Annotated in this window: 49 protein-coding genes and 1 riboswitch (2 of these 50 only partly in view); of the genes, 29 read left to right on the forward strand and 20 right to left on the reverse strand. The window is 49.7% G+C overall.

Features of this window, described 5'->3' with window-relative positions; translation table 11 throughout:
• The 5 genes from V7P87_RS03635 to ung form a co-directional block, all read left to right on the forward strand.
• Positions 1 to 126: the 3' end of a sensor domain-containing diguanylate cyclase gene (locus V7P87_RS03635; protein WP_333796207.1), read on the forward strand. The gene continues 846 nt to the left of window position 1, outside the view; 126 of the gene's 972 nt are visible here — the last part of the coding sequence; its start codon lies beyond the left edge, outside the window; the stop codon is at positions 124 to 126.
• 233 nt (positions 127 to 359) lie between these two features.
• Positions 360 to 2819 (forward strand): bifunctional aspartate kinase/homoserine dehydrogenase I, encoded by a 2460-nt coding sequence (thrA, locus tag V7P87_RS03640; protein ID WP_333796208.1) that lies wholly within the window; start codon positions 360 to 362, stop codon positions 2817 to 2819.
• 3 nt (positions 2820 to 2822) lie between these two features.
• Positions 2823 to 3776 (forward strand): homoserine kinase, encoded by a 954-nt coding sequence (thrB, locus tag V7P87_RS03645; RefSeq protein ID WP_333796209.1) that lies wholly within the window; start codon positions 2823 to 2825, stop codon positions 3774 to 3776.
• Positions 3777 to 3780: 4 nt separating this feature from the next.
• Entirely contained in the window at positions 3781 to 5070 is a 1290-nt protein-coding gene (thrC, locus tag V7P87_RS03650; RefSeq protein ID WP_333796210.1) for a threonine synthase, read from the forward strand.
• A gap of 24 nt (positions 5071 to 5094) precedes the next feature.
• Entirely contained in the window at positions 5095 to 5760 is a 666-nt protein-coding gene (ung, locus tag V7P87_RS03655) for a uracil-DNA glycosylase (protein WP_333796211.1), read from the forward strand.
• A gap of 159 nt (positions 5761 to 5919) precedes the next feature.
• Here the strand turns inward: ung and V7P87_RS03660 are convergent, their stop codons facing one another.
• The 4 genes from V7P87_RS03660 to V7P87_RS03675 form a co-directional block, all read right to left on the reverse strand.
• Positions 5920 to 6096, reverse strand: a complete 177-nt coding sequence (locus tag V7P87_RS03660) for a DUF3545 family protein (RefSeq protein ID WP_296295749.1) — start codon at positions 6094 to 6096, stop codon at positions 5920 to 5922.
• Between the two features lie 220 nt (positions 6097 to 6316).
• Positions 6317 to 7930, reverse strand: a complete 1614-nt coding sequence (gene pgi / locus V7P87_RS03665; protein WP_333796212.1) for a glucose-6-phosphate isomerase — start codon at positions 7928 to 7930, stop codon at positions 6317 to 6319.
• 42 nt (positions 7931 to 7972) lie between these two features.
• Complete coding sequence (tal, locus tag V7P87_RS03670; protein ID WP_333796213.1) at positions 7973 to 8926, reverse strand: transaldolase; 954 nt, start codon at positions 8924 to 8926, stop codon at positions 7973 to 7975.
• A gap of 378 nt (positions 8927 to 9304) precedes the next feature.
• Positions 9305 to 9547 carry a hypothetical protein gene (locus V7P87_RS03675; RefSeq protein ID WP_333796214.1) on the reverse strand — a complete coding sequence of 81 codons (243 nt, stop codon included), beginning with the start codon at positions 9545 to 9547 and terminating at the stop codon, positions 9305 to 9307.
• 24 nt (positions 9548 to 9571) lie between these two features.
• Here V7P87_RS03675 and yaaA point away from each other — a divergent pair, with 24 nt between their 5' ends.
• The 3 genes from yaaA (at position 9572) to V7P87_RS03690 (ending at position 14253) form a co-directional block, all read left to right on the forward strand.
• Positions 9572 to 10351 carry a peroxide stress protein YaaA gene (gene yaaA / locus V7P87_RS03680; RefSeq protein WP_333796215.1) on the forward strand — a complete coding sequence of 260 codons (780 nt, stop codon included), beginning with the start codon at positions 9572 to 9574 and terminating at the stop codon, positions 10349 to 10351.
• A gap of 177 nt (positions 10352 to 10528) precedes the next feature.
• Positions 10529 to 11827, forward strand: coding sequence for an inosine/guanosine kinase (locus V7P87_RS03685; RefSeq protein WP_333796216.1), 1299 nt, complete (start codon positions 10529 to 10531; stop codon positions 11825 to 11827).
• Positions 11828 to 12030: 203 nt separating this feature from the next.
• Positions 12031 to 14253: a carbohydrate binding family 9 domain-containing protein gene (locus tag V7P87_RS03690; RefSeq protein WP_333796217.1), complete on the forward strand. Its 2223-nt coding sequence runs from the start codon at positions 12031 to 12033 to the stop codon at positions 14251 to 14253.
• Between the two features lie 18 nt (positions 14254 to 14271).
• On the opposite strand, the gene V7P87_RS03695 is transcribed toward V7P87_RS03690, so the two are convergent.
• The 8 genes from V7P87_RS03695 to srmB form a co-directional block, all read right to left on the reverse strand.
• On the reverse strand, positions 14272 to 15510 hold the full coding sequence (locus tag V7P87_RS03695) for a sensor histidine kinase (RefSeq protein ID WP_333796218.1): 1239 nt from the start codon (positions 15508 to 15510) through the stop codon (positions 14272 to 14274).
• The gene (locus V7P87_RS03700) at positions 15488 to 16189 is read right to left on the reverse strand and encodes a response regulator transcription factor (RefSeq protein WP_333796219.1); all 702 of its coding nucleotides are present in this window, start codon (positions 16187 to 16189) and stop codon (positions 15488 to 15490) included. Before V7P87_RS03700 ends, V7P87_RS03695 begins: the two co-directional genes overlap by 23 nt.
• Positions 16189 to 16590: a DUF3019 domain-containing protein gene (locus tag V7P87_RS03705; RefSeq protein ID WP_333796220.1), complete on the reverse strand. Its 402-nt coding sequence runs from the start codon at positions 16588 to 16590 to the stop codon at positions 16189 to 16191. The genes V7P87_RS03700 and V7P87_RS03705 overlap by 1 nt, the downstream gene beginning before the upstream one ends.
• The gene (locus V7P87_RS03710; protein ID WP_333796221.1) at positions 16584 to 17453 is read right to left on the reverse strand and encodes a MipA/OmpV family protein; all 870 of its coding nucleotides are present in this window, start codon (positions 17451 to 17453) and stop codon (positions 16584 to 16586) included. Before V7P87_RS03710 ends, V7P87_RS03705 begins: the two co-directional genes overlap by 7 nt.
• Before the next feature lie 213 nt (positions 17454 to 17666).
• A complete protein-coding gene (locus V7P87_RS03715) occupies positions 17667 to 19328 on the reverse strand; it encodes a methyl-accepting chemotaxis protein (protein ID WP_333796222.1) in 1662 nt (553 codons plus the stop codon).
• Positions 19329 to 19406: 78 nt separating this feature from the next.
• Entirely contained in the window at positions 19407 to 20138 is a 732-nt protein-coding gene (locus V7P87_RS03720) for a transporter substrate-binding domain-containing protein (RefSeq protein ID WP_333796223.1), read from the reverse strand.
• 189 nt (positions 20139 to 20327) lie between these two features.
• Positions 20328 to 23261, reverse strand: coding sequence for a bifunctional diguanylate cyclase/phosphodiesterase (locus tag V7P87_RS03725; RefSeq protein WP_333796224.1), 2934 nt, complete (start codon positions 23259 to 23261; stop codon positions 20328 to 20330).
• A 519-nt stretch (positions 23262 to 23780) separates the two neighbouring features.
• On the reverse strand, positions 23781 to 25040 hold the full coding sequence (gene srmB / locus V7P87_RS03730; RefSeq protein WP_333796225.1) for an ATP-dependent RNA helicase SrmB: 1260 nt from the start codon (positions 25038 to 25040) through the stop codon (positions 23781 to 23783).
• A gap of 164 nt (positions 25041 to 25204) precedes the next feature.
• Between srmB and V7P87_RS03735 the strand changes: the two genes are divergently transcribed.
• Both V7P87_RS03735 and V7P87_RS03740 read left to right on the forward strand, forming a co-directional pair.
• Positions 25205 to 25948, forward strand: a complete 744-nt coding sequence (locus V7P87_RS03735; RefSeq protein ID WP_333796226.1) for a tRNA1(Val) (adenine(37)-N6)-methyltransferase — start codon at positions 25205 to 25207, stop codon at positions 25946 to 25948.
• Positions 25949 to 25983: 35 nt separating this feature from the next.
• Positions 25984 to 27186, forward strand: coding sequence for a winged helix-turn-helix domain-containing protein (locus tag V7P87_RS03740; RefSeq protein WP_333796227.1), 1203 nt, complete (start codon positions 25984 to 25986; stop codon positions 27184 to 27186).
• Positions 27187 to 27236: 50 nt separating this feature from the next.
• Here the strand turns inward: V7P87_RS03740 and V7P87_RS03745 are convergent, their stop codons facing one another.
• Both V7P87_RS03745 and fldB read right to left on the reverse strand, forming a co-directional pair.
• Positions 27237 to 27605: a DUF3718 domain-containing protein gene (locus V7P87_RS03745; RefSeq protein ID WP_333796228.1), complete on the reverse strand. Its 369-nt coding sequence runs from the start codon at positions 27603 to 27605 to the stop codon at positions 27237 to 27239.
• A 121-nt stretch (positions 27606 to 27726) separates the two neighbouring features.
• A riboswitch (cyclic di-GMP riboswitch) is annotated at positions 27727 to 27821 on the reverse strand.
• Positions 27822 to 27918: 97 nt separating this feature from the next.
• The gene (fldB, locus tag V7P87_RS03750; protein ID WP_333796229.1) at positions 27919 to 28473 is read right to left on the reverse strand and encodes a flavodoxin FldB; all 555 of its coding nucleotides are present in this window, start codon (positions 28471 to 28473) and stop codon (positions 27919 to 27921) included.
• A gap of 97 nt (positions 28474 to 28570) precedes the next feature.
• Between fldB and xerD the strand changes: the two genes are divergently transcribed.
• The 3 genes from xerD to recJ are packed head-to-tail and all read left to right on the forward strand — an operon-like array spanning position 28571 to position 31988.
• Positions 28571 to 29503: a site-specific tyrosine recombinase XerD gene (gene xerD, locus V7P87_RS03755; protein WP_333796230.1), complete on the forward strand. Its 933-nt coding sequence runs from the start codon at positions 28571 to 28573 to the stop codon at positions 29501 to 29503.
• Between the two features lie 31 nt (positions 29504 to 29534).
• Positions 29535 to 30251, forward strand: a complete 717-nt coding sequence (gene dsbC, locus V7P87_RS03760) for a bifunctional protein-disulfide isomerase/oxidoreductase DsbC (RefSeq protein ID WP_333796231.1) — start codon at positions 29535 to 29537, stop codon at positions 30249 to 30251.
• Between the two features lie 9 nt (positions 30252 to 30260).
• Positions 30261 to 31988 carry a single-stranded-DNA-specific exonuclease RecJ gene (gene recJ, locus V7P87_RS03765; RefSeq protein ID WP_442967924.1) on the forward strand — a complete coding sequence of 576 codons (1728 nt, stop codon included), beginning with the start codon at positions 30261 to 30263 and terminating at the stop codon, positions 31986 to 31988.
• 96 nt (positions 31989 to 32084) lie between these two features.
• On the opposite strand, the gene V7P87_RS03770 is transcribed toward recJ, so the two are convergent.
• A complete protein-coding gene (locus V7P87_RS03770; RefSeq protein WP_333796233.1) occupies positions 32085 to 33455 on the reverse strand; it encodes a S8 family peptidase in 1371 nt (456 codons plus the stop codon).
• Between the two features lie 394 nt (positions 33456 to 33849).
• On the opposite strand from V7P87_RS03770, the gene prfB reads away from it, so the two are divergent.
• The 10 genes from prfB to V7P87_RS03820 all read left to right on the forward strand — a co-directional run bounded on the left by prfB (position 33850) and on the right by V7P87_RS03820 (position 48662).
• Positions 33850 to 34948 (forward strand): peptide chain release factor 2 gene (prfB, locus tag V7P87_RS03775; protein ID WP_296295780.1). Its coding sequence is split into 2 segments (ribosomal slippage): positions 33850 to 33924 and positions 33926 to 34948, totalling 1098 coding nucleotides; the frame shifts between segments, so codons are not numbered across the junction.
• A 25-nt stretch (positions 34949 to 34973) separates the two neighbouring features.
• Positions 34974 to 36500 (forward strand): lysine--tRNA ligase, encoded by a 1527-nt coding sequence (gene lysS, locus V7P87_RS03780; RefSeq protein ID WP_296295782.1) that lies wholly within the window; start codon positions 34974 to 34976, stop codon positions 36498 to 36500.
• Positions 36501 to 36707: 207 nt separating this feature from the next.
• Positions 36708 to 36890 carry a DUF6435 family protein gene (locus V7P87_RS03785; RefSeq protein WP_333796234.1) on the forward strand — a complete coding sequence of 61 codons (183 nt, stop codon included), beginning with the start codon at positions 36708 to 36710 and terminating at the stop codon, positions 36888 to 36890.
• Positions 36891 to 37073: 183 nt separating this feature from the next.
• Positions 37074 to 37760 (forward strand): TorF family putative porin, encoded by a 687-nt coding sequence (locus V7P87_RS03790; protein WP_333796235.1) that lies wholly within the window; start codon positions 37074 to 37076, stop codon positions 37758 to 37760.
• 35 nt (positions 37761 to 37795) lie between these two features.
• Positions 37796 to 39910, forward strand: a complete 2115-nt coding sequence (locus V7P87_RS03795) for a methyl-accepting chemotaxis protein (protein WP_333796236.1) — start codon at positions 37796 to 37798, stop codon at positions 39908 to 39910.
• A 10-nt stretch (positions 39911 to 39920) separates the two neighbouring features.
• Positions 39921 to 40691 (forward strand): substrate-binding periplasmic protein, encoded by a 771-nt coding sequence (locus V7P87_RS03800; protein WP_333796237.1) that lies wholly within the window; start codon positions 39921 to 39923, stop codon positions 40689 to 40691.
• 169 nt (positions 40692 to 40860) lie between these two features.
• Positions 40861 to 43164, forward strand: a complete 2304-nt coding sequence (locus V7P87_RS03805; RefSeq protein WP_333796238.1) for a catecholate siderophore receptor Fiu — start codon at positions 40861 to 40863, stop codon at positions 43162 to 43164.
• A 157-nt stretch (positions 43165 to 43321) separates the two neighbouring features.
• Positions 43322 to 44002 carry a Fe2+-dependent dioxygenase gene (locus V7P87_RS03810; protein WP_333796239.1) on the forward strand — a complete coding sequence of 227 codons (681 nt, stop codon included), beginning with the start codon at positions 43322 to 43324 and terminating at the stop codon, positions 44000 to 44002.
• Positions 44003 to 44215: 213 nt separating this feature from the next.
• Positions 44216 to 45094, forward strand: coding sequence for an ABC transporter ATP-binding protein (locus tag V7P87_RS03815; protein WP_333796240.1), 879 nt, complete (start codon positions 44216 to 44218; stop codon positions 45092 to 45094).
• A gap of 10 nt (positions 45095 to 45104) precedes the next feature.
• Positions 45105 to 48662, forward strand: coding sequence for an ABC transporter permease/M1 family aminopeptidase (locus tag V7P87_RS03820; RefSeq protein WP_333796241.1), 3558 nt, complete (start codon positions 45105 to 45107; stop codon positions 48660 to 48662).
• A gap of 108 nt (positions 48663 to 48770) precedes the next feature.
• Here V7P87_RS03820 and V7P87_RS03825 read toward each other — a convergent pair whose 3' ends face one another.
• Both V7P87_RS03825 and V7P87_RS03830 read right to left on the reverse strand, forming a co-directional pair.
• Positions 48771 to 49262 carry a CreA family protein gene (locus V7P87_RS03825; protein ID WP_333796242.1) on the reverse strand — a complete coding sequence of 164 codons (492 nt, stop codon included), beginning with the start codon at positions 49260 to 49262 and terminating at the stop codon, positions 48771 to 48773.
• A 48-nt stretch (positions 49263 to 49310) separates the two neighbouring features.
• Positions 49311 to 50414, reverse strand: coding sequence for a DUF2804 domain-containing protein (locus tag V7P87_RS03830; RefSeq protein ID WP_333796243.1), 1104 nt, complete (start codon positions 50412 to 50414; stop codon positions 49311 to 49313).
• Positions 50415 to 50526: 112 nt separating this feature from the next.
• On the opposite strand from V7P87_RS03830, the gene V7P87_RS03835 reads away from it, so the two are divergent.
• Both V7P87_RS03835 and V7P87_RS03840 read left to right on the forward strand, forming a co-directional pair.
• The gene (locus V7P87_RS03835) at positions 50527 to 51603 is read left to right on the forward strand and encodes an AraC family transcriptional regulator (protein WP_333796244.1); all 1077 of its coding nucleotides are present in this window, start codon (positions 50527 to 50529) and stop codon (positions 51601 to 51603) included.
• A gap of 75 nt (positions 51604 to 51678) precedes the next feature.
• Positions 51679 to 52887: a nuclear transport factor 2 family protein gene (locus V7P87_RS03840; protein WP_333796245.1), complete on the forward strand. Its 1209-nt coding sequence runs from the start codon at positions 51679 to 51681 to the stop codon at positions 52885 to 52887.
• 91 nt (positions 52888 to 52978) lie between these two features.
• Here V7P87_RS03840 and V7P87_RS03845 read toward each other — a convergent pair whose 3' ends face one another.
• Positions 52979 to 53470, reverse strand: coding sequence for an FKBP-type peptidyl-prolyl cis-trans isomerase (locus V7P87_RS03845; protein ID WP_296295805.1), 492 nt, complete (start codon positions 53468 to 53470; stop codon positions 52979 to 52981).
• 11 nt (positions 53471 to 53481) lie between these two features.
• Positions 53482 to 54453 (reverse strand): tRNA-modifying protein YgfZ, encoded by a 972-nt coding sequence (gene ygfZ, locus V7P87_RS03850; RefSeq protein ID WP_333796246.1) that lies wholly within the window; start codon positions 54451 to 54453, stop codon positions 53482 to 53484.
• A gap of 123 nt (positions 54454 to 54576) precedes the next feature.
• Between ygfZ and V7P87_RS03855 the strand changes: the two genes are divergently transcribed.
• The 3 genes from V7P87_RS03855 (at position 54577) to V7P87_RS03865 (ending at position 55635) form a co-directional block, all read left to right on the forward strand.
• Positions 54577 to 54828, forward strand: a complete 252-nt coding sequence (locus V7P87_RS03855; RefSeq protein WP_333796247.1) for an FAD assembly factor SdhE — start codon at positions 54577 to 54579, stop codon at positions 54826 to 54828.
• Positions 54806 to 55234, forward strand: a complete 429-nt coding sequence (locus V7P87_RS03860) for a protein YgfX (RefSeq protein ID WP_333796248.1) — start codon at positions 54806 to 54808, stop codon at positions 55232 to 55234. Before V7P87_RS03855 ends, V7P87_RS03860 begins: the two co-directional genes overlap by 23 nt.
• 116 nt (positions 55235 to 55350) lie before the next feature.
• Positions 55351 to 55635 (forward strand): hypothetical protein, encoded by a 285-nt coding sequence (locus V7P87_RS03865; RefSeq protein WP_333796249.1) that lies wholly within the window; start codon positions 55351 to 55353, stop codon positions 55633 to 55635.
• Between the two features lie 87 nt (positions 55636 to 55722).
• Here the strand turns inward: V7P87_RS03865 and nadB are convergent, their stop codons facing one another.
• The gene (gene nadB, locus V7P87_RS03870) at positions 55723 to 57360 is read right to left on the reverse strand and encodes an L-aspartate oxidase (protein WP_333796250.1); all 1638 of its coding nucleotides are present in this window, start codon (positions 57358 to 57360) and stop codon (positions 55723 to 55725) included.
• Between the two features lie 248 nt (positions 57361 to 57608).
• On the opposite strand from nadB, the gene rpoE reads away from it, so the two are divergent.
• A protein-coding gene (gene rpoE / locus V7P87_RS03875; protein WP_075806986.1) for an RNA polymerase sigma factor RpoE crosses the window boundary here: on the forward strand, positions 57609 to 57671 show its 5' end (the start). It continues 513 nt past the right edge of the window; the window shows 63 of its 576 coding nt (coding positions 1-63); its start codon is at positions 57609 to 57611; its stop codon lies beyond the right edge, outside the window.

The following is a 57671-nucleotide window of genomic DNA, read 5'->3' on the forward strand; positions in this document are numbered from 1 at the left end:
CATGTGTTACACGACGATTTAATCCGCAGTGCCGACATTGCCCTTTATAACGCCAAAAGAGCAGGCCGGAACCGGGTTTGTATTTTCCAGCCTGGTGTCAGTGACTATCAGAAAAAAGCCAACTAACGGCTTTGCTGGCTTGCCAACACATCGCCTTTAAAAAATTCTAAACATTTAGATTGACAGACGTCTAAAACTTTGAGCATATAGACAGTATGAAATATACACATCTCAATACCACCACCATTATTACAACCACCACCCTTACCGGGTAGGAGGTCGGCGGCGTATTGTCTTAAAAAAGGCCCGTGACCTCACCAGTCACGGGCCTTTTGCGTTTCTTGCAAAGGAGAAATCTTATGAGGGTGCTGAAGTTTGGTGGTTCGTCATTAGCGTCGGTCGACCGTTTTTTAGAAGTGGCCGGCATTGTAAAACAACAACTGAGTGCTGAGCCTGTTGGCCTGGTGCTCTCCGCCCCCCAGGGTGTGACCAATTTATTGGTTGAGCTGACCGATTTAGCCTTTTTGGGCGCCGACTATTTGCCGCTCCTCAAACAATGGCAACAGCGGCTTGAGACTTTGCAGTCAGAGGCCCAAGCACAGCTGCTCGCAGCGGACAACGAAGCGCTGACGCTGGTTCGTGAGCAGCAGTTTGCACAGTTATCAGCACAGCTGCAGGGGGTGGCTTTATTACAATATTGCCCCGATCACGTTAAAGCCCGCATCCTGGGTTTGGGTGAACAATTTAGTGTTGCGTTGATGACAGGGCTATTAAAAAAGCTGCAAATTGACACTGTTGCACTCGACTCTGTGGCTTGTGTCAAAAGCCAGGGCGATTATTTAAATGCAGTGGCTGACATTCCTGCATCTGAAGCTGCATTAAGTGCCGCTATTGCTAAACAGCAGGCGCAGGTTTACGTGATGGCTGGTTTTGTCTCCAGCAACAGCAATGGCGAACTTTGCCTGTTAGGGCGCAATGGCTCTGATTATTCCGCCGCTATTGTTGCTGCCAGTATCCGCGCCAGCGTTTGTGAGATCTGGACAGATGTAGATGGTGTGTATAGTGCCGACCCGCGTCAGGTGAAACAAGCGCAGCTGATTGACCATTTGTCTTATGACGAAGCCATGGAGCTGTCATATTTTGGCGCCAAAGTACTGCATCCAAAAACCATAGGTCCGCTGGCCCGCTATCAAATCCCTTGTTATATCAAAAACACCTTAAACCCATCGGCGCCTGGCACTTGTATCGACGCCAATAATAACGGTGATTCGCTGGTCAAAGGCATTTCCAGCCTGGAGCATCTGGCGCTGATCACCGTCTCTGGCCCTGGCCTGAAAGGTGTGGTGGGCATGGCGTCGCGCGTTTTTGCCACTATGGCACGCGAGCAGGTGTCGGTCAGTTTAATTACCCAGTCGTCTAGTGAATTCAGCATCAGTTTTTGTGTGGCACAGCTTGATTTAAATGTCGCCAAAAAAGCGCTGGAAACAGAATTTGAACTGGAGCTGCAAGGCAAGTTATTAAGGCCGTTGGCCATTCAGTCGGATATGGCCATTGTCAGTTTAGTGGGTGATGGCATGCGCCAGCACCGCGGTGTTGCGGCCAAGTTTTTTGCGTCTTTATCCCAGGCCCGCGTCAATATTGTTGCCATAGCGCAAGACTCGTCAGAGCGCTCAATTTCAGCTGTGGTTGAGCAAAAGTCCTGCCGTAATGCGGTGAAAGTTTGCCATGAAAACTTCTTTAGCCATGTACCCAGCATTGATGTGTTCCTGGTCGGTTGTGGTGTGGTGGGTAGTGAATTGCTGGCGCAATTTGAGCGCCAACAACAGTTTTTACAACAACGTAATGTGCGCCTGAGTGTTTATGGTATTGCCAACTCTAAAGCGCTGTTGCTGGATGCGCAGGGCATTAACCTCGCCAACTGGCAACAACGGATGGAAGGGCAAAAACAGCAGTTTAGCCTGGAAGCCCTGAGTCAGTTTGTACAGGACAACCATTTAACCAACCCGGTGTTGATTGATTGCACCAGCGCTGAGGCTGTGGCTATGCAATATGCCGATTTCCTGGCCGCAGGTTTTCATGTGGTCACGCCAAACAAAAAAGCCAATACCGCAAGCCTGGATTATTACCGGCAGCTGCGTTTGGTGGCACAGCAGCATCGTCGTCGGTTTTTATATGAAACCACAGTAGGGGCTGGTTTGCCGGTCATCGACTTTTTACAGGGTTTATTAAACGCCGGTGATGAGTTAATGGCCTTTGAAGGCATTTTGTCCGGTTCTTTATCTTATATGTTTGGCGAGCTGGAGCAGGGCGTTGCACTGTCAGACGTCACCGCCAAAGCCAAAGCCATGGGTTTTACTGAACCTGATCCACGGGATGATTTATCGGGCATGGACGTTGCGCGTAAGCTGTTGATTCTGGCACGCGAGTCGGGTTTACAGCTGGATTTATCGGACGTGACTGTTGAATCTGTATTGCCTGCCGATTTTGCGCCGGGCGCTTCGGTTGCAGATTTTATGGCGCAACTGCCACAGCTGAATAGCTGGTTCGCCGACAAAGTGGCGGCTGCTAAAAGTGAAGGCAAGGTGCTGCGTTATATAGGTGAAATTGCCAACGGCCAGTGTAAGGTGTCGGTCAAAGCATTAGATACAAACCATCCGCTCGCCAAAGTGAAAGATGGTGAAAATGCCTTGGCTATTCACACCCGTTATTACCAGCCTATTCCTTTTGTTCTGCGGGGTTATGGCGCCGGTGCTGCGGTGACAGCGGCCGGTGTTTTTGGTGATGTGATGCGTACCCTTGGCTGGCAGCAGGAGATGTAAATCATGAAGTCGTATTTTGCACCAGCTTCAACCGGCAATTTTTCGGTTGGGTTTGACTTACTGGGCGCAGCTTTTGCGCCTGTGAACGGTGAGTTATTGGGGGATGAGCTGGTGATCGAGGGCGAGGCGGCAGAACTGACACTGCGCCAAAGCGGTCGTTATCTGCATCAGTTGCCAGCTGATGTCACGGATAATCTGGTGGTGCGCTGTTTTTACGCTTTTGAAAAAAAGCTGGGTAAAACTTTGCCACGCCTGAGTTTACACCTGAAAAAACACCTGCCGGTGGGCAGTGGTTTAGGTTCCAGCGCCTGTTCTATTGTGGTGGCCTGTTATGCCTTTAACGACTATTTTGGCAAACCACTTTCCGATTATGAACTGCTGCAACTAACCGCCGAATGTGAAGGGGGCGTCAGTGGTGCTGTGCATTATGACAATGTGGCGCCGTCATTGGTGGGCGGCTTGTTGCTGATGTTGCCACAAAGCCCACTGCTTTACCGGCCTTTGCCCTGGTTCCCGCACTGGAAAGTGGTGCTTTGTTATCCGGGCACTGTGCTTTCGACCAAAGCCGCCCGTGAAGTATTGCCCAAAGCATTGAGCCTGAAACACAGTATTGCTTTTGCCGGCAATCTGGCGCGTTTTGTGTCGGCGCTATACGCCAAAGATGAAAACGAAGCTTTTGCATCACTGCAGGATTTAGTGGCTGAACCTGCCCGTTTGCCTTTGATCCCGGAGCTTAGCGCCATTCGAACTGCACTTATGGCCAAGGGGATTGGTCATGTCGGCATTTCCGGCGCTGGCCCAACTTTGTTTGCGGTTTGCCAGAATGACGAACAGGCAGCCTTTGCTGCAGCTTATTTCAAACAACATTATGAAAAAAATCAGGATGCCATGACTCATATCTGCACTTTAGAGCAGCAGGGCGCGCGGGTGTTATTCAATCAGTCAGTACAGGATTAAGCAGATGATGTTACGTAATATCAAAGTTCCGGCACAACAAGTCAGTTTTTTAGACGCAGTACGCATTGGTTTAGGTGAGCAGCAGGGGCTGTTTTTTCCGGATAGCTGGCCAAAGCTGGATGTAGATGCTTTGTTGGCAATGCCATTTGCTGAGCGTAGTGCTGTTATTTTACAGGCGCTCATAGGTGATGAATTACCCGAAGCTGAGTTGTCAGCCCTGGTGGCCGAAGCTTTTGCTTTCCCTGCGCCGCTGGCGGCAGTGACCGACCAGGTTGCTTGTTTAGAATTGTTTCACGGGCCTACTTTGGCTTTTAAAGACTTTGGCGGTCGTTTTATGGCGCGGGCTTTAATGGCGTCACAGAAGCGTTCCGGCGTGAAAAAAACCACGATAGTCACCGCCACTTCAGGTGATACCGGTGCTGCCGTTGCCCATGCGTTTTATCAGCAAGCGGGTGTTGATGTGGTGATTTTGTTCCCCAAAGGCAAAATAAGTGTGCTGCAGGAAAAACTCTTTACCACTTTAGGTAAAAACATTCACACCCTGGCGGTAGAGGGGGATTTTGACCAGTGTCAGGCGCTCGTGAAAGAAGTGTTTAATGACCGTGCTTTGGTGGAAAAACTGAATATCAACTCGGCAAACTCTATTAATATCAGCCGCTTATTTGCGCAGATTTGTTATTATTTTGAAGCTGTCGCTCAGGTGCCTGCAGAAAAACGCCATGATATTGTGATTTCAGTGCCAAGCGGCAACTTTGGTAATTTAACCGCTGGTTTAATTGCCAAAGTATTGGGTTTACCCATTAAACGTATGATAGCTGCCACCAACAGCAATGACACTGTGCCAAGGTACTGGCAAAACGGGCTGTGGCAGGTCAAACCCACAGTGGCCACCTTATCTAACGCCATGGACGTCAGCGCGCCGAATAACTGGCCGCGGGTGGAAGATTTGCTGGCGCAAGGTGTGATTTCCCGAGACGATCTCAGCACAACCATGGTGGATGAAGAAGATACTCAGCTTGCGATGCGTCAGTTGTCGCAGTTGGGTTATTTGTCTGAACCGCATGCCGCTGTTGCTTATCGCGCGTTAAAACGCGAATTGCAGCCGGGCGAATTTGGTATTTTCCTGGGCACTGCCCATCCGGCTAAATTTAAAGAGCAGGTGGAAAATATCCTGGGTAGCCCAATCGCCTTACCGCCTGAATTAGCGGCCGTTGCCGGCGAACCAAGTTTAGCTGTCGACATGGCGGCAGATTTTGTAGAATTGCGCAAAAAGTTACTTGCTCTTGCTGAATAAGCCGGGCTTTTCAGGAAAATAACTGTGCATTTAAGCTGGCATGACGTGATAGGGGCTGAAAAAACTCAGCCCTATTTTCAACAAACCATCGAAACGGTAAAACAGGCCCGTTTGGCCGGTGAGGTGATTTACCCGCCGGAGGCTGATGTATTCACCGCTTTTAAGCTGACCGATTTTGCCAATTTAAAAGTGGTGATCATAGGGCAGGATCCCTACCATGGCCCGAATCAGGCGCATGGTTTGTCGTTTTCAGTGCGTCATGGCGTGGCTATTCCGCCTTCACTGCGCAATATGTACAAAGAGTTAGCGCTGGAATACGCCGATTTTCAGATGCCCAGGCATGGTTGTTTAGAAAGCTGGGCCACTCAGGGCGTGCTGTTGTTAAATACAGTGCTGACAGTGGTGGCCAATCAGCCTAATTCACATCGTGAGCTTGGCTGGGAGCAATTTACCGACAATGTGATCCGGGCTATCAGCGACAAAGCCGAGCCTGTAGTGTTTTTGCTATGGGGGTCACACGCCATTAAAAAACAGCGTTTGATCAACGCAACTAAACATCAGATTTTAACAGCACCCCATCCGTCGCCTTTATCGGCGCACCGGGGTTTTTTAGGTTGTGGTCACTTTGCTAAAGCCAATGCAATTTTAACGGCCTGGGGCAAACAGCCAATCGACTGGCAGATCCGTTAACAAGCCACTGAGAACAGGCCACAAAGAACAGGCCAGAAAAAATATTGACGAAATAACATCAAAACCAGCATCAGTGTGGCACTGATGCTGGTTTTGTTTTAGGAAATGCCGGAAGCTAAAAAGCAAAAAGCCCAACTGCGGAAGGTTGGGCTTTGGTTGCTAAATCAGCTGTTCCAGTAATTCGTCGTCGAGGTTTAAATCTATGTCTTCCAGTTCTTTGCGCAGTCGCTGCCGCTCTTTGACCGCTTCAATTTCGCGCCATTTGCGTTTCACCGCTCTGCCGCTTTTTGCCGCTGGCCGCTCCAACATGTTCAGTAAGTCCTCAAAGCTTTCCATACTGCACCTCGCTGAGTTGTTGTTATTTTCGCCAAAATTGATAACACACTTTAACGAAAAATAAAATAGCCAGATGACAGAAAAATGAAGCTCAGATGAACAATTGTGTTGAACTGGTGATCGTCAGGGATCCCCAGTGGCTCAGCACAGCGGCACCCAGATGAAAAAACATAAAAAAAGGCAGTGCATTCACTGCCTTTTTCAGTTTTTAATCAATAACTTATTTCTGAAATCGTTTGATAAGACTGCTGGTCGATGCATCAAACTGGTGCTGCTGCTGACCGGATAACACCTGATAAATAGGTGTAGATAATTGTTTACCCAGCTCCACACCCCATTGATCAAAAGAGTTAATGTCCCACAGCACACCCTGCACAAAAACTTTGTGCTCGTAGAGTGCAATTAATGCTCCCAGGTAATAAGGGGATAACTCAGGCAACAACAAAGTGTTGCTTGGTTTATTACCAGGTGAGGCTTTATGTGGAGCTAACAGTGCCGCTTCTTCGGCACTGCCACCTGCAGCCAAGACTTCAGCATGGGCTTCGCTGATGGTTTTACCTTGCATCAAGGCCTGAGTCTGGGCAAAACAGTGGGCAGCAAGACGCTGGTGATGATCGGTTAAATCATGGGCTGGCCGAACCGGCAGAATAAAATCAGCCGGCACTGCCAATGCACTTTGATGCAGCAGCTGATGATAAGCATGTTGACCATTGGTGCCGGCGTCCCCCCAAATCACAGGCGCTGTCGCTAGATCCAGCGCCTTGCCTGTTAGGTTCACAGCTTTGCCGTTACTTTCCATATCCAGCTGCTGCACATAAGAAGGCAACAGCCGTAAATAGTGGCTGTAAGGTAACAGTGCCTGGCTTTGACAGCCGTGAGCGTTAATATACCAAACGCCCAACAGTGCCAGAATCACCGGCATATTTTCGGCAAGGGGTGCCTGCATAAAATGCTGATCCATGGCATAAGCACCGGCCAGCAGCTGCTGGAATTGGGTGACACCCAGCATTAAACAAAGCGGAAAACCAATGGCCGACCACAATGAATACCTGCCGCCGACCCAATCCCACATCGGCAGAATATGTTCTGGGATGATGCCAAATTCAGCCGCCGCTTTAATATTGGAAGAGGTGGCCCAGAAGTGTTTGGCAATGGCGTTTTTATCGGCGCCGTTGTCGAGGAACCATTGACGGATAGCCAGCGCATTCTGTTTGGTTTCTTCAGTACCAAAAGACTTGGACGCCACAAATACCAAGGTGGTGGCCGGATCCAGACCTTTGACCACATCAGTGACCACAGCACCGTCAATATTGCCGGCAAAGTGAATTTGTACCGGGCTGATATTGTAAGGTGTTAAAGCTTCCACTGCCATTTGTGGCCCCAGCAAAGAACCACCAATGCCTATCCAAATCAGGTCAGTGATAGGCTCGCCGTTATAACCCAAATACTGTGCGTTATTTAGGCTACTGACCAGCTGATGCATTTTTGCATGACAATCGGCAATTTCGCTGCTGATATCAACCCCATCCAGGCTCAGATTGGCGGTGACAGGTGCACGTAGCGCTGTATGCCAGACACTGCGCTGTTCGGTATTGTTAATTTTGTCGCCGGCAAACATCTGCGCTTTTTTCTGCGCTAACGGGCTTTGTTCAGCCAGGGCTAACAGCCGTTGCCAAATTGCATCTGTGATCAGATTTTTCGAATAATCCAGATGAATGCCACAGGCATCTAAGGCAAAACGTTCAGCCCGGGCTGGATCTTTGGCAAATTCTGCACGCAAATCCAGCGGTTGCTTTGCAAGAGCGAGCAGGTCGCTCCAGACAGCAGACGACATAAAAACTCCTGTTAATGAAGATGGCCTATGGCAGCGCTGCTGTTATTGCAGCGCTATGCTTATCACTTGTTCCAGTTTGCGCTGGTCAATAGCAAATTTACGGATGCCTTCTGCCAGTTTTTCGGTGGCCATGGCATCTTCGTTCAGTGCCCAGCGAAATTCGCTTTCAGTTAAAGCCGCAGGCGCTTTGTGGGTGGCACCTGTGTCACGCAAGTGTACGGTCAACTCGCCTCTTTGTTTGCTCAGCTCGTCCAACAGGGCAGGGGCTATGGTTAAACGGTCACAACCGGCCAGCGCCAGCACTTCACCTGTATTACGGAAGCTGGCCCCCATCACAATAGTTTGATGGCCATGCTGTTTAAAATAACGGTAAATTTCCCGCACCGAAATCACGCCCGGGTCAGTTTCGGCATCGTAACTCTGGCCGGTATTGGCTTTGTACCAGTCCAGAATACGGCCAACAAAAGGAGAAATCAGAAATACACCGGCTTCAGCGCAGGCGCGGGCCTGGCACATATGGAATAACAGCGTCAGGTTACATTGGATCCCTTGTTGCTCCAGCACCTTGGCGGCCTGAATCCCTTCCCAGGTGGAAGCAATTTTGATCAGGATTTTGTCGGTAGCAACACCGTTTTCCTGATAAAGCGCAACCAATTGTTTAGCTTTGGCAATGGTCGCTTGGGTATTAAAACTTAACCGGGCGTCCACTTCAGTGGAAATGCGGCCCGGTACCAGTTTGCTGATGGCAGTGCCCACATCGACGGCAAATTTGTCAGAAGCCAGGCTTAACTGTGCTGCACCGTCGTCGGTTTTGCTTTTGGCATAAGCGGCAGCTGCGGCCAACAAAGGCTTGGCAAACTCCAGCTGGCTGGCGTTTAACAATAATGATGGGTTGGTGGTGGCATCCTCAGGGCGGAATTGTTCGATGGCTGTAATGTCACCGCTGTCGACTACGACTGTAGTCACAGCTTTTAATTGCTCTAATAAAGTGCTCATATTGTTTTATTACCGTTATTTGGTCAGCTTTTTGCTGAAATTAAAACTGATTCTAAATATTTGTAGGAAAATTACAACATAATTACCCATTACCCCGGGTCATACTTTGGTATGAACCATCTGGTTCATATCAGGCGGTTTGCCGCCGAAGTGGCGGCGCTGCCGTCATTATAGCTGTCTGGTTGTGCGGCAAAGCGCAAAGTTGCCGCTTTGACCGACCTCAGCTGCTGGTGCATTGCACTTGATCTGCACTTGATTTGCACTAGGCCTGCATTTTCGGCGGCGCCTTGGGCCGCTACCGCAGCTTCAGCTTGAATGGCCGTTAAATTATCTTGTTATTGTGTCGCGCAGATGAAAATTCACGGTTTCAACTTACGCTTAATTCGGGATGCAACAGTCCAACAAGCAAAAATAATGCTGATTGTGCTGATGAAGTGGACAGGGCAACACGACTGTCGATTTTGCCAGTTCGGCAGCATGGCGCAAAGTAGCAAACTGCGGAATTTTGTCACAAATCAGCGCTTTTATTCTGGCTTTGGCGTTTTTGCCGGTTTTTTCGGCATAAGCTACGGCCACAGTAACTTTGCCGGCCGCGCGGCATTTGTTATAGTCGCGCCCCATTGTAGTTTTGTTGAGACAAACCCGATGTTAATGGTTGTATCTCCTGCCAAAGATTTAGATTACCAGACACCGGCGCCGGATTTTGCCTGCAGCCAGCCGGACTTGTTAAACCACAGCGCTGAGCTGATTAAAATTTGCCGCACTCTGACACCACTGCAGTTGTCTGAACTGATGCATATCAGCGACAAACTGGCCGGTTTAAATGCCGCCCGTTTTGCCCAGTGGCATTTGCCTTTTACGCCAGATAACGCCAAAGCGGCTTTATTTGCCTTTAACGGTGATGTGTATCAGGGGCTGGATGCAACGAGTTTAACCGCCGATGATGTGCATTATGCCCAGCAACATTTACGCATTTTAAGTGGGCTTTATGGTGTCTTAAAACCGCTGGATCTGATGCAGCCATACCGGCTGGAAATGGGCACCACCCTGGCCAATGGCCGTGGTGCCAATTTATATCAGTTCTGGGGTGATATAGTGACAGAGCAGCTCAATCAGCAGCTGGAACAGTTAAAGGCACCAGTGCTTCTGGATTTAGCCTCGCAGGAATATTTTAAAGTAGTCAAACCCAAGCTGCTGGCGCGTCCTGTGCTGGGTGTGCAGTTTAAAGACTATAAAAACGGTGATTATAAAATTATCAGTTTTTTTGCCAAAAAAGCCCGGGGTTTAATGGCGCGTTATGTGATTCAGCAGCAGGTACAGCAAGTGGAGGCGCTTAAAGACTTTAATCTGGGAGGGTATCGGTTTAGCAGTGCCGACTCCAGTGCGACACAGCTGGTGTTCTTACGGAAAGACCAAAACGCCTGAGCCCCGACCAGGCTAGTTGCCGCTGGCAAAGCCTTACTTGAACTTCTGCCGATTTGCGCAGGTCGCTAAAAATATCGTCTGCGCTCTTTATTTTCCGCTGCGCCGCCAAAAATAGCGGCTGCGCTTTATCACGCAGTTTTGCTAAAATACTGGCCTGACCTTTATTTGGATTGAACGATGAAATTTCCCGGCCGCCGTAAACTGAAGCATTATTTCCCGGTCTCCCAGCCAAAATTACAATTACCAAGTTTTGAAGTGCGGCCTGAGCTGGACACTTATGTAGTGGGTTTAGATCAAACCATCGTCGATGTGATTGCCAATGTGTCGGACGAATTTTTAGAAAAATATAATATTGGCAAGGGTTTATCTAACCTGGTGGAACACGGCAAAGCCGATCAGATTTATCAGGAGCTGGTGCAAAACGGCGCTATTTCCGACCATTTTGCCGGCGGTACCATTGGCAATACTATTCATAACTACTCAGTACTGGCGGACGATAAATCTGTGCTCCTGGGCGTGATGTCGGCCAATATTCAGCTTGGCAGCCCGGCTTATCATTATTTATGTCATACCAGCTCTAAAGTGGATATGAACCACCTACAAGGTGTGGAAGGGGATATCGGCCGCGGTATTACCATGATCACCCCGGATGGCGAGCGTACCTTTGTGATTGACCCGGGTGAAATGGACGCTTTAACTCCGGCTTATATTCCAACAGAGATCATTGCCGGTGCCGCTGCTGTGGTGGTCAGTGCTTATCCACTGCGCGCTTCAGGCCAGCCGATTCAGCAAGCGATGCTGCGTCTATTACAGGTAGCCAAAGAGCACAATGTGCCTGTGGTGATGAGCCTTGGCACCAAACATTTGGTGGAAGAACACCGCGAGCTTATTCTCGCCACAGTGCGTGATTATGTCGATGTGCTGGCGATGAATGAGCTCGAAGCCGAAGCTTTAACCGGTTTTGCCGACCCGTTACAGGCGGCAGAAGCGGCGCTGGAGCTCACTGATATGGTGCTTATCACCGCTGGCCCTGAAGGTTTGTATCTCTGTGGTTATACCGATGAAGCCGGCAAACGTGAAACCACCAATCCGATAAAATCCGGCACTATTGCCGACTATAACCAGTTTGAATTCAGCCGTCCGGTGCAAAAACAGCACTGCAAACAGCCGGTAAAAGTGTATTCACATATTGACCCTTATTTAGGCGGGCCTGAGCGGATTAAAAACACCAATGGTGCAGGGGATGGTGCTTTAGCGGCCATTTTGCATGATATTGCCGCCAATCATTACCACCGTCATGCCTTGCCGCTGTCGAGCAAACATGAGCTGCCTTATCTGGCTTATTCGTCTTTTGCCCAGATCTGTAAATATGCCAACAGGGTGAGTTACGCCATTCTGGTGCAAAATGCACCAAGGTTATCCCGGGGTTTACCGGAAAAAGAAGATAGTCTGGAAGAAGCCTACTGGGAACGTTGATTTTATAAAAATCAATATCTTATACAGCAAAACAAAAAGCCGCCTTCAGGCGGCTTTTTGTTTAAACGTCAGATTTTGCTGCTTTGGCGCATTCGTTTGTCAAGCGTTGGTCAGCTCTTTATAGTGAGCGGCAATTTTGCGCTCAAACTGGATTTGTGATGAGGCTTTTTCGACAAAAAACATTAGGATTGTTGCTCTGTGCCTTGAGTTGGCCAGTGCTGGCGGCTGAAATTGCCATACCCAGAGTGAACAGCGCTGTAGTGGTGGATGGTGAGCTGAATGAAGCCGCCTGGCAACAAGCCAAAGCTGTTGAGCTGAAGTACAACACCTGGCCGGCCGAAAACACTCCGGCGCCGGTCAGTACCACAGCTTATGTGATGGAAGACGGCGAATTTTTTTATGTCAGTTTTGTGGCGGAAGACCCGGATCCCAGCAAAATCCGCGCTTTTTACCGTGACCGCGACAAAATCTGGGATGACGACAACGTCGGTATCAAAATAGACACCTATAACGACAGTAAACTGGCGTATCAGTTTTTTATCAATCCTTTTGGTGTGCAGGCTGATGCCATCGAAAATGAAATCATCAAAATGGAAAGTGATGCCTGGGATGGGATCTGGCAAAGTGCCGGTAAAATCACGAAAACCGGTTATCAGGTGGAAGTGGCTATTCCGCTTAGGATGTTAAATTTTAACGATCGGCTGGCGCAGCAACAGTGGAAACTGGAGTTGTTGCGGTTTTATCCGCGGGATGTGCGAAACCGCATTTCCAGCAATAAAATTGAGCGTAATAACCCCTGCTGGATTTGCCAGATGTCGCCAGCCACTGGTTTTGCCGGTGCTAAACAAGGCCACCATTTTACCCTGGTGCCGTCTTTGGTGATGGGGGCCAGCCAGCAACGTGAAGTGACAGCTGCGGGCAATACCGACTGGCAAAGTGATACCAATGTTGAGCCCAGTCTGGATTTAAAATGGGGTATTACGCCGGATATCAGCTTAAACGCTACCTTAAACCCGGACTTTTCCCAGGTCGAAGCCGACGAAGCCCAGGTATCGGTCAATGATACTTTTGCACTGTTTTTTGCCGAAAAACGCGCATTTTTCCTCGATAATGCCGACTATTTTTCTTCGCCAATGGATCTGGTATACACCCGCAATGTGTCATCGCCTGATGCCGGCGTAAAACTCACCGGCCGCCACGACCAGCAATCTTTTGCTTTTTTTGCTGCCAACGATAAAAGTACCACTTTTATCGTGCCGGGCAATATCAGCTCGGACATTGCCAGTCTGGATGCCAAAAGTGAAAACGCCGTGCTGCGTTACCGTTTTGATCTGAACCCACAGCTGTCGCTTGGCTGGATCAGTACCTTGCGCCAGAGTGACGACTATCACAACTTTGTGCATGGTCTGGACGTCAAATACCAGTTGAGTGCGCAGGACAAAGTGATAGCGCAGCTGCTGCGCAGCAACAGCGAATATCCGACTGAGCTGGCGGCGTTACTCAGTGACGAAGCAGCACTTCGGGTGAAAGATCAGGCCTTTAGTGATATGGCCAAATATCTGGCTTATGAACATGAAAACCGCAACTGGAGCTGGTACAGCCGTTATCAGGGACTGGATGCTGATTTTCGCGCTGACATGGGTTATATGCCGCAAACCGACAGCCACAAAATGGTGCATGGTGGCACTTATCAGTGGTTTTCGGACTCACCCTGGTGGAACAGATTTCAGATCTGGGGGGATTGGGATATCACCCACAATGATGATGGTGAGTTGCTGGAAAAAGAAACCGAAATTGAATTTCAGCTGTGGGGCGCCCAGCAGGCTTATGGTTTTATTGGCCTGACCGGCCGTGACCGAGTCGGCAGCAGGCTTGATGGCAGCACCTTAAAGGTGGACGCCAACACCGGGCTTTTTGCTGAGCGGTTGTTTTCAGCCGGCGCTGAAGTGCAGCCCTGGTCTGGGGTATTTTTAGCGCTGGAAGCCGAAACCGGCGACAAACTGGATTTTCGCAATAACAGATTAGGCGATGGTTTAGAGCTGGCGCCAGAGCTGCGCTGGAATGTGGATGCACATCTGCAGGTGCAGGCGCGCCATACTTACCGTACGCTTGATGCGATGAATGCTGAAGTTTTTACCGCCAATCTGACCGATTTACGTCTGAGTTATCAGTTTTCGGTGCGCAGTTTTGTCCGTCTGGCGCTGATTTATTCCGATATCAGCCGAAACCCGGCCAATAATACCGGGGTAGTACAGGCCAGAGAAAAAACGCTGGGCTCGCAGCTGTTGTATTCGTACAAGCTAAATCCACAAACCCTGTTTTTTGCCGGTTACAGCGACAATGCCTTTAGTGATGACGAGGTCGAAAGTTTAACCCGCGACCAACGTTCGGTATTCTTAAAATTCAGCTACGCCTGGATGTTATAAAAGCTGGTGGTAATACGGCTACAGCGGCAGATACAAAGCCGCTGTAGCCCCCTGGCCGGCATCCTGGCGTAGCTCAAAACGACCCCGGTGTTTTTCTGCCACTCTTTGCACTATCGACAAACCCAGGCCATGGTGTTCGATCAGATCCGGCTGCTGTGTCTGTTGTGCTGTCTGCGCCGGTAGGCCTTTACCATCATCCATGACTTTAAGCAGCAGTTGACGGCCTGTATTGCTGTTGATGATTTCAGCACTGACCCAGACCCTGTGTTGGGCAAAACGCAGCGCATTGGCAATTAAATTATTCAGTGCTCTGCTCAGCAGCTGTTGATCCGCACTGATGGACAGTCCGGCGTCTGCCTTGAGCTCAATGCAGAGGCTACTGTGCTCCCGATAAGGCTGCAGCAGCTGTTGCAGATAAGGTTGCACACTAAACTGACTTAACGATAATTCGTTGTCGTGATAACCACTTTGCGCCAGTCGCAGATATTCATAAACGTTTGATTCTATCTCTTTGACATTATTGTTTATTTGCTCACGAAACTGCTCAATTTTGTCGGCCTGTAACAAGTGGCTGATAAATTTCAGCCGTGCCAGCGGGGTTTTAATATCGTGACACACGGTCTCGGCCATTTCGGCCTGAAACTTATTCAGTTGTTCAATTCTGCTGGTCATATTACGCAGCGACTGCGCAAGTGGCGCCAGATAGGAGCTTTCAGACAATACAAAGTCGGGGAATTTACCAAAGCGGATATCGGCCAGTGCACTTTGATGCAGCACTTCCACATCGCGGAATAAGTTACGGCTGATGCGAAACAGCAGCAATAACAACAAAAAATAAAACAGGTAAGCGGCGTCAAGCCCGGCCGGTGTTGCCACAGGCCAGTTGAGCTGATTCAGACACAATAGCTCACCACTTTGCTCAACACTACACAACATCTGAGCACCACTGCTGTCGGTCAGTGGAATAATGCTGCTGGTTCCCGGGCTGACCACCCCTTGCCAGAAGCCGGCCGGATAAACCAGAAACAACGAATCATCACAGCTTTGTGCCTGATCCACAGAGCAGCTCAGTGCTTTGTCGTGCTGCCGGAGTTTTTGCACTGCATCCAGCACCAGTCTTGCATCGACTGAAGGAGCCTGTTGCTGTTGTTGCAACTGATACAGCTGATTCAGACTCAAAGCCAGCAGCAACACTGTGCTGGTCAGCACCAGATAAAAACGCAGCAGCGGTGAGCTAAACAGCAGGGGAATTTTCATAAGACAGGTAATACCCTTCGCCCCAGGCTGTGACTATGTTCCATTTGGCGTCGACTGCCTGCAGTTTTTTGCGTAAACGTGACACACGGCCATCCATGGTGCGGTCCATGCCATCGTATTCCCGCCCCAGCTGTTCGCGGAACAACCAGTTGCGGCTGACAATTTTGCCAAACTGCAGCAATAAGGTTTGCAACAACATAAACTCGGCGTGGGTCAGTGGCAGCGTTTGACCGGCCAGGGTGACACTGCGGCATTGGCTATCCAGCAGCAGATTAAACTGCCTGTATTCGGTGCTTCTTTCTGCCTGAGGTTTGGCTGTTGCTTTGGGCAAAAACACCTGAATTTTTGCCAGCAACAAGCGGGGATCCAGCGGTTTGAGCAGATAATCCTGGGCGCCCAGGCCAAGACCGGTCAGCTGGTGCTGCAGCTGGGTCTGAGCTGTCATAAATAAAATAGGGCCGGGGTAACTCTGGCGGATCTGTGCAACAAATTCAAAACCACTCTGGCCCGGCAGCATCACGTCACAGAGCAATAAATCAATCTGTTGTTGTTTGAGTAACAGCTGGGCTTTTTGACTATGGCTGGCCAGGCTCACCACATAACCCTGTTGTTGTAAAAAGTCTTTGGTCAGCCGCGCCAGCGCGACATCATCTTCCAGCAGCAGAATATGAAAACTCATCAGAAAATACTCCAGCTCAGCCGACGTTCCGGCAGCGATGAATAGTCAGTTTGTTGCAGATATTTAACGGTTTTGCTGCTGACGAGCTGATGGTTTTGGGCGTCTCTGAGTTCCAGCACCAGATTACTGTCGATGGTGACATTCAGTGGGTACTGATTGATCTGACTGCCACAAACCAAGGTTCGGCCAGGTTGTTGTTGTTTGTTTAAACATAAGATGGTGTGGCTTTGCCAGCTGATCAACAAATCCACAGTACAGCTTTGCTGGCCTTTGGCGATACAAGCCTGAGGCTGCACATTCAGTTGTGGCGCTGGTAATGCCGCATTTTGGTTTTGTTCTGCTTGCGCCAGGGCAGAGGCCGCCAACAGCAGGCAAAACAATGTGGATCTTGTATTTACCATGACCAGAGCACTCCGGCAAACCAGATATCATGCTGGCGTTTGGCAAAATACAAACTGTGCTGATACGCATCCGGCAGCCATTCGCGCCGCCAGTTCAGCAGCAACCTGGTATTGTCTTTCAGCTGATAACTGCTCTCCAGCCGCAGTGCCGGTAACCACTGAGCGCCCGGCTGGTATTGATAAAGTCTGAGTTCTGGCCGTTTTACCGATAAGGGGTGGGTATCTTCAGGGCCAACACCAAAATAATAGTTGCTGTAATTTGAGGATAAATACCGATATTCAGCAGTTACAGCCAGGGCAACAGGCCCACTTTGCCAAAGGTAGCGGGCTTTTTGCTGCCATTCCAGTCCATGGTGCACCTTACTGATATCCTGTTGCAGTGCACTGCTCAGTTGCCAGTTTTGTTGGTTGTAAAACAGGCTGATGCCGGTCAGATAACTAAACTGGCGTCGCTCTGGGGTTAACAGCTGATCCAGCCTGCTGCTGGTGGGCATCACAAAGATTTTTTTTGATTTGACCAGACCGCGCAGCAGGGCGTCTTGCAACGGATCTTGTCGTAACAACAGCGCATCAAAACTTTGTTTTGTGGTCAGATCCAACGAAAAACCCTGGTGTTGCCACAGGTTGTAGCCCAGATCGAGATTTTCCAGATAAAAACGCTGCCGGTAATAACTGACCCGTGGCAGCAAATACAGGGGAGTTGCATTCCCCTGATGCAGAATATTGCCATACTGGCCATAACCAACAGCCAGCGACAAGGTCGTGTTGCCAGGCTGTATAGCTGCGGGCTCTGCGAGTACAAAGGGCGCATAACTACAGGCAAGCAGCAGGCTCAGTTGTAAGGTCAGTTTTGGTTTGTTCACGATGATCAGCAAAAAAAGTACGATGTATTGCTGGCAGCATAACCAGAATTTCACGCTGCTGTATAGCAAATTATCAGACGAACCTAATTTAGGTAATTAAAAAAGTTTAATAAAAATAACAACATATATAAATTATGTAAGTCAGTGCCGGCACTTATCAGGGAATTGTTAGCAAGTTTCCGGCAGCCGGCTCACCCGGCTGCCGCTTGGTGCTCAGGTGCGGTAACTGCCGACCAACTGATCCAGTTCGGTGGCCAGTTTGGTTAACTGCCGGGTAATACCGACGGCCTGTTCAGTGCCTGCTGCGGTTTCCTGGGCTATCTGCACTATTTGGTGTACGTTCTGGTTAATGGTTTCTGACACTGTGGTTTGCTCTTCAGCTGCGCTGGCGATTTGATTATTCATATCGTTAATAGTGGCAACAGATTGCTGAATTTCACTGAGCGCCTGTTCCACTTTGCCGGCTTCCTGCACTGTGTGCTGGCTTTGATCCTTAATTTGACTGATGGCCTGCACAGCGTCGCGTGCACCTTGTTGTAACCGGCCTATCATCTGATTAATTTCATCTGTGCTGCTGGCGGTGCGGGCCGCCAGGGTGCGCACCTCATCGGCCACTACGGCAAAGCCACGGCCCTGCTCACCGGCGCGGGCGGCTTCAATAGCGGCATTCAGTGCCAACAGGTTGGTTTGATCGGCAATACCGCGGATCACTTCCAGTACCCCGCCAATATTCTGGGATTCAGTGCCGACAGCGGCGATGACCTGCACACCTTTTTCGACCTGTTGTTCCAGGCCGTTGATCACCAGAATGGCACCATCGAGAATTTTGGCTGAAGCCTCTACCTGCTGGTTGGCGGCATGGGCAGCCTGGGCGGCGCCACTGGCGCTGTTGGCAACATCCTGGGCTGTGGTGGCCATTTCATGCATGGCGGTAGCCACCTGATCACTTTCGGCATGCTGGGTTTGAACCCCCTGTTCAGTGTTGTGCATCAGCTTGGCCAGCTCGTCGCCTGAGCTGCGTAATAAAGTGACCGAATCACGTACATTGGTGACGAGCGTAGTGACTTTGCCGGCAAAAGCATTAAAAGCATCGGCCAGAGCGCCCAGTTCATGGCCCTGGCTATTATCGAGGCGCCGGCTTAAATCAGCATCACCACTGGCAATATCCTGCATAGCCGCTACTGCTCCGCTTAAAGGTTTGGTGATACTGCCGGCAAAAAACACACCAAAAGCGGCCATGATGGCCACCAGTACTATCGCCAGCAACACCGATTGCACCAGGCCAGCCTGCACTTCTGCTGCAGTTTTTTGCTGCAGACTCTGAATATTTTGCTCCAGATCGTCAATATAAAAGCCAGTGGCCAAAACCCAGTCAGTGCCGGCTAACAACACTGCTTTGGCCAGCTTGGGTGCCGGTGTTGTGCTGCCTGGCCTTGGCCAGTTGTATTGCACATAATCACCGCCTTTAGTGGCTGCTGCTATGTATTCCTGCACTAAAAAGCGGCCTTCCGGGCTTTTTGACTGCAGAAAGTTTTTGCCTTCCCGCTCCGGATTGTCTGCGCTCACTACCTGCACTCCGGCTTTGTCATACACAAAAAAGTAGTTTTTGCCGTTGTCATAACGCAGGCTGCGTAAAATGTTTTTTTTCTGCTCCGGATCTGTGGTGACGGACGTGGCTGTGGCAGCAAGTTCTAAAAATGCATCCAGCTGGGCGCGGCGCTCCTGATACAAGGACTCTTTTAGTTGGGTTGCCCCCTGGGCTGCCACTGTGTTGTTGTGGCTGATGGAGAGCAAAGTGAGCACCAGTGCCACCAGCAGCACCGGCACTATGGCTAACCACAAAATACGCTGGCGTATCGACAGATGTTTAAGCATATAAGTTTCCTTCTGTGAAGCTGTGGCCTGTGCCACTGTGTTGCAGCTATCTGTGTTGGCTGAGACTCCAGAGAGTGTTCAGCCCTGATGCGTACGTAGCAGTTGTTCAATCGCTGGTGCTGATTGAGCAGCCTCGGCGCGCAGCCGGTCCAGCTGGCCTGAGGCCAGCCATTGCAACAACAGGCGCTCTACCTGTTGTTGCAAGTGTGGCTGATAAAAACCGAGCCGGTACTGTACCTTCGGCAAAATGGCAAAACTGACAACTGGTGTTTCGCTTTGTTTCAGTTCAGCTAAACGCCGGTAAAAAGTATTTTTATCCATGACCAGCAGATCGCTGCGGTTTTTCAGCAGCATCTGCACGGCCTGGGTATGGTCCAGCAATTCCTGATAAGACTTAGCCTGCTGGCTGGCGCTGGCAAATTCCGGCCCCAGCACCTGGCGGGCATTTTGAAAAGCAACAATGTTGTAGGGCTTTAGATCGTTGATGTTGTTCAGCTCAACTTTGCTCTCTGCCAGTGCAAACACCTGATTGTCAAAACTGGTGTAAGGGCTGCTGTAAAATAACCCCTTGAGCGCCAGACCAGACTGGCGGGTCGCTATGTGCAGTTGCTGCTGTTGTAATAACTCGGTAAGGCGGGCATAAGGGGCTGTGACAAAACGCACGTCGTAACCCAGTTCGGTGAACAGCCGGTAAGTTAATAACACTTCAAAGGTATAAGATCGGGGTTGGGGCCCGGCATGAAGCTGGTCGCTGTAACCAATGCCAACCTGCAACAAAGGTTTAGCGGCAACTGCTGCATGCTGCAGCATACACAGTAGGATCACAAGTGAAAGAACAGAGGATAACGGCTTGATAATCATCAGTTTGTGCAGGTGTTGTCTGGGCCAGCCTTCAGATTAGCAGAACTGGCGCGGCAATAATGTACAAATCTGTGCAGCATCAGTGCCGCCTTGGCAGCAACAAGAATACAAGACAGCGCAGGTTGCTAAAGCCGCCTTTTATCCGTAGTGCTCAGGCTCAGACCAGGCGGCAGGAATATAAAGTCTGACCTTGTCTGGCAGGGCTGCGGCCGGCAGTGGTTTACTAAACAAATAACCCTGGAATGCCGGACAACCGGCCTGTAATAAACAAGCGCGTTGTGCTTCAGTTTCCACACCTTCGGCCACTACACTGAGCTCAAGATTAGCAGCCAGTGCCAGAATAGTACGCACTATGGCGGCAGCATTGCTGTTGTGCTCCACGTCAGTGACAAAAGAGCGGTCAATTTTCAGGACATCCAGCGGCAGTTTTTTTAAGTAACTTAACGATGAATAGCCGGTGCCAAAATCATCCAGCGAAAAACGCACCCCCATCTGCTGTAAGGTACGCATCTTTTGCACTGTTAAATCCAAATCCTGATGCAACATACTTTCGGTAAGTTCCAGCCTTAACAGCTGTGGATTTGCACCGTGCCGGTTTAATGCCTGCTGCACTTGTTCCACAAAATGTTCATCATGGAACTGGCGGGCACTGACATTGACCGCAATGGTCCAGAACGATTTTTCTGGTTGCTCTGCCCAGAGTTTCAGCTGTAAACAGGCGGCATCCAGCACCCACTGACCCAAAGTTAAAATCAGATTACTTTGTTCGGCCAGTTCAATAAAGGCGCCCGGCATCACCAGGCCTTTGAGCGGATGTTGCCAGCGGATCAGCGCTTCGACACCGGTAATTTGATTAAATTTATCTACAATAGGCTGATAATAAAGGCAAAACTGTTGCTGCTCTAAAGCATCGCGCAGTTCCCTGAGCAGCTGCGCTCTTTCCGTCACTTCAGCTTGTAGTGAAGGGTTAAAAAAATGCACTCTGTTACGGCCAGCATCTTTGGCTTTATAGAGCGCCATATCAGCTTGTTTTAAGAGTTCATCCGCATCGTCACTGCCGCTGTGATAAAGCACAACCCCGATGCTTGGTGAAGTTGATACTTTCTGGCCGGATAACTCAAAAGGCTGCAGCAGATAGTGCCTGATGCGTTCCGCTTGTTCACTGGCGCGAATTAATGCCAGTTCGGGCTCTGGCGCTATATCCTGCAGCAGTACTACAAACTCATCGCCGCCAATTCGAGCTATTGTATCTTGTTGGCGAATGCAGTGCTGCAGACGGTCTGCCACCTGGCGCAGCAGTGTATCGCCAGCGGTATGGCCCAGGGTATCATTGATCTCTTTAAAGTTATCCAGATCCAGCAACAGCACGGCACCATAGTGAGGTTGTCTGCTGCAGTTTTTAATCAGTTGCATCAGCCGGTCACGCATTAAGCGTCTGTTGGGTAAACCTGTCAGTTCATCATGGAATGCCAGGCGCAGTGCTTCCTGTTCGGCTTTTTTCCGTTCAGTAATATCGGCTCTGATGGCGATATATTGTTGTGGTTTTCCCTGTTCGTTCATAAAAGGCACTATAGTGGTGAACACCCAGTACAAAGATCCATCTTTGGCTCTGTTACATATTTCGCCATTCCAGATGTTGCCACTGCTTATCGTGCGCCATAACCCAACAAAAAAACTGCGTGGGTGACAACCCGAATTAATCAGACGGTGATCCTGCCCTAGCAGCTCTTCACGCTGGTATTTGGAAATAGCACAAAACTTATCATTTACCTGAATAATCTTACCGCTGGCATCGGTGATAGCCACTATAGCGTGGGCATTTAATGCTGCAGTTAAATCCGAGACTTCTTTGAGACTTGCCACTAACTCGCGGTTGCTGCGTTCGAGTTCTGTGGTGTCGCTGACAATAGCGATCACTCCCTGCACCTGGCCTGAATGAATTTCCGGTACGAATGTGGCGGAGCGATACCTCAGCTCGCCCCTTTGGTCAACAAAGGTGTATTGCAGATCGGCTCTGCCGCCTTGCAGAGCCTGCTGCATCGGTTGTCTAATCAGCTGTAATACGTCTTCCGTTAGTGGCGGCCCCAGCGTTTTTCCGGTCAGTTCTGTGGCCTTTACCCCGAGAAATTGTGCAAATACCGGATTGACGTAACGATAACGAAGTTTCGGGTCAAACTGTGCCACTGCCACTGTGAGGTTGTTCAGTAAGGTGTGCAGCTGTAACTCGCTGGCCTGCAGTTTTTGTTCTGAGGCATGCAATAACTGATAGGGCTCCTGAACGCTGGTTAAAAAGGTTGCTCGGTACACCATGGCATAACTGACAATCTTAAACAGATGGCCAAGAATATTAATAAAGTCACTGGTGCTGCTGTAATAACTCAGTGCAATTTCACCGAGCGCCATGGCATAACAGGCTTGTGCCAGATACAGCCAGGTTTGTTGTCCGCTTTGCCGGTAACGGCGGAAAAACCAATAAACCAGCAGCAGATTGCCGGCGGCAAGGCTTAGTTCAATCGCTGATTTTAACGGCGTGACCCCTTCACCAATCTGGAAAAATACCGGCAACAGGTTCAGATGGGTCTGACTGAATGCATACAACAAAACCACTGCGGTCAAACCCAGCAGCAGCCAGAGATAACGGGAGCCCTTCAGGGTAAATCCGGTTGCAATGGCCAGCATGGTCAGCAGCTCGGCACTTCGGCCGCTAAACCAGAAAAATATCGCTTTTTGCACCGGATTTTCCTGCTGCATCAGCGGCATACCATGAAAGCTCAGGGCATGAAAAACATCGGCCGCTGTGACCAGTAAAAAACCAAAAATTAAGGTGTTACTCAGCTGCTGATAATTCTGGCTGACGCCATGAAAAGCCATCAGCACCACCATACAAGACACCAGCACGGCAAAAAGCTCAAAACCCAGATGTAAAAATGCCGTCTGGTGTAAGTCGCCATGAAATATTTTAAAACCAGGCAGCAGCAAAAAAATCAACAAAATCAAGCTTAAAATCACGCTAAAAGCTGCAAATTTCCATTCTGTTCTGTTGAGGCTGGGGTTGGTTTGTGGTAATTCCATTCAGCGTGCTCATCACTCAAATCACCGTTGTCCTATGGTCGGAGCAACATGATGTATTGTTTCAGTAGTCGAGTTATTTTGCCTGACCTTGGATGTCGGGCACAGTATTCGCTGATACTGCGGCCACTCTTTATTACAGAAGCATCGTTTGTTGCTATTTCTGCCGTCGATGTAAAACAATATCAGGCTGAATGTATTTTCTGGCTGGTCAACCGGCTGAACACGAGCTTTTTTAGTGTAGCCGGTGTGCGGTACCAGAACCACAACACAGCAGATTAAACAAAAACAGCCGGGCACACTGTGCAAAAGTGTACAGTCAGCACTCACACTTTGGGTTCTGCGGGCTCGGACTGTACGTTTTTGTACAGTTTTTGGGAAGATGTTTTGGTACAACTGTCAGGTCAAGTTAATTGACGGTTTGTGTTGTATGGAACCGCAGGTAAAGCTTTATCGCCTTATCTTTAAGCCGCCTTCAGTGAGGGCGGCTTTTTTTTGCTGTTTTTGGACTTGAGCCGCGGCTTAAGCTTTGGCTTTGGCGGCCTTTTTCAGCGCTTTTTTCTTGGCGGCTGATTTAGGTTTTTTGGTTTTGCCAGGGGCCTTGGCTTCTTTGTGTTTAGGGCGCAGTTCTTCAATAACCCGGCGTTTTAATGCCTGCTGGGTGTAACGCTCAACTTTGCCTACCACGCCAATGTCATGGGCTTCCACCAGGGAAATAGCAATGCCCTTTTTACCGGCGCGGCCAGTACGGCCAATACGGTGCACGTAAATGTCGGCGGTGCGCGGCATATCGTAGTTGATCACATGGCTGATATCGTCAATATCCAGGCCACGGGCCGCCACATCTGTCGCCAATAAAATCCGCACCAGACCCTGGCTAAAGCGCGACACCGCCTGCAGCCTTTTATCCTGTGGCATTTCGCCCTGTAACCAACAACATTTTAAACCGGCTGCTTCCAGCTGACCGCTTAAGGTGGCCAAACGCTCACGCGTTTTGACAAAAACGATCACCTTGGTCAATTCCGGTTGTTGCAATAAATGTTTTAACAGCGCCAGTTTATGCTCAGCATCGTCCGCTAAATGGATCCACTGGGTAATTTTGCCCAGTTCCCGGCGGGGCGGCGCCGCTTCCAGCAGCAAAGGCTCTTTCAGCGCGCGTTTGGCAAAACGGCTGATGGCAACCCCTTCCAGTGTGGCGGAAATCAGCATGGTCTGGCGGCGGCGTTTGGCTTCTAAAATAATACGATCCATCTCACCAACAAAACCCATGTCGAGCATGCGGTCGGCTTCGTCCAGGATCAGCACTTCCACTTCATCGGCCTGGAAGCTTTCTTCATTCATGTATTCAATCAGCCGGCCCGGTGTGGCCACCAGAATGTCGTTGTTTTTTTCCAAAGTTTCTTTGTGGCTGCCGTAGTTAATACCACCGGTAATGACACCGGCATTTAACGAGGTAAACTGGGTCAGCAGTTTAATTTGTTCAAAGATCTGAAAGGCCAGCTCACGGGTCGGTGTCATGATCAGCACCCTGGCAAAACCCGGATCGCGGCGTGGGAAGTCAATCAGATACTGAATAGCAGGCAATAAAAAGGCCAGGGTTTTGCCTGTACCTGTTGGTGCGCTGGCCAGAATATCGCGGCCTTCCATGGCAGGGCCAATGGCCAGCTGCTGAATACTGGTTGGTTTGGTAAATCCGCCAAAGGTCAGCGCTTTATTGATGTCATCATCAAACTGAAAATCGGCAAATGAGGTGATTTCTACTTGGCTGATATCGTCAGTCACAGTCGCAGTACCTTTTTAAACAAATCATTGAGTTAACTTTAGTCGGGCAAGCGTTCTGTGACATCATGCGGGCTGACAACCTGATGGTGGATGCCGTACACTGCTTGCGGTTTGAGGTGGCATCACAGCAACCTCACTGAATTTAGTTGATCCCCGGGTGTGTTATGAGCGCTGGTTTTCGCTGTAAACAATTTTATGTCGCGCATGACGCCTGTGCGATGAAAGTCAGCACTGACGCTTTATTATTAGGCGCCTGGACTCAGGTGCCAACTGACGGTTACCTGCTGGATATCGGCTGCGGCAGCGGTATTTTATCGCTGATGCTGGCCCAACGTACTGCGGCTTCCGTCTTGCTGGATGCGGTAGAGCTGGACAGCGCTGCTGCCATTCAGGCTGCTGACAATGTCAGACAAAGCCCCTGGTTAGACCGGATCCGGGTGATCAAGCGCGACATTCTAACCTATCCGGATAGTTGTGACCATCCACATCAGCGGCGCTATAAGCTGATTATCAGTAATCCACCCTATTTTGCCGACGCGCTCAAATCCAAAGATGAACAACGCGCCAAAGCCAGGCATACAGATTCACTGTCTTTTGCTGATTTATTGGCAACGGCAGCCAGGTTACTTTGTGACGACGGCCAGTTCAGCCTGATTTTACCTGCTGATGCGGCTGTGCAGTTCTGGTTGCTGGCACAAGAAAACGGTTGGTGGTTACAAAGAGCAACAGCTGTTGCCAGTAGCGCGGAAAAACCGGTCAGCCGGCTGTTGATGACGTTATGCCGCCAGCAAGACTCAGCCAGGCTGTTGTCATTAGCGCAGGCTGAGCCTTTGTTGATCCATCAGGCGGACGGGGCTTACAGTGCAGATTACCGGCGGTTATTACGCGACTTTTACCTGAAATTTTAACCTTCTCAGATGCCTGAAACATAAGGATCAGCACCATGACCCAGCTGCCGCTTAGCCCTGATGAATTTCGTTTGCTGAATTTGCAGCAGCAGGGTTTGTTGCAAAAAGCCAAAGGCAAAGCCGGCACCCTGAAGATGATCCAGCAACTGGGTTATGTGCAGATTGACTCTATTCATGTGGTGCAGCGCGCCCATCATCATGTGCTGGCAAGCCGGGTGAAAGATTATCAGAGCCAGTGGCTGGATGAGCTGCTGGCCAAAAAACAGATTTTTGAATACTGGTCACATGCCGCCGCTTATCTGCCGATGGCGGATTATCGTTTTAGCCTGTATCGCAAGCAGCAGCTACAACAGGGCAAAAAACACTGGTTTGACCCGAATCACCAGCAAATGCACGAAGTGCTGGCGCGGATCAGAGCCGAAGGGCCATGCAAAGCCAGCGACTTTACCGCCACTCAGGCTAAAAACGGCCCCTGGTGGGACTGGCAACCGGCAAAACAGGCACTGGAGCAGCTGTTTATGCAAGGTGAGCTGATGGTGGTGCGCCGTGACAAATTTCAGAAAGTATTTGATTTAACAGAGCGGGTTTTACCGGCTGGGTTGGATTGCCGGGTGCCGGACGAGCAGGAGTTTGCCGCTTATCTGGTGCAAAAGTATCTGCAAAGCCATGGTTTTGGCTCTGTGGCGCAAATCTGCTATTTGCGCCCCGGCATCAAAGCGGCGGTAGAGCAGCGTTTGCTGCAGCAAAGGGATGCTGGTCAGCTTGTCAGTTTTCAACATCAGCAGCAGCGTTATTTCTGGCAACCCGATTTATTACCACCCGCCCGTTGCCGGCGCCAAATCAGTTTGCTGAACCCTTTTGATAATCTGGTGATCCAGCGACAGCGGCTGGCGCACTGGTTTGATTTTGAATATCAGATTGAAGTTTATGTGCCTGAAGCAAAAAGAAAAGTAGGGTATTACAGCCTGCCTGTGCTTTATGGCAGTATTTTTATTGGTCAGCTGGACGTAAAGGCCGAACGCAAAAATGGCCTGTTGTTGTTACAGCATCTGCTGTTATTGCCCAAGGTAAAACTCACAGCACAACTGGCACAGGCACTGGGGCTGGCACTGGCGGAGTATTGCCGTTTTAATCAGTGTCACAGCTGGCAATTGGTGAAAGCTGATGCTGAAGTAAGCCGCTGGTGGCAACAACAAGGATTGGATGGTGCTTTACAACAACAACTGCTGGCGGGTTAAACAAAGAAAAAAGGCGCCAACACAGGCGCCTTTTTCACAACTGAAAGCAGTTAGCTTGAGCTACGGGCTTTTAACGTTTCGATAATTGGCGACTGGGCAAAACCGTTGCTGGCGGCCCATTCAGCATCACCCATTTTAACGATAAAACTGCCTGGTAACTGCTTGATGATAAATTCAGCAGTATCAGCGGCGTTGTGCTTGATAGCAAAACGGATCATCGGTAAACCGTCACAGGCAACACCTTCGTACACGTTTTTCAGACGCAGGCGGCTGTCAGATAAAGTTTTACGCAGGTTGTTTTTGTCATCAGCCTGGATATAAGAACACAGAGATTGTGCAACCTGATCATTGGCAGCTGCAGTGGTAGTAACAAATGGGGTGACTAATACAGCAATCAGAGGTAAAAACTTTAATTTCATGACCAGCTCCGGTTCCGGGTTGTTTGCAATCTTGGCAAATGGATTTCAGAAGCGGCAGTCAGTGCGGAACACGGCTGGACAACAACAAAGATTTTGTTGCGCCCTGACATCGTTTTTTTACGATGGTAACCCAGCTATCATGAGTAACTCATTGAATTACTTTTAGATCTGTGGCTTTGCGTGTTCAGCCTTTCGACTGACTTGCCCTTCAGTGGCGCGCATTCTATGGAAAGCTTTGTACCTATGCAAGTTATTTTTTAACATTTCTGCTTTTTTTCTGCACAGTTCAGACCAGCGGCCGCTCTGAGACGGATTAAGGCAGTTCCGCCAGCTCCGCCATTTCATCCAGCAGCTGATTTAACCAGCGCATCACCCTGTCGTCGGTCTGGTCGTATTGATTTTCTTCATCCAGTGCCAGACCATAAAACCATTCGCCATCTTCGGTAACAGCTTTGGATTGGATAAAGTCATAGCCTTCGGTTGACCAGAAACCAATACGCTGACACTGCTGTTCGCTGATGGCATGATGCAGCATGCCAAGGGCATCTAAAAACCATTCGGCATAACCGAGCTGGTCGCCCATACCGTACAGCGCGACAATTTTGCCGCTTAAGTCAACACTGCTGATGTCATCCCACTGTGCTTCCCAGTCTTCCTGTAATTCACCAAAATCCCAGGTGGAAATGCCGAGGATCAGCACGTCAAAATCGGCCATCCGGCTCAGAGGCTGCGTTTTTAAATTATGAAGTGTTACACTGCAGTCCTTTGGCAGCGCCGGATCTGCAGTTAATAACGCCTGAATTTTTTCCGCCACCATTTCGGTGTAGCAGGTGGTTGAACCGTAAAACACAGCAATTTTTAATGACATAACAAACCTGCGTCAGGTTATTTTAAAGAAGCAGCACCGGAGTTTAACAGAAGCACGGGCCTGCTCAAAGCAAGGCGCAGTGCCTGTCAGAGGTAGTATGAGCACAAAAGCTGTCAAGCCAGAGATAAAAGTTGTATTGCCAGAGGCGACTTTGGCGCTTATTCAGCGCTTTTTAGACCAGTTGTGGCTGGAAAAGGGCGTCAGCGCCCATACGCTGGCGGCTTATGGCACTGACTTGCGCAAATTTGCCGCTTTTGCCGCAACACAGCAGTATCAGTTACCTCAGGTCACAGCCGACGTGCTGAATCATTATCTGGCTTATCGCCATGATCAGGGGTTGCAGGCCCGCAGCACAGCCAGGGCGCTCAGTAGTTTGCGGCGTTTTTATCAGTGGTTGCATCAGCTGCAGTTGTGTGTGGAAAACCCGGTGGCCTTGCTGCTGAATCCAAAAATTGGTGTCAGTTTGCCCAAATCTTTATCCGAAGCCGATGTGGATGCCTTATTGACAGCACCTGATGTCAATGATGTGATCCAGTTTCGTGACAAAGTGATGCTCGAAGTGTTGTATGCTGCCGGACTCAGGGTCAGTGAACTTTGCAGTTTAACCATGCAGCAGCTGAATTTACGCCAGGGCGTGATCCGGGTGCTGGGTAAAGGCAGTAAAGAGCGACTGGTGCCGATTGGGGAAGTGGCCGCTGAATGGCTGCAGCGTTATCTGCAGCAGGGGCGGGCTTTATTGTTGCAGCAACAGTCGGATGTGTTGTTTCCAAGCAACAGAGGCTGCCAAATGACCAGGCAGACCTTTTGGCACCGGATAAAATTTTATGCGCAGCTGGCGGGGATCAGCGCACCTTTGTCACCACATACACTCAGACATGCCTTTGCCACCCACTTGTTGAACCACGGGGCGGATTTGCGGGTCGTACAGATGTTGTTAGGGCACAGTGATTTATCCACCACCCAAATTTATACCCATGTAGCGCAAACACGTTTGCAAAAGATCCACCAACAACATCATCCGCGGGGTTGATGTTATGTATGAAAAAAACGGGAATTACAGCATGAAAATGATGGTCGCGGGCCTGATGATGGCAATGGTAACGGCGCAGGCTGTTGCAGTACCGGCAAAACTGCCACAGGGGTCAGAATTGCACACTGCACTGGCGGCTTTGGGGCTGAAAGTGAATTCGGTGGCCGATTCTGTGGTGCCTGGTGTACAGCAGGTGCTTACCGACAAAGGGTTATTTTTTGCCGCCAATAATGGTCAGTTTTTGATTGAAGGCAATATTTACGATTTAAAAAACAAGCAGTTAGTAAACGACTCTATACTGCAGGGGGTTCGGAAAGCCGGCGTCAGCAAGTTAAAAGATTCCAGCATTGAATTTAAATCCAAAAACGAAAAATACGTGGTGACTGTGTTTACCGACACCAGCTGTGGTTATTGCCGCAAGTTGCATAACGAAATGCAAACTTATCTGGATAAAGGCATTACAGTGCGTTACCTGGCCTTCCCACGGGGTGGTGTACCAAGCGAAACCTACAGCGAACTGCAGTCGATTTGGTGTGCTGATGATAAACAACAGGCAATGAATCAGGCCAAAGCCGGCCGTAAAATTGCGCCGGCCCAGTGCAGCAACAATGTGGCGGAACAGTATGAAACAGGTCAGAGTTTTGGTATTAGCGGCACTCCAGCCATTGTATTGCCGGACGGCACCCTGATCCCGGGTTATCAGCCGGCAGAAGCGCTGGTGGCCACCCTGGCAAATCTGGCGAAATAAGTTCACTGCATGACATATAGCCCGAAAAAACTCCAGGTCCGCCCGGTGCAAACCGAGGCGGCCTTTCAGTTGCCGGTACATCCGGTATTACAACGGGTGTATGCCCACCGCGGTATTGCTTTGCCGGAACAACTGCAACGTTCGGCCGCCCATTTATTGCCTTATCAGCAACTGAAAGGCATTGATAAGGCGGCTGCCTTATTGGTCGAAGCCCTGGCAAAACAGCAAAAAATTGTGATTGTTGGTGACTTTGACGCCGACGGTGCCACCAGTACCGCTGTGCTGCTGGCCGGTTTAAAAGCCTTTGGGTTTTTAAATGTGCAGTCGCTGGTGCCCAACAGGTTTGCTTTTGGATATGGGTTGTCGCCGCAAATGGCAGCGTTGGCAGTAGCCGAAGGCGCACAGCTGATCATCACGGTTGATAATGGTATCTCGGCCATTGAAGGGGTGGCGGTTGCCAAACAAGCCGGGGTCAAAGTGCTGGTGACCGATCACCATCTGGCGGGCAGTGAACTGCCGGCCGCCGATGCTATTGTGAATCCAAACCAGCCCGGTTGCAGCTTTGCCAGTAAAGCGCTGGCCGGTGTGGGTGTGGCTTTTTATCTGCTGCTGGCGCTTCGGGCCGCCCTGCGCGACCAGGGGTATTTTGCCTTTATGCCAGAGCCCAATCTGGCGGAACTTCTGGATTTAGTGGCACTTGGCACTGTGGCCGACGTGGTGCCGCTGGATAGTAACAACCGTATTCTGGTGCATCAGGGGTTGCAACGTATCAGGGCCGGCAAGGTACGCCCCGGCATTCAGGCACTGATTGATGTCGCCAACCGCAAAGCCAGTAAACTGACAGCCCAGGATTTTGGTTTTGCGCTGGCGCCCAGATTAAACGCCGCCGGCAGGCTGGATGATATGTCGTTGGGTATTGCCTGTTTATTGTCACCTGACATCAACAATGCCAGGCGGTTAGCTGCAGAGCTGGACAGCCTGAATTTATCGCGCCGTGAAATAGAACAGGGCATGCAGGCCGAAGCTTTGGCGTTTTTGCAACGGTTGTCGTTTAAAGACAGCGAGTTGCCGGATTGTTTGTGTTTGTACCAGAGCGACTGGCATCAGGGCGTCATTGGTATTCTGGCCGGGCGGGTGAAAGAGTTATACCACAGGCCGGTGATTGCTTTTGCCAAAGGTGATGATGGTGAATTAAAAGGCTCAGCCCGCTCTATTCACGGCGTGCATATCCGTGATTTGCTGGAAGAAATCTCGACTTTGCATCCCGGGCTGATCAAAAAGTTTGGTGGCCACGCCATGGCAGCCGGCTTAACCATTGCCGAACAGATGTTGGAGACTTTTGTACAAGCGCTCAATCAGGTGGCAAAAAAATACCTGACGCCCGAGTTATTAACTGCGGTGATTTATACCGACGGTGAGCTTGCAGCAGAGCACTTAACCACTGATATCGCTGAATTGCTGCAACAAGCCGGCCCCTGGGGACAGGCTTTTCCTGAGCCGGTATTTGAAGGGCGTTTTAAACTGGTGCAACAAAGGTTGTTATCGGAAAAACACTTAAAAATGGTGTTGCAGGCCAGCGACGGCAAGCTGGTGGATGCCATCTGGTTTAATGCCGACAATAAAAGCTGGCCCAATACCAGTGTGCGGCAGGTCCAGCTGGCTTATCAGCTGGATATCAACGACTTTCGCGATCAGCAAAATCTGCAGTTGCTGGTGCGGCAAATGGTGGCGCTTTAAGCTGTTGTTGTTTTGCCAGGTTAATGCAGCTTGTGTTTGCTTAACCACAATAAAAAGGCCAGAAGTTCTGGCCTTTTTGCTTATTCAAACCCGCCGTTAATAACCACTCACATCAAGCCGGCCGTTACTGCTGACCTTGCCGTTACAGGATGCTGTAGGTAGCGCCTGCGCCAAAATGCCGTTTTTCACCTGGGTATGGCTGGCGGCCGGATTCAGCGCTTTGTATAAAGCTGCGGCGCCCGATACATGAGGTGTGGCCATTGATGTGCCGCTGTAACTGGCATAACCGGAGATCACTTTGCCTTTGGACGATTTAGGCACAGTCGACATCACAGCCGAGCCGGGTGCACAAATATCCACTGTGGTTTTGCCGTAGCTTGAGAACGAACTCATGGCGCCCGTGCTGGTAATAGAAGCCACAGCAATCAGGTTGTTATTCGGGTATTCTGCCGGATAACAGCTTGAACCGCTGTCGCAGTTGTAAGCATCATTACCTGCTGCAGCAATAAACAACATACCGGCATTATCGGCCCGGCCTATGGCGTCCTGCAGTGCCTGTGAAAAACCGCCGCCGCCCCAGCTGTTACTGGTGGCAATCATATTGAGGTTATGGCGGGTTTTCATATCTGTCATATAGTCCACGGCTTTCACCGCATTGGCCGTGGTACCGCCCCGGCTGCCAAGGAATTTGGCGTTAAAGAGTTTGACGCTCCAGCACACGCCTGCCACCCCTTTGCCATTACCACCGACACCGCCGATAGTACCGGCGACATGGGTGCCATGGTCATCACCGGCACCGTCAAATACCGAGTTGTCATTGCCGGCAAAGTCCCAGCCATAGACATCGTCGACATAACCATTGCCGTCATTGTCGATGCCGTCGCCGGCAATTTCCCCCGGGTTAGTGCCGGCATTGGCGGCTAAGTCTTCGTGGTTATACATATAACCTTCGTCAATGATACCAACCCAGACATCACCACAGGCGGTATTGCCGCCGGCCCATTGTTCAGCGGCCTGTGAACCATACTGATTGGCCGGACTGCTGCCGTCGCCATACATGCCCCATAAACCGCCATTGGTGTAATAGGTGTCATTGCTGGTGGCAGCATGGTTGTAAATCCAGTTTGGCTCAACAAAAGCAACGGCCTCATCGGCGCTCAGCGCTGCAATAGCTTGTTGCAATGACTTGCCTTGGGGTAGGCGCACCAGTTCTAAGTCCCCTTGCTTGTCCCGGCGCTGATGTGCAGCCACTAATACTTCGGCTGGTGTTGCCGCTATTTTGCCAAGCGCCCGCTGTTTGGCATTGGCACCGGCGCCCGCTTTATATTGGATCAGTAGCTCCTGAGCAACATGGGCTTTACCGGCCTGCAGTGCAGCCAGCACTTTTTCTGAATGTTCTGAGCTGAAAGCGGCAGGTGCGGCGCAGGCAAAAATAACAGCAAGACTAAGTTTGTGATAACGGGGCATAACAAGTTCCTCTGGTTTTAAAGCGAATGGGTTATTCACACGAATAAGACGCTGCCATCACCGGACGAACCCTGTTGTTACTACCGCCGCTCGATGTAAGTCGTCAGAATATTGTATAAATTTGTAACTAATCCTGTTTAAATTAGTAAAACACTTTGCTCTGTGCAAGGAGGTCAGGCTGCGGCAGGCACTGGTAAAACCAGCACGGCAAAAAGCAGCCATCTTGCAATTTATCAGGCTGGAATGCTGAAACCCGGAAAATGACGACGCTTGAGTCTGAAGGCTGATGACAAAGCAGCTGTGCTTTTGCATATGGTTGCACAGGAAATGGCTGCACCCGCTGCTGAAATTTTGCTACAATTGCCGCCTTATTTTTGAGGCGTATTTAAAAATCATGTTTGAAGTCAATCCAGTTTATAACAGTATCAAAGACTTAACTGAACGCACTAATGTGCTTCGGGGGTATCTTTGACTACGATGCCAAAAAAGAAAAATTAGAAGAAGTGTCCCGCGAGCTGGAAGATTCAGCGGTGTGGAACAATCCGGAAAAAGCCCAGGCGCTGGGTAAAGAACGTTCAGCGCTGGAACAAATTGTTGGCACTATCGATAAACTCGATCAGGGTTTGGAAGATGTGGCGGGTTTAGTTGAGCTGGCGGTTGAAGCCGAAGACGAAGACACCTTTGTTGAAGCTCAGGCGGAACTGGCTGATTTGGCGGCTCAACTGGCTAAACTGGAATTTCGCCGTATGTTCTCCGGCAAACATGACGCCAGCGACTGTTATCTGGACATTCAGTCTGGCTCAGGTGGTACTGAAGCGCAGGATTGGGCCAGCATGCTGATGCGGATGTATTTACGCTGGGGTGAAGCCAAAGGTTTTAATCCGGAAATTTACGAAGTGACAGATGGTGACGTTGCCGGTATTAAAGGCTGTACCATCAAGTTCAGCGGCGAATACGCTTATGGTTGGTTACGCACTGAAACCGGTGTACACCGTTTAGTGCGTAAAAGCCCCTTTGACTCGGGCAACCGCCGCCACACCTCTTTTGCCTCGGTCTTTGTGTCGCCGGAAATTGACGACGATATCGAAATTGAAATTAACCCGGCTGATTTACGTATTGATACCTACCGTGCTTCAGGTGCCGGTGGTCAGCACGTTAACAGAACCGACTCTGCGGTGCGTATTACCCACTTACCGACCAATATAGTGGTGCAGTGTCAGAACGACCGTTCGCAGCACAAAAACCGTGACAATGCTTATAAACAACTGCGCGCCAAGTTGTATGAGTTTGAGTTGCAAAAACAAAATGCCGAAAAGCAAGCGCTGGAAGATACCAAATCGGATATCGGCTGGGGCAGTCAGATCCGCTCTTATGTGCTGGACGACTCGCGGATCAAAGACTTGCGTACCGGTGTCGAAACCCGTAATACCCAGTCGGTATTAGATGGTGACCTCGACAAATTTATTGAAGCCAGCCTTAAAGCCGGTTTGTAATTTTCGCTTAAATCAGGAACTTATCATGTCAGAACAAAATACGCCTATTGAAGAACATCATGACGTCAACAAACTGATTGCCGAGCGAAAACATAAGCTGGCGGCGTTGCGTGAACAGGGCAACCCTTTCCCGAATGATTTCCGTCGTGATGCCACTTCTGATCAGATCATGGCGCAGTACGAACATCTGAGCAAAGAAGAGCTGGAAGAAAAGAAAATCCGCGTGACAGTGGCTGGCCGTATGATGCTGCGCCGGGTGATGGGTAAAGCCAGTTTTGCCACTATTCAGGATGTCGGCGGTAAGGTGCAGCTGTATGTTGCCCGCGACAGTCTGCCGGAGAACGTTTACAACGAAGGTTTTAAAAAGTGGGACTTAGGCGACATTATCGGTGGTAGTGGTGTGTTGTTTAAAACCCAGACCGGCGAGCTCACGGTATGGCTGGATGAAATCCGCTTACTGACCAAAGCACTGCGTCCGCTGCCGGACAAATTCCACGGTTTAACGGACCAGGAAGCTTGTTACCGTCAGCGTTATTTAGATTTGATTGTGAACGAGCAGTCGCGCAAAACCTTTTTGATCCGTTCAAAAACTGTGGCTTATATTCGTCAGTTTTTTAACAGCAAAGGCTTTTTAGAAGTGGAAACCCCAATGCTGCAAGGCATTCCGGGTGGTGCTTCAGCCCGTCCTTTTGAAACACACCACAATGCGCTGGATATGCAGATGTTCCTGCGGATTGCCCCTGAGCTGTATTTAAAACGGTTAGTGGTTGGTGGTTTTGAAAAAGTATTTGAGTTAAACCGTAACTTCCGTAACGAAGGTGTATCCACCCGCCATAACCCAGAATTCACCATGCTGGAGTTCTACTGGGCTTATGCCGATTATAACGACCTGATGGATATCACTGAAGAGTTGTTCCGTGGTCTGGCGCAATCCGTGCTTGGCACCACCGAAGTGAAGTATCAGGGTAATGTGTTTGATTTTGGTAAACCTTTTGCGCGCATGTCAGTGACTGAATCTATTCTGCACTACAACCCACAAGTAAAACTGGAGCAACTCACCACCCGTGAGGCTGTGGCAGAACTAGCCAAATCTTTAGGCATTGAAGTCAAAGCCAACTATGGTCACGGCCGTATTCTGATGGAAGTGTTTGATGAGCTGGTAGAAACCAAGCTGCAACAACCGACTTTTATTACTGAATATCCTGCTGAAATTTCACCTTTGGCCCGTCGCAACGACCACAATCCGGAAATTACCGACCGCTTTGAATTTTTTATTGGCGGCCGTGAATTAGGCAATGGTTTTAGCGAATTAAACGACGCTGAAGATCAGGCAGAACGTTTCCACGAGCAGGTACGGCAAAAAGCGGCGGGTGATGATGAAGCTATGTTCTATGACGAAGACTTTGTCACAGCACTGGAACACGGTTTACCACCAACTGCAGGTCAGGGTATTGGTATTGACCGCCTGGTGATGTTGCTGGCTGATGCACCAAGTATCCGTGACGTCATTCTGTTCCCGCATATGCGTCACACTGACAAACACGGCAGCTAACACTGCTGTAACTTAAAAAACCGGCTTGATGCCGGTTTTTTTATGCCCTTTGTCTGAACAACGGCATAAAAAACCATAAAAAGACGGGTGACGCTGTGTAAATGTGTTGCAGCTGATTTGCTCTGCGCCGGATATATTTGACAAAAAACTGGCTGTTTTGCGGGCACAATCCGTAGTGTGATAAAACCACAGTCCACGGAGATTCTGATGTTTGACTGGTTAAAACCTGATCCTGTTAAAAAATTACGTCGTCAATACGACGCCAAACTTGAACAAGCCATATTGGCACAACGCAGCGGTAACCTGCGTTTGTTTGCCGATCTTACTGCTGAGAGCGAAGCACTCTGGCTGCAACTGGAAGCACTGATGACACAGAGGAAATCAAAATAACAGTATTATTTTGTAGGTAATTCAGAAACTTACTCTGCAAAAATTTTTAGTTTACTTTATTGTTTTGCGGCAATTGTTGACCTCAGCTGCTATACCCTTAAGCAGGAGAACTGTTTTTATGCACTGCCAAAAACAAGGTTGTTTTTTGGGCAGTGTTCGCTGCAAGTTCCTTTTGAGGTCACCATGCAAAAAGTTGTTTTATGTTGTTGCTGCGTTTTATTGGCTGCTCCCTGCAGCGCTGATGTCAGCTCCACCGTCGTTCTTACCAGTAACTACTTATTTAACGGCATTACCCTGACCAATCATGATCCGGCCTTACAGCCCAGTCTGGACTGGAGCAGCGGTGATGGCTGGTACGCCGGGCTTTGGGCGTCCAATGTGAAGTTTTCACCCGGCACGGAGCTGGAGTTTGATGCGACCATTGGTTACTGGACTGAACTCAGCCCCGACTGGGTGCTGGATGTTGGAGTGGCACAATACACTTATCACGGCAGTGAAAGCGCCAATAGCGAAGCCTTTAACTTTCCTGAGGCTTATCTGAAGCTGTCTTATAAAAACACCAAATTAGGTTATTGGTATGCGTCGGATTATTTTGGCGCCGGTGGCGGTCATTATATTGTGGCCTTGTTTCAAACCATCCCTTTGCACGAAAACGGCAGTTTATTGCTCACCGCCGACCGTTCCACTTCTACCCAAACCGATAAATTTATGCGGGACACTGACGGTACCTATCATCATTGGCGTATCGCTTATCTTGCCAGCTGGCAGGGGCTGAACTGGACTCTGGCTTTTGATGACACAGACTATTCGTTGCCTTTTTATGGTGACGCCAAAGTGTCTTTGGCTGTGGCAAAAACCTTTTCCTGGTAAGTGGATAAATAATGCAGTTTTCAGCAGGGGTTCTTATGCAAGTTGATTCGTTACGTTTTAAGTTAACATCCGGAGTGGCTCTTTTTATTGCCATCAGTATTGGCGTGATGACGGCCGTCGGATGGTATTCGATGAGCCGCAACAATGCCTCGGCCGTGGCCTTGCTCAGTAGTTCAATGCAAAAACAGGCCGAACAAACCCTGACGGACGCTGCAACAGGTATTGCTTTTGAAACTGCTGCTTTAATTAACCGCAATTTTGATCTCGCCAAATATTACGCTGCCATTTTAAGTGCCACTGCGCATGGCGGCAGTCAGGCACCTTATCAGCGTGAACAGGTACAGGCGATGGCCGGGCAGTTGTTAGCAGCCAATACCGGTGTCAGTGCTTTGTATGGCCAGTTTGAACCCAATGGTTATGACAATGCCGATAGTAATTTTGGGTTGGCGCAAACACATAGCTCGGCCAAAGGCACACTGGAAGTGTATTGGGTGCGTGAGCAAGACGGTGTCAAGTTTGTGCAGGTACCTGATCCTTCAGTGAAATATATTGAAACCAAAAACAAACACGGCATTCGCGAAGCCGAGTGGTATCTGTGTAGCCGTGATCAGAAAAAACCTTGTCTGATGGAACCCTATTTATGGGAAATCACCCCGGGTAATTCAGTGTTATTAACCTCTCTGGTGTATCCTGTGGTCACTGCCGGTGAGTTTCGGGGGGTGTCGGGTGTAGATATGAATTTACCTGTGTTGCAAACCCTGCTGCAGCAACAGGCGTCGCAGCTGTATGGCGGCAAAGCAAAACTCTATCTGGTCAGTAAATTTGGTTTGTTGCTGGCGAGTAACAGTTATCCCGACAAACTAGGGCAGCCGCTCGCTGAACTGGATGCGGGTTTAAGTCAGCATCTGGCGGCAAACAGCGGCAAATTATCGGTCTATCAGCAGGATTTTGTGATTAGCCGCAAATTGCAGGTTGCAGCGGCAGAAGCCGACTGGCAGGTAGTGGTTGCAGTGCCGAAAGACGTTGCTTTGAGTGTGGCCAATCAGCTGTCGGAACAACTGGCGACAGACGCAGCAGCCACCACCAGCCGGATGATGCTGCTTGGTGTATTGCTGCTGGTCGGTTTTGTGCTGTTAACCTCGGTTTGGCTGAAGTCAGCCACTCAGCCCATAGTGAATATGAGTCAGCTGATGAAAGAGTTGGCGGGCTCGGAAGGGGATTTAACCCGGCAGCTGGCGGTCAGTAAAGATGTGGAACTGCGCGATATGGCGCAAGGTTTTAATGCTTTTACTGCCAAACTCAGGGATATGATCCTGGCGTTAAAACAATCCTCTGTTGCATTGCAGCAACAATGTCAGCAACTGGTTGGCTTGTCTGGTCAAACCAACCAGGCTACCAAGTTGCAGGCATCTGAAGTACAGAATGTAGCATCCGCCATGCATCAGATGACAGCCACAGCCCATGAAGTGGCCAGTTTAGCCGGACGTACCGCTGAAGGAGCACAAAGTTCGCTGGCAGCTTTAACTCAGGCTAATCAGTTATTCCAGAATACAGTTGGCGCTTTTAAAACTGTGGCGGGTGAGTTTGAACAAACTCGGTTGGCAGTGGAAACCGTGTCACACAGCAGCCAGCAAATTAACGGCATTATTGAAGTGATCCAGGCCATTGCCGAACAAACCAACTTATTGGCGCTGAACGCCGCAATTGAAGCGGCGCGCGCCGGTGACCAGGGACGTGGTTTTGCCGTGGTAGCCGACGAAGTGCGCTCGCTGGCGGCACGGACCCACAGTTCCACCGATGAAATTAAAAAGCTGATTTATGGTCTGCAGCAGCAGGTTGCAAACACAGTGAGTCAAATCACCGCCAATACCGGCAAAGTCAGTACTACCTTAGTGGAAGCGGAAAGCTCTTACGAGCAGCTCTCCAGCGCCACTGCCGGTATTTCAGCTATTGCCGACAATGCGTTTCAGGTGGCGGCTGCGGCTGAGCAGCAAAATCAGGTTAGTGAAGAAATTAACCGTAATATTACCGCTATTGATGATGCAACCCGAGCGCTCAGCGCTTTGTCCGGTGATAACCTTGCAATCAGCCAGGCGATCGATCAGATCACTGCCGCTATTGATCAACAATTAGCCAAGTTGCGCAGTTGAGGTGTCGCCGATGAAATGGCTGTGGTGCTGTTTGTTGTCGTTGTTTTTGCAGGCTGCCCCCGCAGCGTCCGCTCCTGCAGCTGCCACGACAGCGTCTGCGCCTGCCGCAACACCGGTGATCAAACTGACCAGTCTCGACTGGCCGCCTTATACCGGCGCTGATTTACCAGAACAGGGTGAGGTGACCTTATTTTTGCGCACCTTATTCGGCGAGCTTGGTTATCCGTTGCAGGTTGATTTTTTGCCCTGGCCTCTGGCTGTCGCCAAGGTGCATAGCGGCAAAGAAGGGCACCTGGGTTATTTTCCGGAATACCAGCTGACCAGTCCGGATTATCTGCAAACTGTGGCTATTGGCTACAGTGAGATTGGTTTGGTGGAGCGGCGCGACAATCCTTTGTTATTAACGGATGCGCACCAGCTGGCCGGGCTGCGTTTTGGCGTGGTGCAGGACTATCTGAATATGGTGAAACTGGATGCGCTGATAGCCGCCGGTGAGTTAAAGCCGCAGATCAGTCAGAGTGACAGAGCCAATGTATTAAAAGTGCTGCGAGGCGAGTTGGATGCCGCTGTCATTGACAACAGAGTGCTGCAATATTTGTTGCAACACGACAAAGACATTCAGCAGGGGGCCCTCAAACTGCAATTCAGTCAAAGCCTGAAAGAGCATAAAAGCTTGCATCTGGTGCTAAAAAACACACCTCAAAACGTTGAATTAATTAAAAAAATAAATCAGAAAATCCGTCAGCACAAAACCCGCTTTTTAACACCCAGCCTGAAATAACAGCAACGAAGCATCAGCCAACACCGCAGCAGTATTACTGCGGTATTGTTTTTTGCGAAAGTTACAAATGAAAATCATTTGCAAATGCGAATGATTATCGATAGTATGCCGGCAGTTTTTGCAGCCACAACAAGCTGCCTCACTACATCTGTTGATTAAGGGAAAATCCATGGCATACATTCAGGCAAAAAAACATCCGACCGGCGCCCGTTCAGCTATTGCGTCAGCCTTATTACTGGCGTTACCGGCCGTTGCGCTGGCAGACAACACCACGCCGGCATCAGCGCAGCAAAGCGGCAAGTTACAACAAGTGACAGTAACAGCCGATGCCATTGAAGCAGAATTTATTGCAGAAAAAGCCAGTTCGCCAAAACAAACCCAGAAGTTAGTTGATACCCCACAAACCATAGTGGTTGTGAAAAAAGAGCTGTTTAAACAACAGGCTGCCACCACTTTAAGCGACACCTTACGCAATACCCCCGGCATTACCATGCTGATGGGTGAAAACGGCAATACCGCCACAGGTGACTCCATTTTTATGCGGGGTTTTGACACTCAGGGGAATATTTATGTCGATGGCATCCGTGATTTAGGCAGTATCAGCCGCGATGTGTTTAATACCGATCAGGTAGAAATCGCCAAAGGCCCGGCCGGTGTGGACAACGGCCGCAGTACGTCCTCCGGTTATGTCAATATGGGCTCGAAAGTGGCAGGGCTGGAAGATTTTATCAGCGGCAGTGCTGTGGTGGGGTCTGGCTCACACAAAAGGGTAACGGCAGATATAAATCAGAGCCTGAATATTGAAAACGCCGCCATCCGGGTGAATCTGCTGCGCCAGGACAGTGGCGTACCCAATCGTGATCTGGTGGAAAACAACAGCACTGGTATCGCCACGTCGCTGGCCTTTGGTTTAAATAGCAAAACCCGCACCACACTGAATCTTTTGCATATGCAACAAGACAATATTCAGGACGGTGGTTTGCCAACGGCCGGTCTGGCAGGTTTTTACAGCAGCAGTTATGTGGCGGCTTTCCCGCAAAATAACGGCCCGGCCATAACGCCCGTGGATCGCAGCAACTTTTATGGCAGTAAAAGTGACTTTGACCATGTATTGGCCAATATGCTGACACTGCGGGTTGAGCATGATTTTAGTGACAATGTGACTTTAACCAATACGTCGCGTTATGGTGTATCCACCCAGGATTACGAACTGACAGGGGTGAACGCGCTTGCGTTCCCGGCCGCCACTAAAAACGACCCTGCCACCTGGACAGTAGCGCGTTCACGTCAGGGCAAAGATCAGAAGAACCAGATTTTAATTAACCAGTCGAATCTGACGGCAAAATTTACCCTCGCTGGTGTCCAACATACGCTGGCGTCCGGTGTGGAATTTAGCTACGAAAGCCAGCTCAATTACACTAAAGCCATGCCAACTGGTACCACTCAGGTTGCGGCTAACCTTTACAATCCTTCGACATCTGATCTATTTGCGCCGCTGGTACTGACAGGTGCCAAAGCTGAAGGCTCCAGTGACACTGCCGCCATTTATGCGCTGGATACGATTGATATTGCCCCGCAATGGCAACTGAGCGCCGGGGTGCGGGCTGAGCATTACAGCACCACTACAGATAACATTAGTATTCAGGGCACTACTACACCCCAAACTATTCCGGTTGGAACTAAAGTAGGCAGCCACGAGCGGGCTTCGGATAATCTGCTCAGTTATAAAGTGGGGGTGAATTACAAACCCACAGCAGAGGGTTCGGTGTATTTAAGTTATGCCACCTCACAGTTACCACCGGGCGGCACCAGTTTCCAGCTCAGTAACTCTGCCACCAATCAGAACAACCCGGCGCTGGAACCGCAAAAAGGCACCAACCTGGAGTTGGGTACCAAATGGAACCTGTTAAACCAGAAGTTATTTGCCACGGCGGCGCTGTTTGAAAGTGTGAATAAAAACGAGCTGGTGCGCGATGATGTAAACACTTATCTCCCTGTAGGGGAAAAAACGGTGAAAGGCGCCGAATTTGGTTTGGTGGGCATGCCACTGGATAACCTGGAACTCAGTGCCGGTTTAGCTTTGCTGGATCCAAAAATTACCCGCGGTTCGTTATACAGCGCATCACCCACCCAGGGCGCTGTTATCCAGTGGACACCAAAAACCACCTTTACCTTATGGGCCAATTACAAGCTGGAAAAATTAAGCTTTGGTGGGGGCGCCCGTTATATGGACTCAGTTGCACGGTCAAATAGCACCAATATCAACCCGGCCACTGCTTCAGTGGTGACAGTGCCGGATTATTGGGTGATGGACGCCATGGCTTCTTACGAGCTGAACCCAACAGTCACGGTACAACTGAACCTGTATAACCTGCTGGATGAAGAATATATCGGCAGCCTGAATAACGGCGGTTCGCGTTACCATCAGGGCACTCCACGTTCAGCCAAACTGGGGGTCAACGTTTCATTCTAACCCTGGCAAGGTGTTGTGGGCTTGGATTCAAATGAGAATAAGTCTCAACATTGCGCCAAATCAGATTTGTTGTGACAGGCCTTAGTTAAACTAAGGCCTTTGTTATTCCGGCTGGCTGCGAAAGTTGTGCCGGGAAGGGAAAAGGGGAGTTCGGTTGATGATGTTGCATATAGAAGCCTTGCTGGATAAAAACGAAGTTGCCCGGATGCGGCAGCTTTTGGCAGAAGCCAGCTGGAGTGATGGTCGTGCCACTGTTGGCCCGCAGGGCGCCAGAGTGAAACAAAACCGCCAGTTGCCGGTGGATAGCCCGCTGGCACTGCAACTGGGTGAGTTTATTTTGCAAAAGTTGTATCAGCATCCGCAATTTTTAGCGGCGGCATTACCCCATCGTACTGTGCCCCCTCTGTTTAACAGTTATGCCGGCGGTGAACATTATGGTTTGCATGTGGATGGGGCTATTCGCCGTTTACCGGGCAGTGGTTTAAGTTTAAGGACGGATCTGTCCAGCACCTTGTTTTTGTCTGAACCTGACGAATATGACGGCGGGGAGCTGCAGGTGATGGACACTTATGGCGCCCATGAAGTGAAATTGCCCGCAGGCGATTTAATTTTATATCCGTCAACCAGTTTGCATCAGGTGTTGCCGGTGACCCGCGGTGAGCGTATCTGCAGTTTTTTCTGGACCCAAAGCCTGGTGAAAAACGATATACAGCGTTCCATGTTATTTGAACTGGATGGCCATATTCAGGCGCTGCGCGCCCAAATAGGTGATACGGCTGAAGTGCTGGGTTTAACCGGGCATTATCATAATTTATTGCGTCAGTGGAGTGAGTTGTAACCAGGCGCCAGTGTTTGTGCGCTGGTGCTGAAGCTGCAGAACCTGGTGCTGACGTGCGCCGCCCCAGCTCTGCCGCAAAGGGCAGCCCTTTCTGAGCGCTGCAGCTGTTGTAACTTTATTAAAACTTGACACAATTTGTAAACAATTTCGCTTGGCAGCTTTATGACGGCTCTGGCATGCTCTTGGCTATTTATCAAACAGCCAGGAAGAAGCATGTTAAACATCAAGCAGTTATCCAAAACCTATGACAATGGCGTCAAAGCCCTGTCCGACGTCACTTTAGCTATTCCCAAAGGTATGTATGGTTTGTTAGGCCCCAATGGGGCCGGCAAGTCCAGTCTGATGCGCACTATCGCCACTTTACAGGCTGCCGATAGCGGCAGTATTGAGTTTGATGGGATTAACGTGCTGCAAGACCCAAAGGCGCTGCGTCGTACTCTGGGTTATCTGCCGCAGGATTTTCAGGTGTATCCACGCATCAGCGCTGTCGATCTGCTTGATCATCTGGCGGTGCTCAAAGGTCTGAATGATAAAAAATCCCGCACTGAAACCGTTCTGGCGTTATTGGCGCATGTAAATTTGTATCAGCATAAAGACAAGGCCGTTAGTAGTTTTTCCGGTGGTATGCGCCAGCGTTTTGGCATTGCCCAGGCATTATTGGGTGACCCTAAGTTGCTGATTGTTGACGAGCCTACCGCAGGTTTGGATCCGGAAGAGCGCAACAGATTTCATAACCTGCTGGTCAGCCTGGGTGAAGAAAAAGTCATTATTTTATCTACCCACATAGTGGACGATGTGGCCGAGCTTTGTCCGCAAATGGCGGTGTTGGCTGGTGGCAAAATTTTATTGCAGGGTGAACCACTGAAACTGGTGGATGCACTGCAAGGCCAAATCTGGAGCAAAACAGTATCACAGGCAGAAGCAGTAGAGCTTGAACAACAACTGCCGGTTATTTCCAAAAGGTTATTTGCCGGCCGCACTGTGCTGAACGTCTTTGCCAGCGATGCTCCTCAGGGTTTTACCGCCACAGCCGCCGGACTTGAGGATGTGTATTTCTCCACCTTGTTCCGCTCCCGTCAGCAACAAGCTTGAGGAATAGATGATGCTCTGGCAAATGATCCGTTTTGAATGGCGTTATTACCTGCGCCAACCGTCTTTTTATGTCACTTCGTTGTTGTTTTTCCTGATGACCTTTTTTGCCGCCTCCTCTGAGTCGGTGCAAATTGGTGGTGGTGGTGAAGTCTGGGGCAATGGCCCTTTTGCCGTGGCGCAAACCATGCTGGTGATGTCGCTTTTTGCCATGTTTGTGGTGGTGAACTTTATCGGTAACAGTGCCACCCGGAATCACAGCTGTCAGATGGAAGAGCTGATTTATTCCAAACCACTGACGCCATGGCAATATCAGCTGGGCCGTTTTATCGGTGCTTATGCTGTGGTGCTGTTGGTATTTGCTTTTGTGCCGCTCGGTACTTTAGTGGGGTCATTAATGCCCTGGGTGGATCAGGAACGTTTTGGTCCGACAGTGCTCAGTTATTACACCAACACTTTTTTGATGTTTTCCATGCCAACACTTTTTGTGTTGTCCGCGCTGTTTTTTGCCATCGCCAATAAATACCGCTCCATGATGGCGTTGTATCTGGTGGTGGTGGCGGTATTTATGCTGTACCTCATCTCCGGCAATTTTACCCGCGAGCCAGAGTACCGCACCCTGGCAGCTTTGCTGGATCCTTTTGGCCTGCGTACCTTTGCCGATGTGGCCAGATACTGGACCATTGATGAAAAAAATAACCAGATGCTAACCTTCTCCGGTGTGGTCCTTTACAACAGGCTGATTTGGCTAAGTGTAGGTGTGTTGGTGCTGCTGGTCTTTGGCGGTTTGTTCAGCGAGTTAAAACTCAGCGGCAAAGGCAAAGAAAAAAAGGCAAAACAGGGTGCGGCCGTGCCGGAATATCCGTTGTCGGCGCTGCAAACCAAAGCTCAGGCCCCTTCGGTCTGGCAACAATTCTGGTTACGTACCCGTTTTGAGATGCGTCAGGTGTTGTTGAGTGCTCCATTTATCATTCTGGGTTTGCTGTGCATTTTTAACCTGGTGGTGCCAATGGTGGAGTCCGAAGGTTTGTACGGCACACCAGACTGGCCGCTGACCCAGGCGATGGTGGCTATGATAGTGGACGCCACTGGCCTGCTGTTTATCATTATTGCCACTTATTATTGTGCCGAAGTGGTGTGGCGTGAGCGCAGCGCCGGTATTGGTGATATTACCGACAGCTTGCCGGTGGCCAATATGGTGTATTTCAGCTCCAAATTGCTGGCGGTCTGGTTGTTAATGGCGGTGCTGTTTGTTGCTTTTGCGCTGACCACTGTCAGTTATCAGTTGCTCAGTGGTATGACAGAGCTGGATCCGGTGCAATATGCGGTGCGGCTTGGTTATTTTAATCTGCTGCCCTTTATGATGCTGGTGGTGCTGGCCTTTATGATCCAGACGCTGAGCCCGAACAAATACGTCGGGATGCTGGTGTTTGTGGTTTATTTTATCTCCACTCTGGTGATGGATGCCTGGGGCTTCAGCCACAAAATGTTCCAGTTTGGCCAATCGCCAAATGCGCCTTTTTCCGACTTAAACCGCTTCGGCTGGACGCTGGAAAGCCACAGCTGGTACATGTTGTACTGGGGCGCTCTGGTGCTGGTGTTTTTTGTGTTGGGTTATGGTTTTTATCAGCGTGGTCCGGCGCAAAGTCTGAAACACCGTGCCGCTTTGTTCCGTTACCAGGTTGGGACTCAGGGCCTGGCTGTGATGGCCGTGGCGCTGTTGTTATTTGCCGGAAGTGGCAGCTGGATTTATTACAACACCCGCGTGCTGAATACCTTTATGACGGCCGAACAGCGGATGGACATTCAGGCTGATTATGAAAAGAACTTTAAGCAGTATGCTGACGACCCTATTCTGGTAGCCACTGCGGTTAAAGCCGAGGTTGATATTTATCCGGGCGAGCGGAAAATTAAAGCCCGTGTTACCCAAAAAATGCGCAACAAATTTGACCGGCCGCTTGCCAAAATGCTGGTACATGTGCCGGAAAATACCCGCGAGCTGCGCCTGACAGTGGCGGGCGGCAGCCTCAGTGAGATTGACCGCAAATATAATATTGCCTGGCTGACTTTTGCGAAGCCGTTGCCCCCTGGTGCGCAAACCGAGGTGCAGATTGAACTGCTGCGTTCTAATCCGGGTTTTAAAGACAGTGACGTCGATGTGCTGCTGGTTGAAAACGGCACCTTTATTAACAACAGTGAGTTATTGCCGCAGTTTGGTTATCAGCGTGGTTACGAGCTGCAGGAGCGGCATGAACGGGCCAAGCGGGATTTAGCACCGGTGGAACGTGCGCATAAACTCGAAGATCAAAGCAGATACAGTGAAAGTGGTTTTGGCCGTGCTGAAGATTTTATTCAGTTTGAAACCATAGTTTCAACCTCAGCCGATCAAATTGCGATAGCTCCGGGTTATCTGCAAAAAGAATGGCAGGAGGGAGAGCGGCGCTATTTCCATTATCAGATGGATAAGCCGATGTTTAATTTTTATTCTTTCCTGTCAGCAAGGCTGGAGGTGAAAAAAGAGCTGTATCAGGGAGTAGCGCTGGAAGTGTATTACCACCAAGCCCACCACTGGAACGTAGACCGGATGATGGAATCGATGCGCGACTCGCTGGATTATTTTAACCAGGCTTTTGGTCCTTACCAACACAAGCAAATGCGCATTATCGAGTTCCCTGGATACCGGCGTTTTGCCCAGTCTTTTGCCAATACAGTGCCTTATTCTGAGGAAATAGGTTTTATTGCCGATTTACGCAATAAAGACGAGCTGGATATGCCTTATTACGTGACTGCCCATGAAATGGCGCATCAATGGTGGGGCCATCAGGTGGGGACCGCCAATGTGCAGGGCAGTGCGGTGATCCCGGAAACGCTGGCGCAATACAGTGCACTGCGGGTGATGGAAACCAAATATGGTTCGGTCAAATTACGTAAATTCTTAAAATACGAACTGGACCGTTACCTGCGCGACCGCGGCTCAGAACGTATTGAAGAAATGCCGCTGCTGCGTGCGGAAAATCAGGGGTATATTCATTACCGTAAAGGTTCACTGGTGATGATGGCGCTGAAAAACCGCCTGGGAGCGCCAGTGCTCGATGCCAAACTGCGGGCCTTTTTGCAGCAATACCAGTATCAGCAAAATCCTTACCCAACCACTTTGGATTTAGTACGTTATTTAAAAGCTGATTTACCGGCCGCTGAACAGGCTTTTATTGATGATTTGTTTGTCAATATCACACTGTATGATCTGCGGTTAAAAGATATTCAGCAGCAAACTTTGCCGGATGGGCAGTTAAAAGTGACACTGACCATTGATGCCGCCAAGCTGACCGCTGATGGCAAAGGTAAAGAAAGTCCGCAACAGCTTCTGGAGATGGTTGATATTGGTTTTTACACCGAAGATCCGGATGACTTTAGTAAAGAGCCAGAGCAGCTGTATTTTGAGGCGCATCAGCTCAAATCCGGCAGCAATCAGCTTGAGCTGACAGTGCCAAAAGGGGCTGTTTATGTGGCGGTAGATCCGTTACTGAAGCTGATTGACCGGGATGCAGCGGATAATATCCGCAAGTTGTAAGGCATTGACGCTACATCCATAAAGATAAAACCCGCCGGTTGGCGGGTTTTTGTTTTGGCTTCGTATAAAAGTTCGGGCTGGTTTTGCTGTGACCAGATGTTGTGAGGGTTATTTTGGCGTTGGCGTTGTGGCCGCTTCCAGCTCCTGCCAGGCTTTGCTGCCCCAGAGTGGCACTGTGGTTAACGAATGTTTATCACTGCCGGCGGTTTCTTTGGTTGAATAAGATAAATACACCAGGGTTCTGTTGTCTTTATCAAAAATGCGGCGGATTTTCAGGTGTTTAAACAAAATACTTTTGGAGGCGCTAAAAATTACTTCACCTGATTTGGAAGTATCTATGCTATCCAGCATGGCTTTGGTGATTTCACCGGTCTGGCGACAGGCAATCGACATATCCGATGGGTCGGCTAAATCCAGATTGGCTTCAACATGGCTGATATGACAAGTCACGCCCGGAATGTCTGGGTCGTTAAAGGTTTGAATTTTAATATCTTTTGTGGTGAATAAGCCCAGGCTGACATCACCAACTTCTTTGGGGGAACAGCCCAATAACAGGCTTGATGCCAACACCAGTGCGGCTGTGGTGAATACCTTTTTCATAAAAAACTCCTTGTGATCAACATAAAAAAGTCCGGGGTCGGGCACAGGTTACCATTTGGCATAATGGTCTTCGGCCAGGCCAAGGCATTGTTGCAATTGCAGTTTGCGGCCATCAGCCAGCATGATGTTCCCCTGATAATAACCTACATATTGTCTGAAATTGCTGGTCAGCAAAGCGGCCTGCACTTTTTCCTGGCGGCAATACAAGGGCTGAAATTCAAGTTCTACTTCCCCACATAAGGTGTGTAATTGCCAGTTTTGCTTTGGCTGTTGCCGCTTTAACTGAAACTGCACCGGGCTTAAATGCTGAATTTTGCCCTGATACCAGAGTGCATTTTCACAAAGTCCGGTTTCGTTGACACCATTGGCCAGATTCAGCCCAAAAGGCACATTTTGCAACAAGGTATTGATAGAGGCCCAGCGCCAGTTGGTACGGCGACGCATAAAACCGGCGGAAAAATCGTAACCGCCCCGGGCGACACTCAGGTCAAATTGTCGCTCACCCAATTTCAGCTGACCTGTCACCGCCAAAGCGTTGTTTTTTTCAGTGTAGGTCAGGCCCTGATAACCGGTGGGGGCACAAAGTGCCAGTGGCCGTTGTTGCTGGCGTTCAAGCTGAAGGTTGGCTTGCAGCTCGCCACACTCTAGCTCCAGCAGCCAGCTGTGGTTATCAAGGTCAAAGTGCCAGCGGGTTTTGCCCCAATGTAACTGCGCCCGGCCTGAGGTGGGGGATTGACTCATCTGACAGCCCAGCTGCAAGGGCAGCAACAGACCTTTTTCTACTGTTGTTGCATCCTGCTGATATAAATAAGCAAAACCAGAACTGGCATAACGGATATCAGCAATAGCCACCGCCAACAGCCAGTTGGGGCCGGTTACAGACACAAACTGAAACTGTTTAAACTGAAAATGCCGGGCAAGTTGGCTCGCTTTACCATCCAGTACAGTGCGGTAGTCAACATCAGTAAAATTAAGCCTTGGCACAGAGCCATCAAATAAACCATAAACCGCATCACCGTCTTGCTGAATAAGCCGCGCTGGCGCTGGGGTCAGATTGGGTTGATAACGGCTTGGCATGACGGGCTCTAATTGATAAAAATAATTGTTTTTATAACAGTTTTTACCATTGAGACCAAGTAAGATTAGCGGCATTCAGCATTGCTGGCAGCCTCAGTTATAAAGGCGAGCTAAACAGACCCGACAAACACAAGCAGGCTCAGAGCAGCCCGGGCTTATTGCAGATGAACAAAAGGATAATGTTCGGATGGCCATTACAGAACAACTGCTATTGATGTTCAGCGCCCTGGGCGGGCTTAACGCCTGGCTGCTGGCCGGTTATTTTTTCTTCCGTAAGCCAGCACCAGCGGCTGAAAAACCAGTTGCAGATCCATTGCTGGCGTTATTGCTGCTGATGCTGAGCCTCAGAGTATTAAAATCTGTGTTGTTTTATTTTAATCCGGCCATTACCAAACAAATTTTGCAGCTGGGGTTGTCGGCCTGTGCCTTGATAGGTCCTTTGTTATTTGCCTATTGCCACAGTATTTGTGGGCCGAAAAAAAACAAGGCCTGGTATCTGTGGCCTTTAACTGTGGTGTTGCTGTTGGTGCTGGTGGTGGGACTGTTGTGGCCTTATCAGCAATACACTGAACTTTGGGCCAGTCTGATGTATCAGCTGATTAATTACAGCTGGCTTGGCTGGATTTTATTGTCCGCCTTTTGGTTATGGCGCAGCCGCAAAACCAGAACTGAGCTGGCAGCCGCTTTGCAAAAATCAGAGCTGTTGATGCTCAAAAGTCTGATTGGCGGTAATTTGCTGTTGTGGGCGGCTTATCATTTTGCCTCTTACACCTCTTATATCAGCGGTGCTTTGTCATTTAGTTTTTTATTGTATGTGGCCGTACTGACGCTTTACCTGCAAAAGCGTGCAGAACCCAAAGCAGCAGCTGTACCCTATGCCAATAAAAAATTACCGCAGCAGCAGGCCCTGTTATGGCAGCAAGAACTTGCGCAGTTGATGCAACATCAGCCACTGTATCTGGATGCCAATTTAACGCTGGCGAAACTGGCAAAACAGCTGGGCTGGTCTGTGCCAAAGCTGTCGCAATTGTTAAATGACAACCTTCAAACCTCATTTAACGACTATATCAATGCGTATCGTATTGCTTATGCCCGGCAGCTGTTAGCACAACAGGCGCCGCTGAAAATGGCCGATCTGGCCGAACAATCCGGTTTTAATGCGCTGTCTACTTTTTATAGCGCCTTTAAAAAGGCCACCGGCTTGACGCCCGCCCGCTACAAACAACAGCTGCAAGATTCCGGAATTATAAATCCGTTATCCTGAATCATATCTCGAGGCTGTCACTTCAGGCGCTGGTTTTTATGCTGGCTCCGGTTTTTAAACATCACCGGAGGAACTATGCGTTATTTATATTGTTGGACCCTGTTGCTGGGCATTGTTGCCTGCAATGTTGCAGCTGCACCAGGTCAAAACCCTGCGCCAACAGCGGCAGAAAATCACCAGTCCCTATCTGATGCGGACAGTTATCAGGCGGTGCGCCATACCCTTGAGCTGTACCTGCACGGCACCTCGTACAATCAGCAGGCTGACATTCAAGAGGCCTTTCACCCACAAGCTGAGTTATTTCTGGCCAAAGAAGGCCAGCCTGTGTGGCAGGTGCCTGTGGCTGACTATGTGAGTTGGTTTAAACCGGCCAAAGCCGGGCAATTTAACGGTCGTATTGGGGAAATTCTCAGTATTGATATTGAAGGTGAGCTGGCAACCGCCAAAGCGGAAATTCTGCAAAAAGGCTCAGGCCATCGTTATGTTGATATGTTTTTACTGAAACGTATTGAAGGCAAGTGGCAGATCATCAGTAAAGCGGCAGTGCGCCAGCCCTCAGTGCAGCATGGTGAGCGGGTGTTATTTATCTTGTCTGATGCCCATTTTCACGGTCAGTCCAACTTGCCGGCCGGTGCCAGTTTTTCAGAGATAGTCAAAGCCTACCGCACCTTTAAACAGGCAGGTTATACCGTCGACTTTATCACGCCAAAAGGTGGTGCTGTGCCTTTGGCTTATATCGACACGTCGGATCCGCTGCACAAAGAATATCTGTATCAGCAGGATCTGATGCAGGCGCTGAAATACAGCAAAACCGCAGCCCAACTGAAGGCGGGCGATTATCAGGCTGTGCATTATATAGGCGGCTCTAATGCTGTGTATGGCGTGGCAGAAGACCCGGCCATTGCACAACTGGTGATGGATATTTATCAGCAACATCAGGGCATTATTTCAGCGGTTTGCCACGGCACTGCAGGTTTAGTGCAGCTGAAAACCAAAGATGGCAAATATCTGGTCAGTGGCAAACAAGTGACAGGGTATCCGGAAGACTTTGAGCAGCAGGATGCGCCTTATTTTCAGCACTTTCCGTTGTTACTGAAAAAAACCATCACCGAGCGTGGCGGGATTTTTAAAGTGGGTCAACGCAGTGAAGCTTTTGTGCTGGTGGATGGTCATCTGGTGACAGGGCAAAACCATTTATCTTCAGAAGGGGTGGCAAAAGCCGTGATTCAACTGATCACACAAAAAAACCAGCGCCAGGCTGCAACTGCGTCAGGTGCTGATTAACTTACGTGTTTTAATGTTGCCAATAAAAACGCCGGCAAGCCGGCGTTTTTACAAACTCAACTGCAGTCAGGCTGCAGCTTTGTTTTGGCGATTAATGGCCGTGGCCTGAGTGGCCGTCCATGCCGTGGGCATGACCGTGCGCCAGCTCTTCGTCTGTGGCATCACGCACCAGCACCACTTCAACAGCAAAAGTTAAATCAATGCCCGACAGCGGGTGATTGCCATCTACGACCACTTCGTCGTCTGTCACATCTAATACAATCACAGACTGTTCGCGGCCATCCGGGCCTGCAGCGCGAAAACGCATGCCAACCGCCACTTCCATACCTTCAAACAAAGCACGTGGCACGGCCTGGGTTAATTCTTCATGGCGCTCGCCATAAGCTTCAGCAGCCGGTACTTCAACAGTAAATTTATCACCGGCTTGTTTGCCAACCAGTGCAGCTTCCAGCCCCTGAATCAATGAGCCGCTGCCATGGATAAATACCAGTGGCTCACTGCCAATAGAGCTGTCGAGTTCGTTGCCAGCTGCGTCACTGACGCTGTAATGCATAGCAACGACTTTGTTGTTTTGAATGGTCATGCAAACCTCAGTTAGTTTAAAGAATAAGGAAGAGCTTCCAGCCTGAATAAGGTTTCAGGTGCACTGGCCAGCCTTAAATGCGCGTCCGGTGCGGTATCATTGGGCAGCACAGCAAGCACTAACAGCTCACCATGAATATTGACTGCATTGACTACCACACCGCTACGGCGCCAGTTTTGCTCTAATTGTACTTCAATATCGCTGCCGGCTGCCGGAGTTTCTGCACTTTGTGCCTTGAGAATATATGTGGCTCTTTTATTTTTGCCCAGATATTTCATCCGCGCCACCATTTCCTGGCCTATGTAACAGCCCTTAGTAAAACTAATAGCATCAATGGCTTGCAGGTTCAGGTTTTGCGGCACATATTCGCCAATCAGCGCCTGCTCCAGATAGGGCAGGCCATGCAGTATATGTTGTGCCAAAAAGCGGGTGGGGGCGGCAAGGTGCAGAGCCTGGGTTGTCAGCAGCGTTTTGGCCGCCGCAATGTCCAGCACCAATAAATAATGCTGCTCAGCCAGCGCCAGTAGCTGACCGTCCGGCACTGCCACTAAAGCACCTGGGGCAGGCACTGCAAAACCAAGTGTTGCGACCAGTTTGTCGGCATCAGGGCCGCTGATGCCCAACACCGCCAGTTGCTCCTGGGTGTCGTGAAAGCTGACTTTGGAAAATACACCAAACTTTTTCAGCTGCACCAAAGACGCCTGAATTTCATCCCGAAAGCCGGTATATAAAATATCTTCACCTTGTTGCCACAAATGAAAAGTGGCCCACATTTTTCCTTTGGCGTCACAATGGGCACCACGTAAAAAATTATGTTCAGTTAAAGTATTGATATCGCAAGTGGTTTGTCCTTGCAGATATTTTTTCTGATCAGGGCCACTGATCCGCACTACATAAAAAGCCGGTAATGGACTAATAAAAGCTTGTTTGGTGTCGTTTGATAACTGTGCTAATTGTTCAGCACTGATCCAGGAGCTTTGCATAACAGATATCGCTTTTAAACCTTCAATGTTCATTGGCACAGATCATTGGGTGAAAGATGGAAAAGCACAACCCCCGCAGCAATTATTTGTTAGAATCCGGCCAGCAAAATAAGAGAGCATGTTATGTCTGAATTAATGAGTAAACCGAAATTACGCTGGGCCTGCCGTCGCGGTATGCTGGAGCTGGATATTTTGTTATCTCCTTTTGTTGAGCAGGGTTATGACGCATTAAGCCTAGAACAAAAGCATGATTTTGAACGTTTATTAGCCTGTGACGACCCGGATTTATTTGCCTGGTTTATGGGACATGCCAGGTCGCAGGATGCAACTTTGCAGCAGCTGGTGGACACCATTGTCCGGCGCGTCCGCGTTTAGCCTGCCACTCAGGCCGTCACGCTGGCGCACTGTGCCTTATGCACTGAGCCTGCTGGCGGTTGTTTTGGTTTGCCTGGTCTTGCCTTTACCCTGGTGGCAATTGTTGCTGATAAGCCCGCTGCCTGTTGTTGTGTTGTACCGGCAATTGTGCGCATGGCGACAACCTCTGTCGATCCGGATGCTGACACTGCAGCAGGACGGTCGCATCCGGTTTTTGCATGATGCCAAACCCGCAGGGCAGCTATTACCACAGTCTTTGGTATGCGGCTGGGGTTTTTGGTTGTACTGGCAGGATGAAGCAAAGCGGATCCATCAGTTGTGGTTATACCGCGATAACTTTTCCGAAGCCGATGGCAGAGCGCTGGCCCGCGCCTGCACGGAACGCCGTTGGCAAACACAAAATTAGTCATCTAAATTGCAGCTGTTGTGCTTGCCGGCTTGTTGTTATGCTGTAAGCACTTTGCTAAGTGCGCTCTGCACTTAGGTACATTTAGGTGCATTTTAATTCCCTGGATAAACACCATGACTTTGATCGAACTGGCAGGTTACGTGCCTGCGATTATTTTCCCTGCTGCAACCCTGATGCAGTTGTGGCACCTATTAAAAACCAAAACCTCCGAAGGGGTGCCGGCTTTAACCTGGCTGGCTTTTGCTGTCGGTAATTTGTCTTTGTATGTATATGCCGAAAAATATACTGAGCTGCAGTCTATTATTGGTCAGCTCGCCACAGCCGCTTTGCAGATTTATGTGGTGTATCTGATCATCAAATACCGCCGTAGAGCCTCAAAAACGGCTGGGGGCGGTTAACAAAAACTGCATCGCAGCTGACACCAAATACAAAAAAACGGCGCACAAACGCCGTTTTTGCTTGTTGCTTCAGATTGTCAAAACAACTCAGATCATCTGAGTGTTGGCCGGTTCAGCTGCACGTTCCGGCGGGGTCAGGATAGTGGGTTTGGGGTTGTCCAGCATAGCCGGATAATCCAGGGTGTAATGTAAACCGCGGCTTTCTTTACGTGCCATGGCGCAGCGGATAATCAGCTCCGCCACCATTGTCAGGTTACGCAGTTCCAGCAGGTTATTGCTGACACGGAAATGACGGTAATATTCCTGAATTTCGCGTTGTAATAATTCCACGCGGTGTAACGCACGTTCCAGCCTTTTGGTGGTGCGTACTATGCCGACAAAATCCCACATAAATAACCGCAGTTCATGCCAGTTGTGGGTGATTACTACTTCTTCATCTGAGTTACTGACGCGGCTTTCATCCCATTGTGGCAGTGAAATAGGTGCTGCTGCCTGTGCCAGATTGGCCAGAATATGTTTGGCGGCGCTTTGGGCAAATACCACACATTCCAATAATGAGTTACTGGCCATGCGGTTGGCACCATGCAGGCCGGTATAAGCCACTTCGCCAATGGCATATAAATTGGGCACATCGGTTTGGCCATTCTGGTTGGTCATCACGCCACCACAAGTGTAATGGGCGGCCGGTACCACAGGAATAGGCTGTTTGGTGATGTCGATGCCCACACTTAAACACTTGGCATAAATTGTAGGGAAGTGCTCAATAATAAAATCTTTGGGTTTATGGCTGATGTCGAGATACACACAAGGCACACCTAAACGTTTCATTTCAAAGTCGATAGCACGGGCAACCACATCACGGGGAGCCAGCTCAGCGCGCTCATCAAAATCCGGCATAAAACGCGAGCCGTCCGGCCTTTTTAAATAAGCGCCTTCACCGCGCATGGCTTCGGTGATGAGATAATTGCGGGCGTCCGGGTGATATAAACTGGTGGGGTGGAACTGGTTAAATTCCATATTGGCCACCCGGCAACCGGCACGCCATGCCATGGCAATACCGTCACCACTGGCCACATCCGGATTGCTGGTATAAAGGTACACTTTACTGGCGCCGCCTGTTGCTAATGCCACAAAACGGGCAGAAATGACTTCAACTTGCTCTGAGTTGCGGTTCCAGACATAAGCGCCATAACAATGTTGACCCGCCAGGCCCAGCTTTGTTGCTGTGATCAGGTCGATAGCGTTGTAATTTTCCAGCAAACGGATATTCGGGTGGGCTTTGACCTGATCAACCAAAGTAATTTGCACAGCGCGGCCTGTGGCGTCTGCTGCATGCAGAATACGTCTGTGGCTATGGCCACCTTCGCGGGTCAGATGGTACTTTAACACCCCGTCTTCGTCACGGTACTGATCAAAAGGCACACCTTGTTCAATCAGCCATTCCATCGCTTCTTTGGCATGCTCGGCGGTAAATTTCACTGCTTGTGCGTCGCATAAACCGGCGCCGGCAATCAGGGTGTCGCTGACATGGGAGTCGATGCTGTCGTTTTCGTCAAACACAGCGGCAATGCCACCTTGTGCGTATAAAGTGGAACCTTCGCGCAGCGGGCCTTTACTCAGCACCATCACATTCAGTTTATCTGCCAGTTGCAGCGCCAAAGACAAACCGGCAGCGCCGCTGCCAATAATTAATACGTCACAAAGATGTTCTTTTTGCTGTTGCATGCGATACACTTAAATCTGACAAAAAACAGAATCTTAGTTGAGTAAAAAGCCAGGCAGGCTGCGACTGGCGCTGAGGTGTCCGTCAGCGTTCGGATGGGCTATATGTCATCCAATGCGGTCAGGATCAATCTATTGTAACTTTTTTATCTATTAAACCGAACTTTTTCACTTCGGTCCCGTCATAAGGGTACGCTTGACGAGAGCCGGTTGCAAAATTTAGCAGTAAGCAAAACAGGGGACAAGCTCGGATGAGCGAGCAAGAATTGGATTGGCAGATAGTCCAGCGGGTACAACAAGGGGATAAAGCAGCT

Source organism: Rheinheimera sp. (assembly GCF_036782235.1).
Lineage (GTDB): Bacteria > Pseudomonadota > Gammaproteobacteria > Enterobacterales > Alteromonadaceae > Pararheinheimera.

Excerpts from the sequence above, each read along its gene's own strand:
- V7P87_RS03825 (WP_333796242.1), bottom strand. The coding sequence starts at position 49,262 with ATGAAAAAGGTATTCACCACAGCCGCACTGGTGTTGGCATCAAGCCTG.
- thrC (WP_333796210.1), top strand. The coding sequence starts at position 3,781 with ATGATGTTACGTAATATCAAAGTTCCGGCACAACAAGTCAGTTTTTTA.
- V7P87_RS03830 (WP_333796243.1), bottom strand. The coding sequence starts at position 50,414 with ATGCCGCTAATCTTACTTGGTCTCAATGGTAAAAACTGTTATAAAAAC.
- V7P87_RS03725 (WP_333796224.1), bottom strand. The coding sequence starts at position 23,261 with ATGGAATTACCACAAACCAACCCCAGCCTCAACAGAACAGAATGGAAA.
- V7P87_RS03735 (WP_333796226.1), top strand. The coding sequence starts at position 25,205 with ATGAGCGCTGGTTTTCGCTGTAAACAATTTTATGTCGCGCATGACGCC.
- V7P87_RS03820 (WP_333796241.1), top strand. The coding sequence starts at position 45,105 with ATGCTCTGGCAAATGATCCGTTTTGAATGGCGTTATTACCTGCGCCAA.
- V7P87_RS03795 (WP_333796236.1), top strand. The coding sequence starts at position 37,796 with ATGCAAGTTGATTCGTTACGTTTTAAGTTAACATCCGGAGTGGCTCTT.
- fldB (WP_333796229.1), bottom strand. The coding sequence starts at position 28,473 with ATGTCATTAAAAATTGCTGTGTTTTACGGTTCAACCACCTGCTACACC.
- V7P87_RS03800 (WP_333796237.1), top strand. The coding sequence starts at position 39,921 with ATGAAATGGCTGTGGTGCTGTTTGTTGTCGTTGTTTTTGCAGGCTGCC.
- V7P87_RS03745 (WP_333796228.1), bottom strand. The coding sequence starts at position 27,605 with ATGAAATTAAAGTTTTTACCTCTGATTGCTGTATTAGTCACCCCATTT.
- V7P87_RS03705 (WP_333796220.1), bottom strand. The coding sequence starts at position 16,590 with ATGGTAAATACAAGATCCACATTGTTTTGCCTGCTGTTGGCGGCCTCT.
- V7P87_RS03790 (WP_333796235.1), top strand. The coding sequence starts at position 37,074 with ATGCAAAAAGTTGTTTTATGTTGTTGCTGCGTTTTATTGGCTGCTCCC.
- tal (WP_333796213.1), bottom strand. The coding sequence starts at position 8,926 with ATGAGCACTTTATTAGAGCAATTAAAAGCTGTGACTACAGTCGTAGTC.
- V7P87_RS03785 (WP_333796234.1), top strand. The coding sequence starts at position 36,708 with ATGTTTGACTGGTTAAAACCTGATCCTGTTAAAAAATTACGTCGTCAA.
- V7P87_RS03840 (WP_333796245.1), top strand. The coding sequence starts at position 51,679 with ATGCGTTATTTATATTGTTGGACCCTGTTGCTGGGCATTGTTGCCTGC.
- thrA (WP_333796208.1), top strand. The coding sequence starts at position 360 with ATGAGGGTGCTGAAGTTTGGTGGTTCGTCATTAGCGTCGGTCGACCGT.
- V7P87_RS03845 (WP_296295805.1), bottom strand. The coding sequence starts at position 53,470 with ATGACCATTCAAAACAACAAAGTCGTTGCTATGCATTACAGCGTCAGT.
- V7P87_RS03675 (WP_333796214.1), bottom strand. The coding sequence starts at position 9,547 with ATGGGGCGCGACTATAACAAATGCCGCGCGGCCGGCAAAGTTACTGTG.
- lysS (WP_296295782.1), top strand. The coding sequence starts at position 34,974 with ATGTCAGAACAAAATACGCCTATTGAAGAACATCATGACGTCAACAAA.
- ygfZ (WP_333796246.1), bottom strand. The coding sequence starts at position 54,453 with ATGCAAAGCTCCTGGATCAGTGCTGAACAATTAGCACAGTTATCAAAC.
- V7P87_RS03805 (WP_333796238.1), top strand. The coding sequence starts at position 40,861 with ATGGCATACATTCAGGCAAAAAAACATCCGACCGGCGCCCGTTCAGCT.
- V7P87_RS03685 (WP_333796216.1), top strand. The coding sequence starts at position 10,529 with ATGAAATTTCCCGGCCGCCGTAAACTGAAGCATTATTTCCCGGTCTCC.
- dsbC (WP_333796231.1), top strand. The coding sequence starts at position 29,535 with ATGAAAATGATGGTCGCGGGCCTGATGATGGCAATGGTAACGGCGCAG.
- V7P87_RS03695 (WP_333796218.1), bottom strand. The coding sequence starts at position 15,510 with ATGAAAATTCCCCTGCTGTTTAGCTCACCGCTGCTGCGTTTTTATCTG.
- pgi (WP_333796212.1), bottom strand. The coding sequence starts at position 7,930 with ATGTCGTCTGCTGTCTGGAGCGACCTGCTCGCTCTTGCAAAGCAACCG.
- V7P87_RS03700 (WP_333796219.1), bottom strand. The coding sequence starts at position 16,189 with ATGAGTTTTCATATTCTGCTGCTGGAAGATGATGTCGCGCTGGCGCGG.
- thrB (WP_333796209.1), top strand. The coding sequence starts at position 2,823 with ATGAAGTCGTATTTTGCACCAGCTTCAACCGGCAATTTTTCGGTTGGG.
- V7P87_RS03770 (WP_333796233.1), bottom strand. The coding sequence starts at position 33,455 with ATGCCCCGTTATCACAAACTTAGTCTTGCTGTTATTTTTGCCTGCGCC.
- V7P87_RS03660 (WP_296295749.1), bottom strand. The coding sequence starts at position 6,096 with ATGGAAAGCTTTGAGGACTTACTGAACATGTTGGAGCGGCCAGCGGCA.
- V7P87_RS03810 (WP_333796239.1), top strand. The coding sequence starts at position 43,322 with ATGATGTTGCATATAGAAGCCTTGCTGGATAAAAACGAAGTTGCCCGG.
- V7P87_RS03815 (WP_333796240.1), top strand. The coding sequence starts at position 44,216 with ATGTTAAACATCAAGCAGTTATCCAAAACCTATGACAATGGCGTCAAA.
- yaaA (WP_333796215.1), top strand. The coding sequence starts at position 9,572 with ATGTTAATGGTTGTATCTCCTGCCAAAGATTTAGATTACCAGACACCG.
- V7P87_RS03835 (WP_333796244.1), top strand. The coding sequence starts at position 50,527 with ATGGCCATTACAGAACAACTGCTATTGATGTTCAGCGCCCTGGGCGGG.
- recJ (WP_442967924.1), top strand. The coding sequence starts at position 30,261 with ATGACATATAGCCCGAAAAAACTCCAGGTCCGCCCGGTGCAAACCGAG.
- V7P87_RS03855 (WP_333796247.1), top strand. The coding sequence starts at position 54,577 with ATGTCTGAATTAATGAGTAAACCGAAATTACGCTGGGCCTGCCGTCGC.
- V7P87_RS03720 (WP_333796223.1), bottom strand. The coding sequence starts at position 20,138 with ATGCTGCAGCATGCAGCAGTTGCCGCTAAACCTTTGTTGCAGGTTGGC.
- V7P87_RS03715 (WP_333796222.1), bottom strand. The coding sequence starts at position 19,328 with ATGCTTAAACATCTGTCGATACGCCAGCGTATTTTGTGGTTAGCCATA.
- V7P87_RS03865 (WP_333796249.1), top strand. The coding sequence starts at position 55,351 with ATGACTTTGATCGAACTGGCAGGTTACGTGCCTGCGATTATTTTCCCT.
- nadB (WP_333796250.1), bottom strand. The coding sequence starts at position 57,360 with ATGCAACAGCAAAAAGAACATCTTTGTGACGTATTAATTATTGGCAGC.
- xerD (WP_333796230.1), top strand. The coding sequence starts at position 28,571 with ATGAGCACAAAAGCTGTCAAGCCAGAGATAAAAGTTGTATTGCCAGAG.
- V7P87_RS03740 (WP_333796227.1), top strand. The coding sequence starts at position 25,984 with ATGACCCAGCTGCCGCTTAGCCCTGATGAATTTCGTTTGCTGAATTTG.